Genomic DNA, 54,523 nt, shown 5'->3' on the forward strand with positions numbered 1-54,523 from the left:
TTGTCTTTTAAAAAAATGTGTAGAAAAAACATAAGTTTTATAAATAATATTTTAAAATACAACCAAAAATCAGTGATAATCTGCCTAATCTGCGTGCCATTTTAACATAAAAATATTTGTGTCCAGACGGTAGGATGGCAGTGGCATCCTTTGCCTTTTTTCTTTAAAAAGGCAAAGATATAACGGACAGCGGGACGATGCTGCCCAGAAAGCCTTTTGTTGCTGCTCCTAAAAATGAAATGGGAAAGTATAAAAAAAGGTGCGGTTGATGAGCCGCACCTTTGGGAAATTTGTATGTTGATTTTATACCAATTGTTTCAAAGCGATTTCGAAAGCCGTCGCGCTAATGTTGTTTTTTGCAGCGCTTAAAGCGTGTGCTTTTACGATAGCATTTTTGATGGTTTCGGACGTGTCTTGAAAGATGGCTTCGTCAGTCATTTGTACTTTTTTCTCCATAAAATAGGCGAAAACTCTTGCCATTCCACAGTTGGAAATAAAGTCTGGAATCAAGCTTACTTTGTGGTCTACGTCTTCCATAATTGGGCCAAAGAAGATTTCTTTGTCGGCAAAAGGAACGTTCGCGCCACAAGAAATAACTTCCAATCCGTTGGCAATTAAACTGTCGATTTGGGATTGGGTTACCAAACGTGAGGCAGCACAAGGCGTGAATATTTCTGCGCCAATAGTCCATATTTTTTGGTTGATTTCTTCAAATGGAATCATATCTTCGGAAACCAATTTGTTACCGTCTTTGTTCAAAAATAAGGTTCTGATTTCTTCGAAAGAAAAACCATTTTCGTTGATTAATCCTCCGTCTCTATCAATGATTCCAACGATTTTAGCGCCCATTTCGGCTAGATAAAAAGCTGCGGCCGAACCTACGTTTCCAAAACCTTGAACAATCGCTTTTTTGCCTTTGATATCGCCACCGTAAATACTGTAATAGTGTCCAACAGCTTGAGCCACGCCATAACCGGTAATCATATCGGCAACGGTGTATTTCTTGGTTACATCGGGAGAGAATTTTGGGTTTTCTATTACTTTGATTACACCTTGGCGTAATTGCCCGATGCGATTGATTTTGTCTGCTTCGGTAGGTTTGAAGTGTCCGTTAAAAACTCCTTCTTGTGGATGCCAAACGCCACATTCTTCGGTCATTGGGATAACTTCGTGGATTTCGTCTACATTCAAATCGCCACCGGTTCCATAATAACTTTTTAATAAAGGAGAAACTGCTTTGTACCAACGTTGTAAAACGCCTTTTTTTCTTGGGTCGTTAGGGTCAAAGTTGATGCCTGATTTGGCACCACCAATCGCAGGTCCAGAAACAGAGAATTTTACTTCCATCGTTTTGGCTAGAGACAAAACTTCGTTCATATCCAATCCTTTTCTCATTCTTGTACCGCCACCAGCAGCACCTCCACGTAAGGAATTAATTACGGTCCATCCTTCGGCCTCGGTTTCAGAATCTTTCCAATTGAAGATGATTTCAGGCTGTTTATTTTCGAATTTCTTTAATAAATCTTTCATTAAAAATGGGTGTTATTTTGTTAAGCAAATTTACTTTTTTCAGTATATGAAAAAAAAAATTTCACATTTTTTGAAATATTTGATACCAATCGGTATCTTTGCGTATGAAGTCGTCAGAAATTACAAAAAGCAAGGTGCTGCAAGAAGCGATTACTCTTTTTAACACAAAAGGGTATCGGGCTACTTCATTGAGCGACATTACGAATGCGACTGGATTGACAAAAGGCGCCATTTATCGCCATTTTGAAAATAAAGAGCAGCTGGAAATCGAAGCATTTCAAAAGATGATGCATTCGATTTTTGAGACTTTGCAAAAAAGAATCAAAGCCGAAAGGAATACAAGAGATAAATTATTTTGTGTTTTAGAACTATTTCAAGACTACATCAATGAGCCTTTTTTTAGTGGAGGTTGTCCTCTGTTAAATGTTTCAACAGAAGTTGACGACACCACAATGATACTAAAAGACAAGGCTTTACAAGCCTTAACGGTCTTTAGAAATTCTATAGAAACGATTGTTATCAATGGTAAAACGCATAAAGAAGTGAATGCAATTGTCAACGAAAAATTGGTTGCCATTGTTATGATATCCTCGCTTGAAGGCGGTATTATGATGAGTAAATTACAGGATTCTAATAATGATATAGAAACGGTAGTAAAGCATCTAAAAAATTGGATTGTTGCTGATGTATTGTTATAAAAAAATTTACCCAAAACGATACCGATTGGTATCAAAAAATCAAAAACAAGATGAAATTAAAGAAAGTGATTCAAAAAAACATAGGATTTTACTTTAATATTTTGGCCTGTGTTCACCCAAAAATGCTACAGCGAAAAGGTTTTGCACTTTTTTGCAACCCATTTGCTCATAAAGTGAAACCACATCAAATGCAATTTTTGGAAAAAGGCATTGCTGAGGTATTGGAGTATGAAAACTATAAAATCCAAACTTATAAATGGGGCAACGGTTCCAAAAAAATACTATTAGTACACGGTTGGGCAAGTCATTCCTTTAGATGGAAAAAGTATGTAGAGCATTTGGTAAATAATGACTTCACCGTTTATGCGCTAGATGCTCCTGCCCACGGATTGTCTACTGGTAAAATGATTCATGTGGTTTTGTATGCGCAAGTAATTGCACTGTTTTTGCAAAGAAAACCAGAAGTTAACGCAATTATTAGTCATTCTATTGGTGGGTTTGCAACGACTTATTATTTAAATCAATACAAGACCAATAACATAGAAAAGGTTGTCATCATGGGAGCTCCAGGTGAAGCTACTGATTTTTTTGACTTCTATAAGAAAACCCTAGGTTTGAGTTCAAAAGCTTTAGAGATAATAATCAAAGAGTTTGAGTTACAATTGGGGCAATCGCCTACCTATTTCTCTACTGCAAAATTTGCTGAGCCTCTTACTATTCCAGCTTTAATCATTCACGATAAAGGAGATGAAGCAACGCATCATCATTATTCTATTCGATTAAACAAACATTGGAAAAACAGCCAATTGGTCTTGACCGAAGGATTAGGTCACGATTTAAAAAGTAAAGAAGTAATTCAAAGGGTTGTCAATTTTGTCCATTAACATGCATATAAAAAAAGCCGCTCCTGATTGATAATCAGTAACGGCAATTCTTTTTTTTGGCAAAAAGGGGGATTTTGTACGATACTTTTATTTTACTTTACCTAAAAGCGCGTTTTTAAGTTCAGTATCTACAGGATTGTTCGACAACCAAATTCCGAAAAAGGCTTTTTTGAAATCAAACCCTGGAATTCTTCCTTCCAATTTACTGTTTTTGTATACCAAGATTGCTTTTTCGGTAGAAGAATAAATCAAATTAAAAGCATCATTTTCTACTGTTGCTTCTCGGTTTAATAGTTCTTCTAACATATCCAATTGCATTTTGATTTGCGGTAGGTTTTCTTCGCCAATCGACTTTACTATCCCTTTGTGCAAAGATTTCGAAAGCTTCTCTGAACTCACCAAAGACGAAGTGATTTGCAAACGAATCCCCATATTAGTATCACTATCTAATATATCTTTAGCATCTTCTGATAGTTGTGTCAAATACAAAGCTTGTACATAAACATCTGTCCAAAATTTTGTTCGAGATCCGAACCCGTTCAATTGTAATTTTTGATTTTCAAAATCGATGGTTCTAGGAACTGTAACCCCATTGATCTTAAATTTTTCTTGGGCAATTCCTTTTGAAAATGAAAGTGTTAAAAAGAATACCACAAATAAAGTAATCGCTTTTCTCATAAAATGTACTGAATTAAAAATAGAGTGCAAATTTATAGTAAGCCAAAGGTTATTCAATATAGATTTTTGCCTAGCTGACAAGTATTAAATATTTTGTTTTAATTTAAATCAGTATCATTTGGCAAGTCAAAATATTAATTTAAAAAATAACATTTACATCATTATTGTGTTAAATTATTATGAGTCTAAAAAACGATAAAATGATACTTTTGATCAATAAGGTAATTTTCTCATAGTAATAAAAGATTAAAAGTTGTATTCCTTATTCCAAAAACGGATGATCTTTCTGTTTTAAGAAAATCTTATTTTGTGCAAAAACAGAAGATTCTAAGCCATATTTTTAGCGATGTACAAAAAAAAATGTCAATTATTTTAAACAAAAGCTAAATTGACGAAATCGTTTGAGTTTTTAATATATAAATTCTACTTTTGGATTCAAAATTTGAATACTTACTTAATATAAACTAAATACAACATGGATTTTAACCTTACTGAAGAGCATTTGATGATTCAGCAGGCAGCAAGAGATTTTGCTCAAACGGAATTGCAACCTGGAGTTATTGAAAGAGACGAACATTCTAAGTTTCCAACCGAGCAAGTGAAAATGATGGGTAACCTTGGTTTTCTAGGGATGATGGTAGATCCCAAATATGGTGGCGCTGGTTTGGATAGTGTTTCTTATGTTTTGGCCATGACCGAAATTGCCAAAGTAGATGCTTCTGCAGCAGTAATTATGTCTGTGAACAATTCATTGGTTTGTGCAGGATTAGAAAAATACTGTAACGAGGAGCAAAAAATGAAATACCTTGTACCCTTGGCTAAAGGCGAAGTGATTGGTGCGTTTTGCTTATCAGAGCCAGAAGCAGGTTCGGATGCTACTTCTCAAAAAACTACAGCGATAGACAAGGGAGATCATTACATTTTAAATGGAACCAAAAACTGGATTACAAATGGCGGTACGGCTTCTACCTATATCGTAATTGCGCAAACCGATATCGAAAAAGGACACAAAGGAATCAATGCTTTTATCGTAGAAAAAGGTTGGGCAGGTTTTGAAATTGGTCCAAAAGAAAAGAAAATGGGCATTCGCGGTAGTGATACCCACTCCTTATTATTTACTGATGTAAAAGTACCTAAAGAAAACAGAATCGGTGCCGATGGTTTTGGATTTGCTTTTGCCATGAATGTTTTGAACGGTGGAAGAATCGGGATTGCTTCTCAAGCCTTAGGAATTGCAACAGGCGCTTATGAACTAGCCTTGAAATATTCGCAAGAGCGCAAAGCCTTTGGAAAAGAAATTTTCAAACACCAAGCCATTGCTTTTAAATTAGCCGATATGTATGTTAAAATTACAGCGGCGAAATTGCTGGTAATGAAAGCAGCTTGCGAAAAAGATGCTGGACAAGATATTGCACATTCTGGTGCAATGGCCAAATTGTATGCTTCTGAAATTGCACTTGAAGTAGCCAACGAAGCGGTTCAAATTCACGGTGGAAACGGTTACGTAGCGGAATACCACGTAGAACGTATGATGCGTGATTCTAAAATTACTCAAATTTATGAGGGAACTTCAGAAATCCAACGTATCGTGATTTCTAGAGGTTTGGTTTCGTAATTAAGCTAAATATATTTTCAAACCATTAAAAAAGTAAGACGGTAAGTTCCTATTTGCCCCATCTTATTTTTTTGATGGTTTTTTTATTTATAAAAAATACATTTTTTTCATGTTTGAAGAATTAAAATGTTGGTATCTAAGTAATCACAAGTTGTTTCGAACCTTAAACGAAAACCAATTGAAACAATTATGCATAATTACAGGTTTTAAAAAAGCCAAAAAAGGTAAGATTATTTACTTTTCTTATTCTGAATTGCCAAGCGTTTTTTTGCTCAAAAAGGGAAATATCAAAATTGTTTCGGTAGACGAAATTGTTAATTTATAAAGCATTCTTATGGAAATTACAACATAAGTCCAATAGTATGTAATCCTAGTGAAAATTAAAAACAGCTAAACTAATTTATTAGGTTTACTCATTTCGTAAGCCAAAACATAATAGACATTGCTGTTATAATGGAATTCATCGATTACTTCCCAGCAAAGTTTCTCGGCATGCGCCTTATATGAAGGAATATTGATTTTGTTGATAAAAGTTAAAGACAAAGGATATTTCTCCATCATTTGAATTCTCATATAGTCAAAGAGCTCCGTGATGATGCCTTGCCCTCGGTAGTTTTTGTCGATGCAAATAGGTCCATATTGAAAGCTATTAGTAGTAGTTATTTCGAAATTTTTAAAAGAAAAACTCGGAAACAATTGTATCATGTATTCAAAAATAGGCCATTGTTTAAAAAATTCCCAGTCGGCTGCAATAATAAATCCAATGATGGAATTATCATCTTTTGCAATAAAGACGCCTTGTTGCTGGATTACAGTTTGAATTTGGGCAACGGTCAAAGCAGTGGTTACAAATCCTCCTTGTTTCTCTACTTCGGTTAAGTTGACTACCAAATTGGTTTGGTGCAAGGCTACGATTCCTGGAATATCTTTTTCAGTAGCTATTGTAATTTTGATGTTTGATGGCATGATTTCGGAAATTAGTTTTAAAAATACAAAATTGAAGCTAAAATTAGCCTTGCATGATAAGCATTTGCATTTTTCAAAGCCAAATTGTTTCGGTTTTGTTATTTTTGCTTTATGAAAAAAATTATCATTACTGGCACCAGTAGAGGCATCGGATTTGAACTGGCTTTGCAATTCGCCAATGCAGGTCATCAAGTGTTGGCCCTTTCAAGAAAAACACCTCAAGCGTTAATCGAAAATAAAAACATTACTTGCTTGTCTGTCGATTTGTCTTCAGAAGACGATTTGTATCAAGTAACTGATTTTCTCGATAACAGCTGGAAAAATGTAGATGCCATTATCCACAATGCAGGCGCTTTATTGAATAAACCTTTTGCTACCATTACGCAAGCGGATTTTGAAGCCATTTATAAAGTTAATGTTTTTGGAGTGGCCAATTTGACGCGAGTTGTATTACCTTATTTGCAAAAAGGAAGTCATGTGGTTACCATTAGTTCGATGGGTGGTGTACAAGGAAGTTTAAAATTTGCTGGTTTGGCCGCTTACAGTTCTAGTAAAGGAGCGGTAATTACCCTTTCAGAATTGCTAGCCGAAGAATACAAAGAACAAGGTATTGCGTTCAATGTATTAGCGTTGGGAGCCGTTCAAACCGAAATGCTTGAAGAAGCTTTTCCTGGGTACCAAGCTCCATTATCGGCTGCTGAAATGGCTCAATATATTTTCGACTTCACACTTACCGGAAACAAATACTATAACGGAAAAGTGTTGCAAGTCACTACCAGTAATCCTTAGCCCCCTAGCCCCCAAAAGGGGGAATTAATATGAGCGATACCCTTTTAAAATATTTGCCCGAACACGCCGTAAAGCCAGTTTTTGAACTGATTGTTTCGAATCAGGTGCATTTGAAAATTGTCAATGAACGGGTGACTCGTCATGGGGATTATCGAAGAGGAAGTACTGGAAAACACGAAATCACGGTAAATTCAAACTTAAACAAATACCGTTTTTTAATCACTTTAATTCACGAAATCGCCCATTTGGTGGCTTTTGAAAAGTTTGGCCGCAACATTAAACCACACGGCTCCGAATGGAAATATACTTTTCAACGTTTGATGGTTCCGTTTATAAGACCCGAAATTTTCCCGAACCAGTTACTGCCTTTATTAGCAAGGCATTTTAAAAATCCAGCAGCAAGTAGCGATACCGATGCTACTTTGGCTTTGGCCTTAAAACAGTTTGACCAACAAAGCGATAAAAACTATATCTTTGAACTTCCGTATGGGAGTGTTTTTAGAATCCATAACGGAAAAATTTTCAGGAAAGGAGCCTTAAGAACCAAAAGATACGAATGTGTAGAGTTGAGTTCCAATCGGATGTATTTGTTTAATCCTAATGCAGAAGTTGAACTCTTACCACATTAAATGCACTTCCATCTTATATGGCAAAAGTGCTAAATGATACTAAATACCATGAATAAAAATTATTATGCCATCTTGATGGCTGGAGGAGTAGGGTCACGATTTTGGCCAGTGAGCACAACAGATTTCCCAAAACAATTTCACGATATGTTAGGAACGGGAGAAACGCTGATACAAAAAACATTCAGTAGATTATCGCAGCTAATTCCTAAAGAAAACATACTAATCCTTACCAATGATGCTTATAATTCCATTGTCCTAGAGCAATTGCCTATGGTGAGTCAGGATCAAATCGTTTTGGAACCCGCCATGCGAAATACGGCTCCTTGTATTTTATTTGCTTCGCTAAAGATCAAAAAACTGAATCCAAACGCTGTAGTCGTGGTAGCTCCAAGTGATCACTGGATTGAAGATGAAGTGCAGTTTATTGCTAATTTGCAACTCTCTTTTGATTTGTGCGAAAGAGAAGACACCCTAATGACTTTGGGTATTTTACCTACTTTTCCGAATACAGGTTACGGCTACATCGAGTATGATAAATTAGATAGCAGACCTATAAAAAAAGTCGTTCAGTTTCGTGAAAAACCTGATTATCCTACCGCCAGAAAATTTATTCAGAGTCGGAATTTTTTATGGAATGCAGGGATTTTTATTTGGAGTATTCCTTCTATTCTAAAAGCTTTCGAAGCATTTCAATCAGCCATGTTGGCTCATTTTATGAAGGGATATAGTAGTTATAATACCGCCTCTGAGCATGATTTTATAAAAGAAAATTATCCATTAGCCGAAAATATTTCCATAGATTATGCCATCATGGAAAAAGCAAAAAACACTTTTGTTTTATCCGCTACTTTCGATTGGAATGATCTAGGCACTTGGGGGTCACTTTATGACAAATTGCCCAAAGACAACCAAGATAATGCCGTGGTCAATGCCACCGTAATTTTAGAAAATGCTTCTAACAATATCATCCGTACCGCTGCCAAAAAACTAGTGGTGATTGATGGATTACATGATTTTATTATTGTAGATAAAGAAGATGTTTTGTTGATTTACCCTAAAAGCAAAGAGCAAGACATCAAATTGATTGCCAATAAATTGAAAAAATAAAAAGACTTGACAAATTCAAAAAAGAAGCCACATAAGTGAATAAAACACTGTGGCTTACCTATCAAAAATTACTTTTTACTTTCTAATAGTACTTTTCATGTCACTAGTGTAGTTTGACACTAATAAATTCGTTATTCTCGAATTTTAAAGTTAGGAAAATACAAGAACTGTTGCAAATCTTCATTTGGAAGAACATAATCTTCATCTTTACACATTTATCTTCTCGAAGAACGAGGCATCATACACAACAAATTTATCTGCTATTTAGAACGCTTTGTGGAGCGGATTCTAAATTATAAGATTTAAGAGTTTATATGCTCCAATTCCTAATCCAGCTCCAATCAAGACCCAGCAAAGTCTTTGTCTTTTGTCTGCTTGAACAATTTGTCTTTCAATTGTCTTACCGTTTTTAACTAATTCCAGTTCGATTTCTCTTTTATCGAATTGTTTGTATTTTGATTTCAAAATAAAATTTTCAGAATGCAAGTTTAGATTGTGTTTAACTCCAGAGAATGAGAATTTTTTAGAAACCGTTTTTCCGTTTAATAAAACACTTTCAATTCCGAATACAGAATTCAGAAATTCTATTTTATTATTTTCAATATTAAATTCAGCGTATTTCATTTTTCGTTAGTTTTTTAGCATTGTTTACAACGTTCGGGTACTACAGCGGGGTTTTATATAATGATTTGACACATAAAACATTCTAAAGATATTTACGTAAAAAGTCAGGAGACTTTTAACACTTTATCGGTTTACAAAACGATTTAAAATGGCACGAAGTTAGAGACATTCACGCAGCCTTAACGATAAAATTCATCTATTTATAAGAACACTTTGCAGAGCGGGCTTATGTCTTTTTTGTCTATTCACATCTATTGTCATAATCGCATTTCAATTAAATTTAGAGTGTCTTGAATTAAATTGTCCAATTCACTAACAGTAATAGTATTTGGATTCATACCCAATGTTGTATAGTCAGGATTTGGGTCTCCGTGATGCGATTTCCAAGAGACACCATTAATTAAATTTAGCTTTGAAATTATGTCGTCTCTATTTGTATTGTCTCTAAACGTAGCTGGAAAAGCGTTCAAAAAAGAAATTAATCTGCCAAAGGTTTGTTGTCCAGTCATTGAACGAATTTCTTTGTAAAATTTGAACCTCAGATGTGCTTCTAATACATTTCTCAACCAACCTAAAACCGAATCTTTCAAATTAATGTCTGGACTAGTTCTAAAGGCTTCTAATCTTTCAATGTGTTTAAAGTAGTCTATTTTAACTAATTCGTCTAAATCGCAAACTTCAATTTTAGAGGCTTTTGCTACAAAGTTTTCCGTTATCCGAAGTGTGCATTTTTGATTTATACCAATGTCTTTTCCGACTTCGTGAAGAAAAAATTCATTATGGCTTAAGACAACTACTTGTTTTAATTGCGAAAACAATGATTTAATAATTCCAATTGTGTAAGTTCGTCTGTTTGTGTCTAAACTTGATAAAGGGTCGTCAAAAATTAATATTTTGTCTTGTTTATTTGGGTCTACATCAAGTTTTGATAAAAAGAAAGCTAAAGCAATTGTGCTCTTGTCGCCTTCACTTAAACATTCTTTAGCGTTGAACGGTTGGTTGGGTACAAACGAAATATCTTTTCCATCAATTGTCAGTTTATAGCCTATTTGACTTTGTGTTGCCCTTCCTCGCGGTGCAACGTGAACAACATTTTCTATTCTGAAATGCGTTTTGAAAACATTTCCTAAATAGTGATTTATTTGTGTTTGATAGGTGTTGAAAAATGCAGTAGCTGCCGCTTGTTGCTGTTGAGATAACTGTGTATATTTTGTTTCTAATCCCCTTAGTGTTTGCCTTTCAGTTGTGAGTTGATTACAAAGCGTGTCAATAGGTGTTTCAAATCTCTTTTTAATTCTTTTTAATCTATCTACCTGAAGCTGTGCAGTTGCAACAGTTTGAATACTAAAACGGAATACTGTTATTGCTGCATTATAGGTTAAAACATTTTGATTGTAACTATCAATATTGCAATTAATCGTTTGACCTGAATTTTGAAAAGTAGTTACTGTGGTGGTAGCCACAGCAGCTGTTGGGTTTTGTATTTTTTGTTGAACCGATGCAATTAAATTTTGAAACTCTGTTCTTAAATCTACTTCGTTGGCAATGATATTAAAAACTGGCGATTGAACAGTATTGGGTAAATGTGTTGCCCAAGAAGTAATTCTTTCTGTGTTTGTTTGATTGATGTTATTTAACGCTTGTATAGCTGCTTCTAAATTAAAGTTTTGAAGCGATAGTAAATGAGTTTGAAGTCTTTGAATTAAGGCATTGAAGTCAGCATTGAATTTACTTGCATATGCATTTAGTATATCAGAGTTCGAATCTATTGATTGTTTGCAAAACGGGCAGGAAATATTTGGTTCGTTAGCTGCTTGTTTACTTTCTACATATGCAAAACCTTTTTGCAACCAATTTTCAGGTTCAATTAGTGTATTATCCGACAAGTCTTGACAATGTTGTGAAAACAAAGATTCTAAAGCTGTATTTTGAATAGTTTGAGATGTAGCTTGTAAGTCTGCAATAAGAGAGGTAAAGTCTATACCTGTCGTAATCCTTACAAGATTAGAAAGGGGTTGCAAGGTTTGTATTATTGCATTTGCACTTGCATTGGCTAATGCTGCCTCAGCAGCAGTAACCAACTGGTCGATATTGGTTGCTTGTGTTGTAGGTATAGCAAGAAAAGATGTGATTAAATCAGAGGTTAGATTATTTCCCACCTGTTTAATTAATTGAGCTTCAATTGTTGCTTGTTTTTGTTTTGACGCTGTTTTAGCATTTTTGTTTTGCTCAATTTGATTTTGAATTGCAACTCCCTGAGCTCCGACAACAAACTGATGCAGCTGTTTTCTGTGGTCATCACTAAAATCAAAACCAGAATAAATATTGTCATTGACAAAATGAATGTCAAAAATTTCGATATCAGGTAATTGAGCTGACCAACCTCCAGAACCGAAAGTATAGAAGACATTCTGTGGCGTTGCTATTTGAGTAATTTGTGCAGCTTGTGCTGTCGTATGATTTGTAGAAATTCTACTTTTAATTATTTCAGGATTGTTCGTTGTCAATGAACGAAAAACAGAAGTCAAAGTAGTTTTCCCTCCTCCGTTGTCTCCATAAATTAGGGTGAGCTTTTTAAAGTTAACTTGTCCAACTGCATTGTAATTTCGGTATTTTCCAATGGAAACAAGTCTTTCTACTTTATTTATCATATTTCAATTTGTCTTTTTTTAGTTTCTGGTTGCAGTGTTGTTTTAGCCTTGCTGGTAACCAGTGCATAGTTGCTACAAATTAGCTACTATACTTCCATTATTGAGCAGATAGTCGAAGGTTGGTTTCGCAAAATCGTCTCCCAAATATATTTCTTTTTCTTCAAAAAAATATAAAAATTTTCTGTAAGAATGCAATCTGCAAAACCTCAAATTCAAAATTCAAAATTCAAAATTCAAATCTAAATTCCACAATCAAAAAATCGTTAATCAAGAATCAGCAATCATAGAGATTTTAGATTTTGGCACTAGTAAAATTACCAGCCTTGGGTGAGGCCGTTTTTTACGACTTCTTCGTAGCGTTCTTTGTCAAAACGGTACAAGTTGGGCGCCTTGTGTGCGACGTTGCTTTTCTTTTCGTCGAGTTTGATGAGGATGCCTATGGCCGTGATTTTTCGGAGGAAATTGCGGCGGTCGAGCTGGCGTCCTAATATGGTTTCGTATAGTTTTTGCAACTCGGGTATGGTGAATTTTTCGGGCAGCAGGTTGTAGCCTACGGGCATCAAATTGAGCTCGGTGCGGAGTGTGGCCAAGGCGGTGTCTAGGATTTCGCGGTGGTCCAAAATGAGTTCGGGTACGGCGCTGTGGTCAATCCATTCTACCACTTCTTTGTTGCCCTCGGATTGGGGCACGGTTTGCGAGAAATCGATCAAGGCGTAATAACCCACGGTGACAAATCGGTTCAAATACCATTGTGCGGCTTCGGGGGTAAGGCCATAAAATTGGACGACTTTTTGACTAAAATCGGACTGGTTGCGTTTCACTTTTCCGAAGGTGGCAAACTGGCGCAGGAAGATGCCTTTGACTCCCGTTCGTCCGTACAAAATAGAGACTGCAGCTTGGTCCAAATCTTCGTCAACGGGAACAAAACCGCCAGGCAACGCCCATTGGTCGCTGTATTTGGTCTTGTTCAAGAGCACTTTGAGTTGGTTGTTATGAAAACCAAAAATGACACAATCTATGGATAATCCAGGTTGGAATTGGTCTTTATTCTCGAGTATTTTCATTAACATCTGCATCTTCTTTAAATTAATACGCCGCTATTGTGAGCGCAATTTAGTTTTTTTTGAGAAACAAAACCGTAAATTTTTATTCAAGCCAAGTATTCGCTTTTAAAATTTCCGCCACAAATTACACGAATGAACGCTAATTCATAACTGTTGGGTGAAAGTGAAACAAAATAAAAAAATAACCACACTTCGATACCTCAGCGCAAGCTAGAATCATAGATAAAATTTTGTAGAAGAAAATGATAGAAATAGTACTATTTTTCACATAGCTGAGTTATGTGAATAGTAAAACGTCTTTTATTTCTATTAAAAAGCTATAAATTCTATGCTTCTATGAGGTAAAAAGCATTTTACACAATGAATAATTGGTTATTTAAAAGTAGCTTAAAATTAAAAAGTTAGAAACCCATAAAACCATCAAAGGGAAAATTGCGTATATCAGAAGATACATTCCTAAAAAACAAAAGGAACACCCCAACGGCATATCGACCATTGGCTAACAAGAGAATCAAATAAACGCTACAAATTTCAACCTCTTTCAATTGAAAATCTAACTGATTTTTTTCTTTGCTAAAGTCAATTGAACCCAGTAAAAAAAACGATACTTTCTAACCGAAAGTACCGCTTTTGAATTGTAACAAACATATTTCAGTTTAGTTTTGGAACAACCATATTAGTAGTTTTTTGGTTTTTGGTGGTTCAAAAACAACATGGCTTTGGCAAATTCTTTTCCCAAATCTATATATCCCTCGCTTTTATAATGGTATTTATCCGAATAAAGATACTTGGAGGTGCTTCGCACAATACTTACGTTGGGTTCCGTAAGGGCAAATTTTTCTTGTCCGTATTGGACTAATTCTCCAAAACGCCAAATTTTCCCCAACTCATTATCACCTGAATCGGATATTTTTCCAATGACAATTGGCAAATCATTGTTTCTAAAAGCGGCACGTATGAGTTGCATCAATCGTTTCAAATTGTCATAATAGTCGTTCGCAATTTGTTCTGTTTTGTCGGCATCGCTTTCGCCTTGCATCCAAAGAATTCCGCTAGGCACCAACACGTCTTCAACACCATCGCCATTGATATCCTTTACAGCCATCGCAGCTTGTACTGTTTTTAAAAAATAATCGTATTGATTTTTTACTCTTCTAAAATCAGGTTCCCAAGAACCATATAATTTAGTGCCACTGCTATCAATAGCTGAACCGTTTCGGGCATATTTTATAATGGCAATCTTTTGATTGGGATATGCCTCTTGCAATTTTTGAACAAACGAAAGCTCAACCCCAAATCGGTCAGAAAGCGTGTTGTTTTTGCCATCCGAAACAAAACCTGTTCCGTGACCAGGCTGCAAAACGCCCCACTTTCCTAAACCGCCATTGGCATCATTATCCCCAACTGGGTTGCCTTGATAAATAAATGCTTTGTTGTTTTTTTTGTGTAAGGCATCAGGCAATTCTTTCACATAGCCAAAGCCTTCCATATTAGATTGCCCTCCCAAATAATATACTCTGATAGTATCTTTTTTTGTTTGAGCGAAAAGCATAAAAGGCATTAAAAGGAAAAAGGTCAAATTTTTCAATTTCATTTTTTCAAAGATTAAAATACTAATTCAAAACTGTCTTTCAAGCGAATATCTGCGGATGAAGCTCCTAACTGCACTTCGAATGCACCCGGTTCAGCCGCCCATTCCAATTTGGCATTATAAAAAGCTAGTTTTTCTTTATCTACAGTAAACGTAATCTTTTGCGAAGCTCCTGCTTTTAAAAACACTTTTTGAAAATCACGCAACTCTTTTACCGGACGCACTACACTACCCACTTGATCTTTTAGATACAATTGCACCACTTCTTCTCCATCGAATTTTCCAGTGTTGGTAAGGGTAAAAGAAACTGTAATGGTTTCATTTTTTTTCATTACTTTTTTAGACAATTGTAAATCGGAGTAGTTGAAAGTAGTATAACTCAATCCGTAACCAAAAGGAAACTTAGGGCTGTTCTTTAAGTCGATATAAGCCGAAACATAATTCGTAGCCGTTTCGTTCGACGCTGGTCTTCCGGTATTGAAGTGATTGTAATAAATTGGTATTTGTCCTTCTTCTCTTGGAAAAGACATTGGCAATTTTCCTGAAGGATTGTAATCCCGAAACAACACATCGGCAATGGCATTCCCCGCTTCAGAACCCAACCACCAAGTATATAAAATGGCAGGCACTTGATCTGCTGTCCAATTAAAAATAAGTGGTCTACCCGCATTGATCAACACGACTACTGGTTTGCCCGTAGCTTGAATGGCTTTTACTAATTCTTCTTGTACTCCTGGCAAACGCAAATTGCTACGGCTTTTGGCCTCGCCACTTTGATCTCTTCGTTCGCCAATGCTCAAAATCACTACATCTGCTTGATTGGCAACGGCAACAGCTTCTGCAAAACCTTCTGTATTGTCACCTTCGATGTCGCAACCTTTGGCATACAAAAGTTGTGTATTCTTCCCTACTTTATTTTGCAATCCGTCCCACTGCGAAACAATCTCTTTGGTATAATCCAATTCTGGTAATTCTACCGACCAGAAGCCCATATTTTGTTTGTATTCTTTTACCAAAGGACCAATGAATGCAATGGTTTTGGTCGATTTTGAAAGTGGTAAAATTCCTTTTTCGTTTTTCAACAAAACAATACTTTTGGCCGCCATTGCTCTAGCCACTTTTCGATGTTCTGGATTGTTTAAAGCTTTTTGTTCGCGTTCTTCATTATTGAATTTGAACGGATCATCGAACAATCCCAACTCAAATTTCTTGCGCAGTATCCGTTTTACCGCATCATCAATCAAAGCCATTGGCACTTTTTTCTCTTTTACCAATTGTGCTAAATAATAACGATAGGCATTGCTTTCCATATCCATATCGCTACCCGCTGTAATCGCTGCCAATGCTGCTTCTTTGTTATCTTTTGCATAACCGTGATTGACCATTTCGCCAATAGAGCCCCAGTCTGAAACTACGAAACCTTTAAAATTCCACTTACCTTTAAGAATATCGCGTTGCAAATAGGCATTGCCAGTGGCTGGAATTCCGTTCAAGTCATTGAAAGCATTCATAAATGTTGCCGCACCCGCATCTAAAGCCGCTTTGAAAGGAGGTAAATAAGTCTCCCACAACATTCGATTACTCATATCTACCGAATTATAGTCGCGTCCGCCCACCGCAGCACCATAGGCCGCAAAGTGTTTGACACAAGCCATCACCGAAGTAACGTCTCCTAAATTTCCTTGAAAACCTTTGACTCTTGCATAAGCAATTTTAGAACCCAAGTAGGTATCTTCTCCAGCACCTTCCATCACACGACCCCATCTTGGATCTCTAGAAATATCGACCATAGGCGCAAACGTCCAGTGAATTCCGGCAGCCGCAGCCTCTGTAGCTGCAATTCTTGCCGTAAGTTCCATCGCCTCCAAATCCCAGGAAGCGGCTTCCGCCAAAGGAATTGGAAAAGTGGTTTTGTATCCGTGAATGACGTCTTGACCAAATAACAACGGAATTTTCAAACGCGATTGCATGGCCAATTCTTGGTATTGACGCGTATATTTGGTACCCAAAATATTCAACATAGAACCAATTAGTCCTTGTTTGATTTCGGTTTGTTTGTTGGGATTAATGGTGATAGGACCAGTAGCAGCATTATCACCAGTATATTGATTGAGTTGCCCTATTTTTTCTTCCAAAGTCATTTGTCGCAATAACGCCTCGACTTTTTGATCAATATTCTTGGATTGTGCAAAAGCAAAACCCGTGAACATCAAAAAAGCTAGTATAATCTTATTTTTCATATCAGTTTTTTCTATCAAATGCAACAACGAACTTCCTATACACTGTCTTTCAACACTATAAGCTTCCGTCATTCATTGATGATAATTTCATTATTTTTTTGGTACCAATTCTACATAAACTGGAAAATGATCTGAAGGATAGCGCAAGTCTTTAGCATCAGTCAAAACCGCATATTTTTGAACGGTCAACCCGCTATTTTTTGACAAAAAGATATAATCAATTCGGTCTTTCACCGCCACATCATAACGAAATCCATTAAAAGTTCCCTCGGGTCCAAAAGGTTTTTCTTGGGATAGATCTCTGGCATCTTCCATCACTTTTTTCAATTCCAAAATTCTACTCTCGTTGGGAGTCGTATTGAAATCGCCCATAAAAATAACGGGGTAATTTTTAGTATTTAGTTCGGCTATGGTTTTTGAAATAAGCTGAATTCCTTTGGTACGGGCTTCCTGACCCATATGATCCAAATGCGTGTTGAATACCCAAAGGAATTGCTTACTTTTTTTGTCTTTCAATAAAACATAAGTACATACTCGGTTGCACGCAGCATCCCATCCCATAGAAACCTGATTAGGCGTTTCGGACAACCAGAAGGTATTGGATTGTAGGAGATCAAATCGGTCTTTTTTAAAAAACACACAAGAGGCTTCTCCTTTTCCTTCCAATTCTCTACCAATTCCTACCTTGACATAATTAGCAAAAGCTTGCGTCAAATCCGTTACCTGATTAGGTGTTGCTTCTTGTACCCCAAAAACATCTGGGGCATAAAACTGCATTTGCGCAATCCAAAAGTCCTTTCGATGCGACCAATCATTGAGCCCATCACTGGCTATATCCAAACGGATATTGTAAGTCATCACTTTTAAAGATTGTGCCGAAACTGTTGTTCCAATCAGCAGTACTAAAAGTCCTAGGATAATGTTTGCTTTGCTTTTCATCAGATAAAAGAATTTGTTTGTATTCATTATAATTCGTTGGATAAAACTTTTTTACCACATAGGAGACACATAGAATTTGTAGCTTTTTTTAAAAGAAATAAATAGACGTTTTACTATTCACATAGTTTATCTATGTCAGGAATAGTACTCTATTCCTTTTTTTTATATGTCGATTTATCTTACTCTATGATTCTAGCCTGCACTGAGGTATCGAAGTGTGGTTCATTTTATTTTAATCTCTCTATCAAATTAATTGTAAACTCTAATATAGTCAATTTCGAAAGTAGAGGAAGTAAAATTAGGATCTACATCTCCACCCCAAACACCTCCCATTGCCAGATTGACAATCAAGTAGAAATTTTTATTGAATGGAAATTTATCTGAATTTTGAAACGTATAAAACAACACATCATCTACATAAAATTTGATTTCGGAAGCAGACCAATTGGCTTTGTAAATATGAAACTCGGTACTGCTGTTTGGAACTTTTATGATTCCAGTATCAGGAGTCGCTCCAGAACGTCCAGGCGAATGCAGTGACGAATGATTTTGATCCAAATTCTTTCCAACCGATTCTAGAATGTCTATTTCGCCACAAGCTGGCCATCCTACTGTTCCAATATTGGCGCCAAGCATCCAAACTGCTGGCCAAGTTCCCACTCCAACTGGTACTTTTGCTCTAATGACAATCGTTCCATAGGTAAATTCAAACTTGCCATTGCTCTCGATTCTGCCTGAAGTAAACTTACCTTTACCATAATCTTCTCTATAAGCCGTAACTTTTAAAACGCCATTTTCAACGATTAGATTTTTAGAACGATTCGTATACGATTGCAACTCATTGTTTACGTGCCCTGGATCCCAAACTTGAGTGTTCCATTTTGAAGGATCAGGAGCTCCGTTTACGTTGAACTCATCAGACCAAACTAATTTTGATTCAACTTTTACCGTTACCGAAATAGTCGTATTGATGTACTGCGCACCATTATAAGCCGAAGCTAAAATGGTATAACTATTCGTGCCTACAGTTTTAAAAACATAAGCATAGTCGGTAGTGGTTACATCAATCACTTTGCCTTCTATCAATAGTTTGTATGAAGTAGCATTGGTGGCATTAATTTTAAAATTAACTTTTCCGCTTCCGTCACCAGCAGGGTTTTGCGCATCGGCACCCACAATAGTTGCGGTAACCGAAAGATTGAAAGGCGTAGGAATAACAGGTTCCTCAGAACCGCTACCCGAGCCACTACAAGAAAGAAAAACCAATAAAAACAAGCCTAAAACAAAGCCTATTTTGGTATTAAAAAGATGTGTTTTCATCGTTAGTTCATTTTTTTTTAATTTAAAAAAAGATTTGTAAAAGCGTTATCGCAGCATCTTGCAAATCAATGAATGTATAGCCTACCAAACAAATGTGGCTACTGCACCCGCATCAAGCGTGATGGTTACCCATTTTCCGTTGTTTTTAATATTAAATATTTCGTTGGAATTGCCATCGTTTTCTACAATCAGAACTTTTTTACCTGCTGGTGTTTTGAACGCCACATTGTTTAAGTTTCCTACTACGTTACTTCCAATTCGAACGGAACCCGCAGGAATAAATTTAGAAGCATGAGCAATGATATAATAGGCTACATTGCGATCGAAAGATTCACTAGAATTTATTGTCAAAGCACCTTTGCAAGTTGAACAACCACCATTTGTATGTGGTCCGAAAGCACCGTCATTGGCCAAATTCCATTCTAATGCATTTTTACTCCAATTGCGCATCGAGCCAATGATTACATTTTTTACATGCCATTTTAAATCCCCACCAAAATTACCCTCTGAAGAAGTGTATTGCTCTGTGAAATAAACATTCTTGGTAGGATAAGCATTGTAGATTGAAGAAAGTGCACTGATATCACCACCATACAAATGATACGCAGAACCGTCTACAAATGGCGATGCAGCAGCATCACTAAAAATGGTAGTGGCATATTGAATGTTGTCGCAATTGTGGTCGTAAGCAATAATCTTGGTGGTAATTCCAGCGGTTTTAAAAGCAGGGCCCAAATTGTTTTTGATAAAATTGGCTTGTTCTAAGGCTGTCATAACCATACTTGGATTATTCCCACCGTGCAAAGGTTCGTTTTGTGGCGTAATCGCATCGATGGTGATGCCCTCGGCTTTCATAAGTTGGATGTATTTTACAAAATAGTTTGCGTATACTCCATAGTATTTTGTTTGCAAACTTCCTCCAACGAAACTGGCTTTGTCTTTCATCCAAAGGGGCGCAGACCATGGTGTTGCAAGAACTTTAATGTTTGGATTGATGGCTAAAATTTCTTTTAAAATTGCAATCACGCCATTTTTATCTGGAGCCAAACTGAATTTTGACAAAGTCAAATCGGTATCGCCAGCAGGAAGGTCATTGTAAGTGAAAGGAGCCGCATTCAAATCTGAAGCGCCAATACTGATACGAATGTAGCTTACGCCGATACTAGTTGTTGAAGTACCAAAAAGTTCTTGTAACAATTCTTTTTTCTTGTTAGCAGTCAGCTGGTTAATGACATCGGCACTTCCGCCTGTTAGGGTATATCCAAATCCGTCGATGGTTTGAAAAGTTTGGGCATCGTTTACTTCGATAGAAGCATAAGCATTAGGCAAGGTTCCAAAAGCAAGGACGGTATTTTGTTTGGCCAATCGTACGGATTGATCGCCTTTGGTGAGCCAGAAATCGACTTCGTTTTTGGCAACGGGCGGATTGGGTGTAGGTGTGGGCGTTGGCGTGGGATCTCCTCCTTCGTTTGAGGATGAACAACTGATTTGCATGGCAATAGCCAAACTAAAAAGCAAGTGTCGTATAATTTTTTTTATATAAAATTTCATAGTTATGATTGTTTTTGGTTCTACCCTGATTTGTGTGGGTTTTACTATTTTAAGTAGTGTTTTGCTAACACAAGCAACTTCATTTTTTGAACCATTTAAGGCATTTAAGGTCATATAAGTTTGACAAACATACCGTTCTTATTTCTTACACAATTCTTACTATCTCTACTACAACGAATTAATATACCTACATTTATAAATAGCCAATGATTCTTATATGGCCTTACACACCTTATATGTTTTTTTTTGCTTGTGTTTTTGCCCACACAATTTAGGGTAGTACCTTGTTTTATACTATTAAGATGGTTCTTTTTATAGGTTGCTTGCTAGTGAATGCTTCCAAAAATTCACAATTGATGGCTGCCTAGCCCCGACAGGAGGGATAAGCAGCTGAGCCGGGGTTCGGCTCAGCTGCTTAGGAAGGATGGCGGGAACGTTGCCTACTGGTACTGCCTGATGTTTCGCTCCCAATGTCATTAAGTTAAGAGATTTTAGATTGAAGATTAACGAATTTAGATTTTGGAACAAGTGAATAAAAATTAAATGATTTTCAGTATCTTATACATCAGCAATCAAAAATCGTTAATCAAAAATCAGCAATCATTTTATCATTTAACCCTTAACTTAATGACATTGGTTTCGCTCCTTTTTTTCCTATTCCTGTTTTTGCTGATATTAATACAGCAAGGTCTGAATGCTATGTGGCGGTATTGTAGCTACGGTTTTCTCGGAAGCAATCATCAAATTGTAGGTGACTTCTTTGTCGCTTTGGTTCATGACGACGGTGACCATGGAGCCATCTGCATTTTGAAAAGAGGTGCTGAGTAGATTACTGCGACTAGAAGCGGTGGCCACTCTGCGCGCTTGAGGGCGAATGAATTTGGCAAAATGACCAATGTAATAATAAGACGGCGTGTAGATTAAGGCTCCCGATTGAGAGTCGGCATGGATGGGCGCGAAGCAAAAATTCCCCACGTGATTAGGCCCTCCTTTTTCGTCGAGGAGAATATTCCAATCGGTCCAAGCTACGGTTCCGTTGTTAAAATCATGTATCATTGAAGCTCCATATCGTTCGGCATTTGGCCAAAACTGGTATTTTTGGGCGTCGAATTTTTCGATACAACCCTCGGTAAAAATGAGGTTTTTGTCTGGAAAAGCTTCGTGCACTTTGGCTACATTGTCATACATTGGCGCGCCTCCTGCCCAAGTTTCGTACCAGTGAAATCCCATTCCCCAAGCGTACTTAGAGGCTTCGGGGTCGGTAAAAATCACATTGGCTCTTTGGTTCATCAAATCGCGGTTGTGGTCCCAAACAATGATTTTTTTGTTGCCTAGTCCTTCTTTTTTTAGAGAAGGTCCTAGGTAGTTTTTCAAGAAGTCTCTTTCGTCTTCGGCAGAGAAAACACAAGATTCCCAAGTTTGTACTGCCATAGGTTCGTTTTGAATGGTCAATCCCCAAATAGGCATTCCTTCTTTTTCGTAGGCTTTGATAAACTTGGCGTAATAATTCGCCCAAGCTTGGTAATAGTCTGGCAAGAGTGTTCCGCCTTTTAGCATTTGTTTGTTGCTTTTCATAAAGGCTGGTGGGCTCCAAGGAGAAACGTAGGTTACTATTTTTCCGCCTGCAGCTTGAGTGGCTTGCTTAATCATTGGGATTCGGAATTGTTTGTCGTGGTCAATAGAAAATGTTTTCAAATCCTTATCGCCTTCTTCGATATAAGTATAGCTTCCACTGCTAAAATCAGAGCTATGAATTGTTGTTCTTAGCAATGAATAGCCTATGCCTTTTTGTGTATCGTAGTAAGCAGTTAAAAATTCTTGTTGTTTTTCTTTTGACAACTTGGCAAACACTTCGGCACTAGCATCCGTTATGGCACCACCAATTCCAATCAAGGATTGGAATTTTCTTTGGGGCTCAACAAAAATAGATATTTCTGTTTCTAGCGGTTGCGCTGCTTTTGCAAAAACCAAATGAGCTGTCGGGCTTAATCGCAAGTCGGTATTGGCTACTGTGGTGTAAACGGTTACTTTTTTTCCAGCTGTTGTAAACGCTTGTTTTCCTTTGCTTTCCTTTTGTTGTGCAAAAAGGGTTCCCATAAGAAGCAAACAGAATAGAGATATAGCCGATTTTTTCATTTTATTCAATTTTATTTTAAATGACTGATAATTAATTATGTAAGTTACGTACTTTTTTAAAAAATAGCCCATAATCAAGATGAGAATGGGCTATTAACAACAAAACTCAAAACTTAACTCAACTAACTTAAACAATCTTATTTTCCTCTAAACTCCACTTTGGAAATGGTAATTCCACTTGGAGTAAATGTGTTTCCGCCGCAGCGAATCACTAGATATATTTTTCCGGTTTGACTAAATTTTACAGTGTTCGAAATAACTCCAGCGGCATTTTTTACACAGCCCACAACTGATAGTTTCCCAGAGAAAGCGGCTTTTGCACAACCGTCCCAAGTACTTAATCCCATCACTTTGTTGTCTTTGTATTCTACACCTGAAGCTGGTACTGTAGTTCCAGCATACACTTCGAACCAAGTTTCGTTCGAACCATTGTTTGAAGAAACTAGCATATCTATGGTGTATTCTTTATCTTTTACCACATCGATAGCTTGATAAATGGCTTCTTGAGCCCAACCACCATTAGAGTTGATGGTAGCGCTTCCGGGTTTGAAGTTCCATTTGGCAGCGCCAGAAGGACTCAAATTAGAACTGCTCCATTGTGCGTGATCGGCAGCAGTGGCGAAATTGCCCCCTTTTACCAAATTCCCTTTTAGTGGGTCTGAAGTGGTTACTACAATTTCTTTGGTCATGGCATTTTCGGCTCCACCTCTTCCTACAGCAATATGTGTGATCTTGTAGGTTCCTGCATCTGGAAGCGAAATTTTCTCAGTCATTTTTCCAGAATACACTCCATCGCCAATATTCCATTTTGAGGCGATAACATTTTGGGTTTGTGCTTCTAGCTTATAAGTATTGACTGCACCCTCTACTGGTGTAATGGTAAATGAAGCGTCTACATTAGCATCGGTCAATCCGTTTCCATCAATTGCGTCATCAGGTTGACAGCTTAGCAAAGTACTTACTGATGCAAAAGCAAAGAATAAGTAAATGGCTCTTTTTGAAATTATATTTACAAACATATTTTTTGATTTACGATTAATAATTTGGATTTTGAACCAGTTTGGTGTTCTCTAATTCCTTCAACGGAATAGGCCAGATTTCGTTTTTACCAGCAACAAAACCTCTACTTGCTAAAACAGCTGCTGCTCTTCCTGTACGAACTAAGTCGAACCAACGGTGCCCTTCGCAAGCCAATTCTAATCTTCTTTCAGCCATAATTGCATTTATTGAAACTGGGACAGATTGTAAACCAACTCTAGCACGAACGGCATCAAGAAGCGCTTGAGCTCTAGTTCCTGTTCCGCCCAAAGCTTCAGCTTCCATCAAGTAAGTGTCAGCCAAACGCATTACATAAACGTTTTGTTTGTAGTTCAAAACTGCATCCCCACCACCAGTAGTTACATCGGCAGTAGTAGGCATGAACTTTTTGATAAAGTACCCTGTGTCTTTATATCCTGGAGAATAGTCGGCAAGACCTTGAGCTTTCAAATCTTTCATATCAACAATGGTTGCACTAAAACGAGGGTCGTTTTTTAAGGCATTATACAAATCAACAGTGATTGGATTGAAACTCCAACCCGCAGCATAATCGGGTGCTGTAGAGTTAGCTGGTCTAGAATATCCTCTAGGTCCAACCATTACGTTAATAGAATTTCCTTCATCAGAACCTGAGCCCCAGTTACCCCAACCAGAATTACTTTTGTTGGTATGAGACACTTCGATAATTGCCTCTGAATTGAATTTGTTACTAATTACCCATAAATCAGAATATTTAGTCAATAATTTATACCCAAAAGGACTTGTTCCTCCAGGTGTTCCATTTACTTCAGCCAATTCAGCAGCCGCCAAAGCATTTTTGCCTTGGTACAAATACACTTTTCCAAGTAATGCTTTAATAGCACCTTTAGTAAAACGTCCAGATTCTGTAGTAGGGTTAATAATGGTATTAGGCAAATTAGGAATGGCTTCTTTCAAATCTTTTTCGATTTGTGCGTACACATCTTCAGGTTTTGCTTGTACTACGTTATAAACTTCACTGGTAGGGATTGGGGCCGTAATCAATGGAATGTTTTTGAATAAACGCACTAACTCAAAATAGTAGTAGGCACGCAAGGCTTTCGTTTCAGCAGTAAATCTTGCTTTTTGAGCATCGGGCATAGGAACATTTGGCAATTTTATTAATAACGTATTGGCTCTAAATATTCCTTGATAAAAATTATTCCAAAAACTTCCTGGAATGGTTACTTGACTAATAGAATAATCTGAAAAAGATTGCATACCGTTTCCGTCCGTAGCTCCACCTCCACCAGCATAATGATCATCAGAACCTGCATTCATCATACATACCATATTTTCAAAACCTCCAGATTGTTTGCCTAGTACATCATAAACAGCTACAAGTCCAGAATAGGCTTCGGCTTCGTTTACATAATAGTTTTCTTCTAAAGCAGTTCCTTTTGGTTCTACTTCTAAAAACTCATCACTACATGACGCGGCCACAAATAGTAGGGCAAACGCATGGATAGTATATTTTAAATTTCTTAGTTTCATGATTTTACGTTTTATTAAAATTGTAAATTAACTCCCAACATAAATGTTTTGGCCTGAGGATAAAAACCTCTGTCAATTCCCATTACACCACCACCAATCTCAGGATCGTATCCAGAATATTTAGTAAAAGTGAATAAGTTTTCACCTGTCAAATACACTCTAGCTTTAGCAATGCTAACTTTTTCGAGTATGTTGCTTGGTAAAGAATACCCAAATTGTATGGTTTTGAATCGAAAATAATCACCATCTTCTAAATAAAAATCAGAAGGATTATTGAAGTTTTTATTCGTATCGTTTGTTGTTAATCTTGGGAAAGTATTTGATGAACCTTCTCCTGTCCAACGCCCCAAAGCTTCGGTTTGATAATTGGCATTAGCAATATCTAATCTGCGCAATCCTTGGAAAATTTGATTTCCAGCTACACCTTGTCCAAAAACTAATAAGTCGAAGTTTTTGTATTCTAAATTAAGGGTAAAACCAAAAGTAAAATCTGGTAATGGATTTCCAATGAAAGTTCGGTCATCAGCAGTGATTGTTCCATCACCGTTAACATCTTTCCAACGAAAATCTCCTGGAACTGCTCCTGGTTGAATTAATTGTCCTGAACTGTTGGTATAGGCATTAACTTCGGCTTGATTTTGAAAAATACCATCCGTTTGGAATCCAAAGAATGAATTTACAGCTTGGCCTACTTGTGTTCTTGTGATAGGATAAGTGCTAGATTGGAACCCTACTCCACCTGATAAGAAATTAATTCCGTTTCCTAAATAAGTCACTTCATTTTTCACATATGATACATTGGCGTTTGCAGAAATAGATAACTCACCTATTTGTTTTTTGTAACCTAACTCTACATCAAAACCTTTGTTGGTCATATCAGCCACGTTACCTACTGGACTTCCAGTTGATCCTACATAACCTGGAAGGGTCACGTCTTGAAGAATTCCTGTTGTCTTTTTAGTATACAAATCAAATCCTAAATTGAAATCATTAAACAAACGCGTTTCAAAACCAACGTTCAACTGACTTGTTTCTTCCCATTTCAAATCTGGATTAGAAGGTGCGTTTGGACTATTACCTACAGTTACTGAACCAGCATTTCCGAAGGTGTAATTTCTTCCTCCGCCAATAGTGGCTAAATATCTAAAATCGCCAATTGCATCATTACCTGTAACACCATAACCCCCTCTAAACTTAAGTAAGTTCACGATGTCATTTTCTTTCCAGAACTCTTCTTTAGAGACTACCCATCCTAATGAAAATGAAGGGAAAGTTCCATATTTGTTATTAGATCCAAAACGTGATGATCCGTCTCTTCTAATAATACCCGTTACCAAGTATTTTTCGTTGTAATCATAATTCAATCTAGAAAAAATAGATGTCACCACATGATTATTGCCAGTGTAAGCATAAGCATCAATCTGATCTTGTGGTATACTAAAATTGAAAGAAGCATCTTTGTAACTAGTTACCGGAATGTTGAAATATGTTACACCATGTCCGCTGGTAATGTTATCCACATACGCACCTTGTCCCAACAAAACGCTAAAACTGTGTTTGTTAATTTTAGTACTGTAAGAAGCGGTGTTTTCGATATTCCATCCAAAACCCTTATTGGTACTTCTGAAAATATTGTTTTTCAAATTGATAGTTGATGAATTCAAATAAGAAACCGGTGTAAAACTCTCATCACCCCAATAAGCCAATTTACCTCCAAGTGTACTTCTTACTTTTAAACCTTTGATAGGCTCAATTTCAAGATAAGCGTTCCCAACAAAATTATCTGACCAACTATAATTGCCTAATCTAGTTTGAATATAAGCCAATGGATTGGTCATTTCTTGTCCAACATAATTTGAAATGCCATAAGGATTTCCATTTTTGTCTCTAAAGATTCCATTATTAGTATAAGGTGCAGCACCTGCAACAAGAGGATCTGTAACCACTAAGGGAGTAATTGGATCTAAATTGATAGCTGAACTTAAAGGCCCTCCAAATTCGCTATTGGTGTTTCCAATCCCAACATTTTTCTCTCTTGAATAGCCTAAAGTTTGTCCAAAAGTGATGCCTTTTGCAATTTTGTGGGTAGAGTTCAAACGAATGTTTTTACGGATATAATTTGAGATATCTGTGGCTACAATTCCTTCTTGATCTAATAGACCGAACGAAACAAAATAAGTCGACACATCATTACCTCCTGTTAAGCTAATTTCATGACCCACTCTTTGAGCATTATCATTAAAGATTGCATCTTGCCAATCGGTTCCTTTTCCTAGTGCATTAGGATTAGGGAACAAAATAGACTGATTCGCTGCTGCATGTGCTTCGTTATTCAATGTAGCATATTGTGTAGCATTTAATAAGCCTAATTTTCTAGCTGGTGACGAAACTCCCGTATAACCTGTGTAGCTCACACTCATTTTGCCTGATTTTCCTTTTTTGGTAGTCACCAAAATTACCCCAGTTGCAGCTCTAGCTCCATAAATTGCCTGAGAAGCAGCATCTTTTAGCACCTCTATAGATGCGATATCAGATTGATTCAAATAACCAATTCCTCCTGCATCGACCACTACTCCATCAACAACCCAAAGCGGTTCGTTGTTTCCAAAAGTGGTAATACCCCTAACTCGAATAGTAGCTGATGAACCGGGTTGTCCAGAATTGGCCGCAATAGTCAAACCTGAACTTCTTCCTTGCAAAGCTTGCTCCACACGAGTTAATGGCAAACTCTCCAAATCTTTAGCTTTGATACTTGAGATAGCTCCAGTAACAACACTTTTCTTTTGTGTTCCATACCCCACAACAACTACTTCATGTAGATCCTGTGATTGTGTTTTTAATTTAAAATCAATTTCGGTTCTACCGTTAATCAATTCTTGAATTGTGTTGTAACCAATAAAACTAACAACTAGCGTACCGTTCGATGGAGCTTTAACTGTAAAGCTACCATCATAATCTGTAGTAGTTGCCACTTTTGATCCCTTTACAGCAACAGTTGCTCCAGGAACCAAAAGCCCATTTTCGTCTACTACTTTTCCTTTTACTATGGCATCTTGAGCAAAGCCGAATAAGGAAAACAAGAGTGACGAAAAACAAAAAATAAGTGTTTTTGTAAATTTCATTTTTCTAAAAATTTTGGTTAATTAATTTGTATTTTCTCGCAATACTACAGGTTATTTCTTTAAATTCATATTTAAAAATCCATACAAAAACACATCAATGAGTAAAAATAAACTTTACAAAAACTTATCAAAAAAAATACAAAATATTCATTTTCAGTATTTTAAATTGCAATTAGTATTGTTTTAAAAAATTACAAAAACTAAAAGAAACACTACATTTGTGTAAACAAGAATGTTTTTGAGGCTTTAACAAAATTTAAACAATAAAAGCCTTTATTTTAAGACATTTTTCAAACAAAAAGAAAACGTTTTCGTTTAATTATCAAATTTTCAGTCCCTTTGTTTTATGATGAACAACTTCCAAAAAAAAACCTATTCATTTGTTCTTCTCTTCTTCATTTCAATGCTTTTTGCTCAAGTAAAAAATATAGGGCTTCCTGATATTAAAAATTACACCCGAGCCGACTACAAAGGGGGCACTCAAAATTGGAACATCGATCAAGATAAAAATGGAAATCTTTATTTTGCCAACAACAATGGCTTATTTCAATTTGATGGAACGACTTGGCGCAACTATAAAATGAGCAATGCAGATGCCATTCGCTGTTTAAAAATAGATCCCAGTGGAAAAATTTATGTTGGAGGATATAACGAATTTGGTTATTTTGAACCCAATGAAAAAGGAAAATTAGTCTATCGTTCCCTAACCTATTTAGTGCCCAAAACAAAAATCAAAACCATTGATTTTGTTTGGAAAATACATTTGTTTAACAAAGGTGTCGTTTTTCAAGGCTTTTCTAAAGCTTTTTATTTAAAAAATAATACCGTTCAAACAATAAATGCCCCCAAACGTTTCCAATTCTCATTTTTAGTCAACGGAAGATTGTACCTACAAGATATCGCCAATGGCTTATTGGAATACAAAAACAATACGCTCTATACTTTACCTGGAACCAAACAACTTAATACAACCGAAGTTTGGAGCATTATTCCTTTGCCAAATCAAAAACTTCTAATTTGCACCTTGAATAAAGGTTTGTTTACCTATTCCAATGGCTTATTACAACCTTGGAATACCGAAACCAATGCTTTTGTCAAAAAAAATAGCTCTTTAGGGGGAATTGCGATTAAAAACAAATTCATAGTAATTAACACGGTTTTAAATGGAATAATCGTTTGCGACACCAATGGAAAAATCATTCAACATATCAACCATAAGAAAGGATTACAAAACAACACCGTTTTAACCTCCTTTATAGACAACAAAAACAATATTTGGCTAGGACTAGACAACGGAATTGCTTTTGTTAACGAGAACTCACCATTTACTTATTTTGGATTTAGTTATGACATCAGTACGGTGTATGCTTCTATCGTTTATAATCAAAATCTCTATGTTGCTACGAATAGAGGTGTCTTTTATCACAGTTGGAATCAAAACTTCAAAGAAGATGTCTTCAAATTAGTAGAAGGAACAACGGGACAGTCTTGGAACATTCAAGTCATAGATAATCAATTATTATGCGGAAACAATAATGGTGCTATGGTAATTCAAGGAGATCGCGTGCACCAAATTTTGGATACTAAAGGATATTTTGGTTTCAAAAAAATCCCAGGAAAAGGCAATTTTATGATTGGATCTAATTATAATGGCTTTGCTTTGTTTGAAAAAAAAGGAAGTAATTGGATGTATCGCCATCAAATATCGGGCTTTGATCATTCATCGATCTTTTTTGAAATAGACCCAGAAACAATATGGCTAAAAAAGGATGGCCTTTTGTATCAAATGACTTTATCACAAGACTTAAAAAGCTATGCGAAAATTAAAATTCATAAGGTAATTATGCAACGATATTCAGGAATTGGAAGTATTCAGCGAATAAACAACAAAGTTTATTTTCAAACCAAAAATCATTTCTTTAAATATTCAAACGAGCAGGAACAGTTTTATGAAGACAAAACCTTAAGCAAGCTTTTTCAAAAAATCCCCTTGGTGAATTTAGTTTATGAAGATCAATTAGGTAACATTTGGTACACTTACGGACAAGGTTTGGGCATGTTACAAAAACAGAACAATCGCTATCACAATTGTGTAGCACCATTCTCTAATCTTACTGGCGAGCTCGTGAGCGACTATCTTTCTATCAATGCAATTGATAAAAAAAATGTTTTCATCGGATTAACCGATGGATTAGCACATTACAACCCCGAACAGGCGAATAGTTTTGTAACAATCCCAAAAGCTTTTATTAGAAATTTTTCCTTCCAAAAAGACACATTGCTTTTAGGAAACGGACAAGAAACTACCACAAAATACACACTCCCCTATTCCTCAAATCATGTGCAATTCTCCTTTTCGTCACCTACGTATGAAAACTTAGACAATGTAGAATTCTCCTATCAACTTGATGGTTTTGACGAAAAATGGAGTCCTTGGTCTAGAATGTTTACCAAAGAATACACCAATTTAAGTGAAGGAAGTTATGTGATGAAAGTAAAAGTCAGAAACAGTTATGGCGTGCAATCAAAAGAAGCCACGATAAGGTTTATCGTGATGCCGCCTTGGTACCGTCACTTTTTTGCTTACCTGCTATATTTAATTGCAGCAATTGCAGCGATACTTTACGTTCAAAAAACCGTAAAAGCAAAAATCAGAAAAAATAAATATTACGAGACCATTGAACAGAGACGATTGTATTTAGAAAAAGAATCAAAAATTCGACAAGAACAATATTTATTAGAGAAAGAAATAGAAAAATTAAAAAATGACCAACTAAAAATAAAAATCTTAGCCAAAGACAAAGAGCTGGTTAACAACTCGCTCCAAGTAGTAAAAAAGAACAAAACACTCAATGGTATAATCCATAAACTAAAAGAAATCAATCATGATAACTTGGATGACACCTTGAAAACACAATTTACCAAACTCCAAAAGAGTATCGTAAAAGAGGTACATTCGGATAAAAGCTGGAAGGATTTAGAAAAACATATCAAAAATGTACATTTTGATTTCTTAAAGAGATTAAAAGATCAATATCCAACAATCACTCCAAGAGAATTAGATTTAGCCACTTATCTCTTAATGAATATGTCTACCAAAGAAATAGCAGAAATCATGAACATATCTAACGGTGGCGTAGAATTAGCGAGATACCGACTACGCAAAAAACTAGAATTGAACAAAAAAGAAAATCTAATTGGCTTTCTAATGAAAATTTAACCCCACAAAAAACGCAACTTTTTACAGTTGCGTTTTTGTTATAAAAAATGTAAAGTTCGTTCTAAAGCCATGCCTCTAGAGCCTTTTATCAATAAGGTAGCATCGAAAAAAGGATGATGAATCAAATAATCCGAAAATGCATCAAATGTTGCATAAAAATGAAAATTATCCTGGACAACCGCACAATCAAAAAAAGCATTTCCAATAAAAAAACAACGTACGTCAGGAACTCCAGATAGACGTTGAACCAACTGTTGGTGTTCGAACAAACTTTCTTCTCCTAGTTCAAACATATCCCCTAAAACCATTATTTTGTTAGGTTTTTCCAATTGAATAAAGTTATCAATAGCAACAGCCATACTACTCGGATTCGCGTTATAAGCATCTAATACTATAGAATTAGAACCTTTGACAACCATTTGCGAGCGATTGTTCTCAGGAATATATTGTTCTAAAGCCTCTTTAATCAATGCAAAAGGTACTTTAAAAAAAGTTCCAATAGCGAGTGCCGCGTTGATGTTATTGGCATTATACAAACCTATCAAATGAGTAACAATTGAAAGACCTTGATAAGTAATAGCTACAAAAGGATTTGCTTCAACAGAAGTAATATTACTATCAGCTTCTGACTTGTTCACTCCAAAAGTATAAGAAGAAAGCTCTTTTGATTTTTCTACTTGGATGGGATCCTCAAGATTTATAAAAGTGGTTTTATTTCCAAGAGACAAATAAGTATACATCTCACTCTTTCCTTTTATTACTCCTTCAACGCCGCCAAAACCTTCTAAATGAGCCTTCCCAAAATTAGTAATGTAACCATAATCAGGAGTGGCTAGTTGACAAAGAAATTCGATTTCTTTTTGGTGATTTGCTCCCATTTCAACTACTCCTATTTCTGTTTCTTTAGTAAACGAAAGTAAAGTCAAAGGCACGCCAATATGATTGTTTAAATTACCAACTGTTGCCTTTGTATTGAATTTTTTGGAAAGAACGGCGTGAATTAGTTCTTTGGTAGTTGTTTTGCCATTGCTCCCTGTCAAAGCAATAATAGGAATTTTGAGATAATTTCTATGATATTGCGCCAATTGTTGTAGTGCCGACAAACTATCTTTTACCAAAATCGTTCTCTCATCAATGTAATAATCAGAATTGTCAATTATAACGTATTTAGCTCCTTTAGAGAGAGCCTCCTCTGCAAATGTATTGGCATCAAAATTTTCGCCTTTAATAGCTACAAATAATGAGTTAGGTAAAATTTTACGTGTGTCAATAGAAACAGAATCACATTGTAAAAATAGGTTATGAATGCTAGCTATATCCATAATAAATAGAATTAAAACAATAAAAGCCCTAATCAAAGGGCTTTTATTATAAGTATACTAAAGTAAATTAATTTCTTGGTGATTTTCTTTTTTGTGCTTTTGGTCCAACACTAGACATTGCACATCTAAAACCAATATAATCTGTTGCCATATCTTGTGGCAAATATCTTCTTTGAGCTGGATCTAACCAATACGCTCTATCTCTCCAAGATCCTCCTTTGAAAACACGAACTTCATCATTAATCAAAGTTGTTCTTTTACTTGAAGAATCATATTTTCTAGACATTTTCCCTAAACTATCTACAGCTACATTGTGCTTAGGTGAGTTGTACATTTTGTGCGCATCTTTATCTTTCTTAGTTTCGTCACCTGAGTTACCAAAATCATAAAAACGAGTAGATTGTTTGTCACCGTCTCTGTAGTTGATGTTATTACTCTTATCAAAGTTTTGTCTTAAATAAGTTTCATTTTCATCAACAGGTACCTGTGCAATTTGGCCTGGATAAGCTCTTGCAACAATTTTACCATTACTTAACGTATCGTATTCAATAGTTTTAGTGGTAACAATCTCAATTTTACCATCTTTACCAATTTTGTTTTTGGTATACAAATTTCCTCTAAAATAGTTGAAGTCATTCCATTCGTTATCAATAATAGGGCGATACACATCAGCAACCCATTCAGCAACGTTTCCTGCCATATCATATAAACCAAAATCATTGGCTGGATATTTTTTTACTTGATTAGTAATGTCAGCTCCGTCATCAGACCAACCTGCTATTCCACCATAATCACCATTTCCTTGTTTGAAATTGGCTAATTGATCACCTCTACCAACACGTTTACCAGAACGAGTATAACTACCAGACCAAGGGTATTTCTTTTGACCTTTATAAATATTGTATTCTCTTTGTCCTACATCGGCAGCAGCAGCATACTCCCATTCCGCTTCGGTAGGCAAACGGTACTCAGGCAATAAAATACCCGAAGAACGTTGTGCATAAACATTTTTTTGCTCTGCCACTTTACCGTCTTTTCCAGCTTTGGCTGGTTTTCTTTTGGATCTTTCTTTAAGAACAATTTCTTCATTTCCTCCATAAACTGAAGTTGGTGAAGCTAAATACGTCTCAGAACTGAATGTATTTTCAGCAGAAACATCATTTGTTTTAGCATTTTTCTTTAAAAATCCAGCTTTTTCAAGCATACTTTCGTTAACACGTTCTGTTCTCCATTTTGCGAACTCATTGGCTTGAATCCAATTTACGCCTACAACAGGATATTCAGCATAAGAAGGATGTCTCAAATAATTATTAGTCATCGTTTCATTATATCCTAATCGATTTCTCCAAACTAAAGTATCAGGAGAAGCTCCTTCGTAAATGTTTTTGTAATTTTCTTCTGTTGGTGGAAAAACTTTTTTCAACCATTCTAGATACTCTAAGTACATAGAATTAGTCACCTCGGTTTCATCCATATAAAAGGATTGAACGTGTTGTTGCGTTGGAGAGTTGTTCCAATCATGCATTACATCATCTTGGACTCTACCCATAGTAAAAGTTCCTCCTTCTACGAAAACCAAACCAGGGCCAGCTTGATTTTTATTTTTTGCAGCAACATTTTTCTGACGATCTAAGTTCCATCCAGTTGCTCTTGAAGCATTACTAGAGCTAGACTTCTTACTACAACTAGCTAATCCTGCAATCAATAAAATTGAAACAATCAATTTTAAGTTCAAAATTTTCTTTACTTTCATACTATTAATAGGTCATAATTTGGTGGCGCAATATAACAATTAACCTTTTACCTACAACACCAAAATTTAATAATTTTAAAGGGGCTAAATTAATTTTATCCGACCCCTGTATACCAACGCAAAAATATATTTTTTATTGTTAAAACCTAAAGTAATTAAATTATTTTTACCCATTAAAATATGTACTAAATTAAGTTCGATACAAACCCAATGAAAAAAAAAATAGTTACTTGGCTGTTACTACTATCGCCTTTTTTGGTCTTAGCGCAGCATAATGGCACCATTGTAATTAATTGGAATCCAACAAAACCAATGAATATGGGAGAGTATAGCGTTCGTATACCTTCATTCAATAGCACAAATTTTCAGTATGACCCTATAAATAAAGTCGTTCTTTTTAGTACATTAATCAATGGTTATTTAGCCAATGACAAGATTAGCTTAACGAATATTACTTATGAAAATATAAACAATAAAGAGCTTGGTGATTTATCTGCATCAAACATTCCGACAACTCCAAATGAAACTATCCATTTAAGCACATCAAGAGACTTAACCGTTACATTTTTAACCCTTTCTCCAATTATAAAAGATGGCTTTGGCTTTAAAAAAATAACTTCATTTTCATATTCAATCCCATCAAACTCGAATCGAACAACCAATCAAAACAAGACTACGATAGTCAAATCCTTAAGCAATTCAGTCTTAGCTTCTGGCAATTGGTATCAATTTCAAATACAAAAATCGGGAGTTTACAAAATATCTAGAAGTTTTTTACAACAATTAGGACTACCCGCAAATTCATTAAACCCAAGAAACATTAAAATATTTGGCAATGGCGGAAAAATGATACCGCTAACCAACACTAATTCATATCCACTAGACCTTGAAGAAACACCTATCCAAATAATTGGTGAAAACGATGGAACCTTTAACAATGAGGATTACATCCTTTTTTATGGAGAAGGCACTGACACTTGGAATACCGAAAGTAAAACTTTTAACAACCTATACGAAGATCAATCCTATTATTACATCACCACTGATGGAGGCGCAGGAAAAAGAATTCAAACTGCTAACCAACCTTCAGGCAGTCCAACCCTAAACTTATCAACTTTTGACGATACTCAATTTCATGAATTGGACCAAATCAATATCGGGCAATTAGGACGCCAATGGTTTGGAGAAAAATTTGACATCAACAACGAACAAGAATTTGATTTTGAATTTCCTAATATTGATGCAACAATACCTGTAAAAATCAGTACCGAAACCGCTTCTGCTGCCTTTACCGCAAGTTCATTCATTGTTTCGGCAAACAATTCACCTATCGGAACCATAAACTTTCCTCCGCTTAGCAATAATTCTGGAATCTCTTTTTACACGGGCAATCTTTCCAACACCGCTTCATTCATTGGCTTAGAAAAAAATAAAATAAAATACACTTACAACAACGGAGGCGTTCCAAATGCCATTGGCTATTTAGATTATATAAAAGTGATTGCCAAAAGAAAACTAGTTGGTTATGGCAAACAATTTCATTTTCAATATGACGCTGCTTTTTCAACGAATGGCATTGTAGAATACTCAATAGCTAATGCGACAACAATAACTCAAGTATGGGATGTCACGCAACTCAATGCTATTCAGAAAATTGAAAATAGCAACCAACCAAAATTTAGTTTTAAAGCCAATTTGGGTGAAATCAAAAAATATATCGCTCTAGATGCTAATGATTTTCTGACTCCAACAGTTTCTAAAAAAGCAAAAGTCGCTAACCAAAATATAAAAGGAACCATTTTCAAAAACAATCAAGGACAATTTGAAGACATTGACTATGTAATTATTGCTCCTAGTTTTTTGAGTAATCAAGCCGAAAAACTGGCTACTTTCCACAGAAATTATTCCAATTTGAATGTAAAAGTGATTCCTATCGAATTAATTTATCACGAATTTGCCTCCGGAAAACAAGATATTGGAGCCATCCGAAATTGCATCAAGTACATTTACGACAATGCTTCTGCTCCAGAAAAAAGAGTAAAATATGTCAACCTTTTTGGAGATGCTTCCTACGATTACAAAAACAGAATCAACAATAATAGCAATATCGTTCCTATTTATCACTCCTTAAGAAGTAATACTACCGGAGAATCTTCTTTTGCCTCAGATGATTTTTTTGGATTAATGGATCCTAATGAAGGTAATATCGCCAATACCTTTGGGGGCGTTGATATCGCTGTAGGCCGAATGATTGTGAACGATACCAAACAAGCGGAGGAAATGGTTCAAAAAGTAATTGACTACCACGATTCAAAATCTTTCGGCAACTGGAGAAACAACTTTGTGCTTGTTGCAGATGACTCAGATGTTACCTCAGACGCGTCATTACAGGAAAAACAAAACAATTTAGGGGATTTAATCTCAAACGAAAAACCATTCCTTAATGTGTCCAAAATTTTACTTGACTCCTATATACAAGAAGCATCGGCTGGAGGATTTCGTTATCCAAAAGCTAGAACTGATTTATTTAATGCTTTCGAAAAAGGCGCTTTGGTTTTCAATTACTTAGGGCATGGTGGCGAAGACGGACTAGCTGTTGAACGTATTTGGGAAAAATCAGATAGCCAAAACTTAAACAATCCATTCAAATATCCACTTTTTGTAACCATTACTTGTGAGTTTTCCAGATTCGACAACCCATTGCGTCCTACAGCAGGCGAATACACGTATTGGAATCCAAAAGGAGGCGCTATAGCCATGATAACTACAATTCGTTCTATAGGACAATTTAGTGCCGAGAATTTCAATCCATTATTAACCAAAAATTTATTATCATTTGGCACTAACACCTACGTTTCGATGGCAGAAGCATTACGAATTTCAAAAAACACAAATCCCAATTCCTCTACAAACGTTGTAATTTTTATTGGTGACCCTGCATTACAACTCGCCATTGCCAAACCCAAAATCAACCTAACCAAAGTGAATGATGTTTCGATTTCACAACCAATTGATGATTTTAAGTCACTAGCAAAAATCAAGCTCTCTGGTGAAGTAACAGATGAAAACAACAATTTATTACCTAACTACAATGGAACAATAGCAACTCTAATTACTGACAAATCAGTTACCAGAAATACGATTAACAATGACGGAAACAGTCCCAGCATTTCGTTTAAAGTTTTAGGAGAAACCATCTTTAGAGGAAACGCTACCGTAAAAAATGGTCAGTTTGAATTTAGTTTTGTGGTACCAAGAGACATTCGTATTCCTATTGGAAATGGAAGAATTAGTTTTTATGCAAAAAAAGACAATGCTCTTGAAAATCAAACCGGACAAAACACATCTATTAAAATAGGAGGAATTAATGAAAATGCAATTGCAGACAATATTAGTCCGAAAGTGAAGTTATATATGAACGATGAAAATTTTGTCTCAGGCGGAACAACCAATCAGTCTCCTATATTAATAGCAAAATTAGAAGACGAAAACGGAATTAATACCGCCAGCGGAATTGGACATGATATTGTTGCTATTTTAGACGGAGACGAAAGCAATCCATTTATCTTAAATGATTATTATGAAACCCAACTAGATGATTTCACCTCCGGAACTATTAAATTCCCTTTTAGAAATCTCTCAATAGGCCTTCATACGATAACCATTAAAGCTTGGGATGTTTATAATAACCCCGTAATTAGTGAAATACAGTTTTTGGTAGTAGGAAATGAATCCATAACGCTAACAAACGTTTTGAATTATCCTAACCCATTTGTAAACTATACCGAATTTTGGTTCACTCACAACAGACCGTTTGAACCCTTAGAAGTACAAGTGCAAGTCATGACAATTACAGGAAAATTGGTTTGGACTAAAAACCAAATCATAACTACAGAAGGTTTTTTGTCGAGAGAAATTAAATGGGATGGAAGAGATGATTTTGGTGACCGACTAGGAAAAGGGGTGTACGTCTACCGATTAACTGTCAAATCATCTTTAAATAATAAAAAAGCTGAAAAAATAGAAAAATTGGTTATCCTTTAATTTAATACTATATTTGTTTAATGATTTTAATAAAATAATGAAGAAATTTATTCTACTTTTTATCGGCTTTGTGACCTCCAATACATTTGCTCAAGAAAGAACGATTACAACAGGAGTTCCTTTTTTACAAATTGCTGCCGATGCAAGAGCAGCTGGCATGGGAGACATTGGAGTGGCGACTTCTCCAGACACCTACTCACAACAATGGAATCCAGCAAAATACGCATTTGCTACAGACAAACAAGGATTTTCTGTAAGTTACACACCCTACCTTACTGATATCGTAAATGATATTTCACTAGGACAGGTAACTTATTACAACCGCTTCAATGAAAGAAGTGCATTTGCAGGGAGTATCAGGTACTTTGGTCTTGGAGAAATCGAACTACGAGAAAATGCCAATGATGTCCCAAGATTAGTTTCCCCTAACGAATTTGCTTTAGATGGATCTTACGCCCTACAATTGAGCGATCATTTCTCAATGGCCGTAGGAGGTAGATATATCCGTTCCAATTTAAAAGTTGCCTCAGACAATGTTGACGCTTCAGCCGCAAGTACATTTAGTGTAGATATTGCTGGATATTATCAATCCGAAGAAATTGCTTATTCCGACTTCAATGGAAGATGGAGAGGTGGATTTAATATTCAAAATTTGGGGCCAAAAATCAGCTATGACAACGATGAGTTCAATAACAATTTCCTACCAGCTAACTTAAAAATTGGAGGTGGTTTCGATTTCATTCTAGATGAATACAACAAAATAGGTGTCAATGTTGAATTTAATAAGTTATTGGTACCTACCCCTCAATATGAAAGTACTGACACTGCAGCTGAGACAGCAAAAAAAACAGACGATTACAGTAAAATAGGATGGGTTTCTGGCTTATTCAAGTCCTTTGGTGATGCGCCTGGAGGCTTTAGCGAAGAACTGCAAGAAGTTACTTACGCATTAGGAGCAGAATACGAATACCAAGATTCTTTCTCTTTACGTACAGGATATTTCCATGAAAGCGACCAAAAAGGAGCAAGAAAGTTCTTCTCTCTAGGAGCAGGCTTCAAATACAACGTGGTTAAAGTAGATGTATCCTATTTGTTTTCAGCTTCAAAAGTTAAAAACCCTTTAGAAAATACGTTACGTTTTTCTTTAACCTTTAATTTTGGTGACAAATACGAAAATTACTAGAACACGCATTGATCCGATAAAAAATCCAAATTTCAAAAGCAGCAGCCTTGAAATTTGGATTTTTTTTCCTTAATAATAAAACAAGATACAGCTAAAACTTCTTGAAGAAGAAAAAATAGCTACTCAATAAAATTCATTATAATGAAAGAAATCTCTATCACTACTTCCTTCAAGCAATTTGACTCTATAACTGAATTACCTATAGAAATTCAAGACTTAATGCAAGAAGCCATCACTATTCGCAAGAATGCCTATGCACCATACTCTAATTTTAGGGTTGGAGCCGCTTTACTATTGGAAAACAACAAAATAGTTTGTGGATCCAATCAAGAAAACGCCGCCTATCCATCTGGTCTTTGTGCAGAACGGGTAGCTATTTTTTATGCGGGAGCGAATTATCCTGGAGTGAGAATAAATAAAATGGCCATTACAGCAGCTTCGGACACCAACCCTACTACTGAACCTATTCCTCCATGCGGCGCTTGCAGACAATCCATAGCCGAATATGAAATCAAACAAGAACAACCTATTGAAATTTATTTCATGGGAGAAACAGGTGTAATCTACCAGTCAGATTCACTTAAAAACCTACTCCCTTTTATGTTTAATAAAAAATTCCTCTAATCAGAATAAAAACTGGTTGTTAAATTTTATTGCTTACTCGGAATGTGTTATTTTTGCATTTCGCAAATTTGTGTTGGATTAGAAGTTTGGTTTTCAAAAACCTCACTTCAATAAAATAAATTTTACACCATTTCGAATAGTATTAACACTTACAAAAGAATTATTTCAGATGAAAGAAGTTACGAAAGAAGTATATTTAAAGTGGTATGAAGACATGCTTCTTTGGAGAAAGTTTGAAGACAAACTAGCTGCTCTATACATACAACAAAAAATAAGAGGTTTTCTTCATTTGTACAATGGTCAAGAAGCCGTTTTAGCTGGAGCTCTCCATGCTATGGATTTGACAAAAGACAAAATGATTACCGCCTATAGAAACCACGTACAACCAATCGGAATGGGTGTAGACCCAAGAAGAGTAATGGCTGAACTAATGGGTAAAGTTACAGGTACTTCAAAAGGTATGGGAGGATCCATGCACATTTTCTCAAAAGAACACCGTTTCTACGGAGGACATGGAATTGTAGGAGGACAAATCCCATTGGGAGCTGGTTTAGCTTTTGGAGACAAATACAACAATACAGGAGGCGTTACTCTTACTTACTTTGGAGACGGTGCTGCCCGCCAAGGTTCACTTCACGAGGCATTCAATATGGCTATGCTTTGGAAATTGCCAGTAGTTTTTATCGTAGAAAACAACGGTTATGCGATGGGAACATCTGTAGAAAGAACGGCCAATCACTCTGACATTTGGAAACTAGGTTTAGGTTACGAAATGCCTTGCGGACCTGTTGACGGAATGAACCCAGTGAAAGTAGCTGAAGCTATGACAGAAGCTATCGAAAGAGCAAGACGTGGTGACGGACCAACATTCTTAGAAATGAAAACATACCGTTACAGAGGACATTCTATGTCTGATGCTCAATTGTATCGTTCTAAAGAAGAAATTGAAGAATACAAAAAAATAGATCCAATTACTCAAGTTTTAGATGTAATTATGGATCAAAAATACGCAACAGAGGAAGAAATCGAAGTGATTGACCAACGTGTAAAAGATTTAGTAGAAGAGTGTGTAAAATTCTCAGAAGAATCTCCATACCCAGAACTACAACAGTTATACGATATGGTATACGAAGAAGAAAACTATCCATTCATCCCTCACAAATTATAATCCATTATGGCAACAATTATTACAATGCCTCGTTTGAGCGACACCATGACGGAAGGAACGGTAGCAACTTGGCTTAAAAAAGTAGGTGACAAAATAAATGAAGGAGATATTCTAGCTGAAATCGAAACCGACAAAGCTACAATGGAATTCGAATCCTTTAATGAAGGAACACTTTTATATATTGGAATACCAGAAGGAGAAACTGCACCTGTAGACTCGTTACTTGCTATTATTGGAACAGAAGGCGAAGATGTAACTGCATTAATTGCTGGAGGAGCTACTCCTCCTGCACCAGCAACAACAGAAGCACCTAAAGAGGCAACTGTTACTCCAGCAACAACTACCACTACAGAACTTCCAAAAGGAGTAATCGTAGTAACTATGCCTCGATTAAGTGATACTATGACCGAAGGTACAGTAGCTACTTGGTTAAAAAAAGTCGGAGATACTATTGCCGAAGGTGATATCCTAGCTGAAATAGAAACAGACAAAGCTACAATGGAGTTTGAGTCTTTCAATGCTGGAACTTTACTTTACATAGGAATTCAAGAAGGAAATACAGCACCTGTTGACAGTCTTTTAGCTATTATTGGACCTGCAGGAACTGATATTACTGGAGTAGCAGCTGGCTTTACTGCTGGCGGAACTACTGCTGCACCTGTAGCAACAGAAACAGCAGCTGCACCAGCAACAACAGAAAAAAGTGTTGAAACCGTTCAAGAGCCAAGTGCAGACGGACAAAGGATATTGGCTTCCCCTTTAGCTAAAAAATTAGCTTCGGAAAAAGGAATACAATTATCACAAGTAAAAGGTAGTGGTGAAAATGGTCGTATCACAAAAAGCGATATCGAAAACTTTACACCACAAGCAAGTGCTACTACTCAAGCAGCTCCGCAACAAGCTCCTGCCGCTAAGACAGAAACTGTAGCAGCTCCAAAACCTTACGTTCCTGCTGGACAAGTAGCAACAGAAGAAATTAAGAATTCGCAAATGCGCAAGATTATTGCAAAACGTTTATCAGAATCTTTGTTCACAGCACCTCATTACAATTTGGTAATTGAAGTAAGTATGGACGAAGCTATGAAGTCAAGAGCCGTAATCAATACTGTGCCAGATACCAAAGTTTCTTTCAACGATATGGTGATTAAAGCAAGTGCTTTGGCATTAAAAAAACATCCAAAAATCAATTCACAGTGGAAAGAGGATGCTATCACTATCAACTATCACGTAAATATTGGTGTAGCAGTAGCTGTTGAAGATGGTTTAGTTGTTCCTGTATTACCATTTACTGACGGTATGAGTTTATCACAAATTGGTGCAAGTGTAAGAGATTTAGCAGGAAGAGCAAAAAATAAAAAATTATTACCTACTGAAATGGAAGGAAGTACTTTTACCATTTCTAACTTAGGTATGTTTGGAATTACTGAATTCAACTCTATCATCAATCAACCAAATTCAGCTATTCTTTCTGTAGGAGCAATCGTTGAAAAACCTGTAGTGAAAAATGGACAAATTGTAGTTGGTAACACTATGATGTTATCGTTAGCATGTGACCATAGAACTATTGATGGAGCGACAGGCGCTCAGTTTTTACAAACATTAAAACAATACATAGAAAACCCAGTAACTATGTTAGCATAACAAAAGTTTTCTTTATCATAAAATCCCGTTTTGAACTTTCAAAACGGGATTTTTTTTACTTATTCTTCGCTTCTATCCACTTGGACATATATTTTGTGCTGGCGAGCGTATGATGTTGCAAAAGAGCACCGTAAAAATTATTCAACCGATGCTCCTCAATGGTAGAAAACAAATACTGCAATCGCTCTACAAAAATACTTTCAAAAAGCCCTTTTTGATATCTTTGATTCAGGATAGCAAACCCATTTTGCTGTGATGTAAGCCAGCTGGATTTATCCTCATACAATTGAACTGATGCATCGACAAAATCCTCTACAGCATCATTAACAAAACCATTCCACGGCAAATCACCCTGCATAGATTCTGCACCAATAGTAGTGGTTACACTAGGCGTACCTGTTTGCATCGCTTCTAATAATTTCCCTTTTATACCCGCTCCAAAACGCAAAGGAGCCAAAACTACTTTTGATTGCTGAACTACTTCCTGAGCGTCTTCCGCACGTCCCAAAATAAAAAAATTCGTTTTAGGATGATGCAATTGTAGCACTTTTCGAGAAGGATATGCTCCGTAAATTTTTAAAGTTGCGTTTGGTAATTTTCGAAGAATTTTAGGCCAAATCGTCTCTTTCAAATATTGAACGCAATTCCAATTAGGCTCATGAAGAAAATTACCAATAAAAACGAAACCATCTCGTTCTTCAAACGGAGGCAATTCATTTACAAAAGAAGCGTCGAATGCATCCGAAAGAATGGGTAAATAAAACAATAAAGAAGCATCTATTTTAAAAACATTCTGCAGAACATCCATTTCAAATTCGGACACCATTAAAGTCAAATCACATCTTAAAATGCTTGCAATCTCTCGCTTTGCTACTTCTTCAACCAATAAATCTTCCAGAGAAAACGGTCTGTTTTGTTTAAAAGCTTTTTGTCTGGCCAATCGTAAACAATGCAAATCTTCAGTATCTAAAATTCTAACCGCATTAGGACAATTTTCAATAACTCGCCACCCAAACTGTTCTTCAATCATAAATCGATCAAACAAAACTACATTGGGCTGCATTGCTTTGACAAACTCATCAAAACTAGAATGATTTAACTCAATAGCAACTTTATGAATACCAAACTCTGATAAATCAACCATAAAATCGCTATCCTGTGCAGCACTGGCAAAAGTAACTTCATATCCTTGCTTTTGAAACAAAGCAACGAGTTCCATCATTCTACTTCCCGCAGCCGAAGAATTAGGCTCAGGCCAAACAAAACCAATTACCAATAGTTTTTTCATGTCAAATTAATTGTGGGTACAAAATAATACTATTTCATTCTGATTCTAGCTTTTTGAAAGAAAAATCAAAACTAAAAAGCTAAATTTGTAGTCAATAAATTGAATAATATCATGTTAGGATTAAAATTAGCTACTGACCCACGATGGGTTACTATCGTAGAATCAAATATTGAAGAGATTCTTACCGATCATGCTTGGTGCGAACAAAAAGCGGCTTCTAATGCCATATATATTATCATTAATAATTCAGAAAAAGAAGAATTAGTGACCGAAATGACCAGAATTGCTCTAGAAGAAATGGAACATTTCCAAATGGTTCATAACATCATTAAAGAAAAAGGATTAACCTTAGGCAGAGAAAGAAAAGACAATTATGTTAATGATTTAGTCAAATTTGCAAAAAAAGACGGTAGCCGTAACGATGCATTGGTAGAAAGATTACTTTTTGCTGCTATGATCGAAGCACGCAGCTGTGAACGCTTTAGAGTACTATCACAAAACATAAAAGACCCAGAACTAGCAAAATTCTATCACGATTTAATGGTAAGTGAAGCAGGGCATTATACAACTTTCTTAAAATTTGCCAGACAATATACAGAAAAAACAGATGTTGATAAACGTTGGCAAGAATGGATAGATTTTGAAAGCTCCATCATTGGAAATTATGGAAAATCAGAAACGGTACACGGATAAATAACACACACTTTACTTAAAATGGCGATAGATAAAAAAAACATCTTCTTAAAATCAGTAAAATATTTAGGAATAGCATTCGGTAGTATTTTGGTTGCACTATTTCTTACACCAATTATTTTTTCTGATACAATAAAAGAAGAAGTAAAAAAATATGCGAATACCAAACTAGAAGGTGAACTTAATTACGGAGACGCTAATCTATCGTTTTTTAAACATTTTCCATCATTGACGTTGACTTTAAACGATGTCAATTTAAATGGTTCCATTCCTTTTGAAAAGGAAAAATTTGTATCTGCCAAAGAAATCGCTTTTGGTATCGATGTAACAAGTTTACTTTTTGGGAAAGCAGTAGACATTGACCAAATTATTGTAACCGAAGGAAACATTAATGTGAAAGTTGACAAGAATGGTCAACCGAATTACAATGTGTACAAAGGAAAAGAACAAACCTCTAAGGAAAAGGACAAGCAAAGCAGTGCATCTTTACAGCTTGAAAAAATTGAAATCATTAATAGCAAAGTAGTCTTCGACGATCAATCTGCAGCAATTCATCTTGATTTTTTTAATTTTAATTATACGGGAAAAGGAGATTTAAGTTCCAACTTATTCGATTTGTATTCTAAAGTTGACATTTCTAAAATGAATTTCATCTACGAAAACGAACCGTATTTGATGAATAAAAAAATAGAAGGTGATTTAATCACGAAGGTCAACATTAACTCTTTGTCTTTTGTTTTTGAGGAAAACAATCTCAACATAAATAAATTGTTAGTGGATTTCAAAGGCAAATTTGATTTCCTAAAAGACGGATACAATATTGATTTTAACATTAAATCAAATGATAGCGAACTTTATGATTTGATTAATGCTTTTCCTCCTAAATTCATCATTTGGTTAGAAAAAACAGAAATTAAAGGAAAAACCGACCTGCTTTTAACCCTAAAAGGAAAATACATTGCTTCTCAAAAAATAGCACCAGACTTACATTTGGATTTAAAAATAAAAGATGGTTTTGTCAATTACAATAAAAGTAAATTTCCTGTCTCTAACCTAAATTTAGATTTTAACGCAAAATTACAATCTCTTGACCCAAAACAATTATTGTTAGATATAAATAGCATTTCTTTAAATATTAAAAAAGAATATGTAAAAGCAAAATGGCACTCGAAAGGGGTTGAAAATATAGACCTAAGTACCGAATTCTACAGCTTCATCGATTTAGAAAAACTAAATAATGCACTAGGGATTCCTAATCTAACCTTAAAAGGAATTTTAAGCGGAAAAGGTAAAATGAACGGAACATACAATGCAAAAAATAATAGTTTCCCAGTAGCAGATATTGCTTTAGACCTTAAAAATGGTTTTATTCAAACGGAATATTATCCCAATCCAATAACCAACATCAATTGTAATGCTACTATAAAAAATCAAAAAGGGTCTTTTGATGATTTAAAAGTACAACTTCAACCAGGAAGTTTTACTTTTGAACAAGAACCCTTTACAGTTGAGGCCAATTTAGAAAATTTTAAAGATTTGACTTACGATATAAAAGCAAAAGGCGTTTTAAATATTAGCAAAATATATAAAGTCTTTTCTCAAAAAGGATTGGATGTTGATGGCTACATTAAAACGGACTTGGCTCTTAAAGGAAAACAAAGTGATGCTGAAAAAGGCAACTATAACAAATTGAATAACCAAGGAACACTCGAAGTTAGAAATATTGCGATAGCATCATCATATCTTCCAAAAAAGCTTTTAATCAAAGAAGGTATTTTCAAATTCAATCAAGACAAAATGTCTTTCAACACTTTTTTGGCTAGTTACAGTCAATCTGATTTTAAATTGAATGGTTATTTAAAAAATGTATTTAACTTTCTAAGCCCAAGAAAAGGAACACTAAAAGGTGCTTTTACTTTGCAATCAAAGTACATTAATGCGGATGAATTTATGAGTTCTGGAGCAACTAACACAGCTACTGCAAACTCAACTAAAGAGAACCCTACTAAGTCAACAACTAGTACTGGAGTCATAATTATACCTAAAAATCTTGATTTGCAATTCAAAGCGATTGCTCAAAAAGTCGATTTTCAAGAATTACATCTTACTAAAGCCAATGGAAATTTGAAAATGAAAAATGGTAAATTATACCTTCAAAATACCAATTTCAACCTTATTGGATGCCAAGTAGGAATGAATGCTCTATACGAAAGCTTAACTGCTAAAAAAGCATTATTTGAGTATCAAATTAAAGCCACAGACTTTGATATTAAAAGAGCCTATAAAGAAGTTAAAATTTTCCGTGAGATGGCAAGTGCCGCAGAAAAAGCAGAAGGAATAGTTTCTTTAGATTACAAACTTAAAGGCCGTTTAAACGCAAAAATGGAGCCTGTATTCCCATCCTTAGTAGGGAACGGAGTTTTATCTGTAAAAGACATTAAACTCTATGGGATGAAGATGTTTAATGTAATTGGAAGCCAAACCAATCACGATAAAATGAAGAATCCTAAACTTTCTAAAGTTGATATTAAAAGTTCGATTAAAAATAACATAATGACCATCGAACGTTTCAAATTCAAATTCGCTGGCTTTAGACCAAGAATAGAAGGAACCACAAGTTTGGATGGTAGACTAAATCTAAAAATGAGATTAGGACTTCCTCCATTGGGAATATTTGGAATACCAATAACCGTTACTGGCAATAAAGATAATCCAAAAATTAAAGTCGGAAGAGAAACCCAAGATTTAGAAGAAACTGAAGATAAGGAAACTGAATAAACAATTAAAAATAAAAGCCAATAGTACTAATACTATTGGCTTTTGTATTTTATGGGATTCTCCAATAAGACATTTACACTTTCCCCTCATTTATAAAATAATCGCAAATTGTATTCATTTGACAAGACTTACAATTCGGAATGGGTCTACAAATTAATCTTCCATGAAAAGAAATAGCCATTCCTATTTCTAACCAAATTGATGAATCTAATTTTGAAAGTAACTGTTGTTCCATTTTATCCGCATCTCTAAAATCAGGAACAATACCCAATCTTGGCGCAACCCTCAAAACATGCAAATCAACCATAATACCATTAGGATTATAGCCTAATTCCTTTAGAATTACATGAGCTGATTTTCTTCCAATTCCTCTATATCTTGTAAAACCCGATAGTGTTGTTGGCAAATTTTTATTATGAAATTCTTTTGCTAAATCAATAATCCAATTTGCTTTATTCTTAAAGTTAGCAATGGAATCCAATAGAGGGAATAAATTAGCTGCAGTAATCGACATTAAAGAGAACCAATCAGGATACTTTTCGAAAAAAGGGATAGCCAATCGATTAACGTTTTCATCAGAATCTTGAGCCGCAAGAATAACCATAACAATAAGTTGATAGCTATTCTTATAATGCAAAGGATGTGGTTTCCCTTTACAACTAAAAACCAATGGTTCTAAAATAATAGACCAATTACGATCGTCAAATAAATCCATAAACACATTCTTTAAGTCAATGATAAAAAACATTAGTAAGATAAATTAAAATCCTTTACATCCTCTATTTATTAATCAATAGCTTACTACTATAAAAAAAGAGCATAAAAAAACCCCTTCATCATAAGATGAAGGGGTTTTTTAAAAGAAAGGCGGCGACATACTCTCCCACAAATTGCAGTACCATCTGCGCAGGCGGGCTTAACTTCTCTGTTCGGAATGGGAAGAGGTGAGCCCCGCCGCAATAACCACCTTAAGGTCGTTTTGCAATGGGTAACCAGTTTCAACTGATTAACATTACATAATATCTTAACATACTGAGATAAAGAATATAAAAAGCTTCGACTTGCCTTGAGCGAAGTCGAAAGGAGAAAGTTTCTTCCCCCCTTTTATCTCCCCCTCCTTAGGAGGGGGTTGGGGGGAGGATTGTACATAAGCTTACGGGTTATTAGTACTACTCGACTATGACATTACTGCCTTTACATCTATAGCCTATCAACGTGGTCATCTCCCACGACCCTTAAAAGAAATCTCATCTTGTGGTGGGTTTCGCGCTTATATGCTTTCAGCGCTTATCCCTTCCAAACGTAGCTACTCTGCGGTGCCCCTGGCGGGACAACAGATACACTAGAGGTTTGTCCAATTCGGTCCTCTCGTACTAGAATCAGATCCACTCAAATTTCTAACGCCCACAGTAGATAGAGACCGAACTGTCTCACGACGTTCTGAACCCAGCTCGCGTGCCACTTTAATGGGCGAACAGCCCAACCCTTGGGACCTTCTCCAGCCCCAGGATGTGACGAGCCGACATCGAGGTGCCAAACCCCCCCGTCGATATGAGCTCTTGGGGGAGATCAGCCTGTTATCCCCGGCGTACCTTTTATCCTTTGAGCGATGGCCCTTCCATGCGGAACCACCGGATCACTATGCTCTACTTTCGTACCTGATCGACCTGTATGTCTCTCAGTCAAGCTCCCTTATGCCATTGCACTCTTCGCACGGTTACCAAGCGTACTGAGGGAACCTTTAGAAGCCTCCGTTACTCTTTTGGAGGCGACCACCCCAGTCAAACTACCCACCAAGCAATGTCCCCCACAACGCGGGGTTAGGCCTCAGATAAACAAAGGGTTGTATTTCAACAATGACTCCACAACGCCTAGCGACGCCACTTCACAGTCTCCAACCTATCCTACACATCATTTATCCAAGGTCAATACTAAGCTATAGTAAAGGTGCACAGGGTCTTTTCGTCCCACTGCGGGTAAACGGCATCTTCACCGTTACTACAATTTCACCGAGCTCATGGCTGAGACAGTGTCCAGATCGTTACACCATTCGTGCAGGTCGGAACTTACCCGACAAGGAATTTCGCTACCTTAGGACCGTTATAGTTACGGCCGCCGTTTACTGGGGCTTCAATTCAATGCTTCTCCGAAGATAACATCTCCTCTTAACCTTCCAGCACCGGGCAGGTGTCAGGCCCTATACTTCATCTTACGATTTTGCAGAGCCCTGTGTTTTTGATAAACAGTCGCCTGGACCTCTTCACTGCGGCCCCGATTACTCGGGGCGACCCTTCTCCCGAAGTTACGGGTCTATTTTGCCTAATTCCTTAGCCATGAATCTCTCGAGCACCTTAGGATTCTCTCCTCGACTACCTGTGTCGGTTTACGGTACGGGTACTAATTACCTGAAGTTTAGAGGTTTTTCTTGGAAGCCCTTAGGCGCACTATCTCTTTGTCCGAAGACTCCGAGTACTATCGTATTTCCCCAAGCCGCGTGGATTTGCCTGCGCAGCTTATAGGTAGGTACTTCAACGAACTATTCCGTCAGTTCGCGGCGCTTTCATCACTCCGTCACCCCATCACAGTAATCAGTAGTACGGGAATATTAACCCGTTGGCCATCGACTGTCCCTTTCGGGTTCGCCTTAGGTCCCGACTAACCCACAGCTGATTAGCATAGCTGTGGAAACCTTAGTCTTTCGGTGTGCGGGTTTCTCGCCCGCATTATCGTTACTTATGCCTACATTTTCTTTTCTAACCAGTCCAGCATGCCTTACGACACACCTTCAACCCTGTTAGAATGCTCCCCTACCACTTGTAATAAATTACAAATCCATAGCTTCGGTAATATGTTTATGCCCGATTATTATCCATGCTCGTCCGCTCGACTAGTGAGCTGTTACGCACTCTTTAAATGAATGGCTGCTTCCAAGCCAACATCCTAGCTGTCTGGGCAGACAAACCTCGTTCTTTCAACTTAACATATATTTGGGGACCTTAGCTGATGGTCTGGGTTCTTTCCCTCTCGGACTTGGACCTTAGCACCCAAGCCCTCACTGCACGGAAACATTATATAGCATTCGGAGTTTGTCAGGAATTGGTAGGCGGTGAAGCCCCCGCATCCAATCAGTAGCTCTACCTCTATATAACTTTGAGCCGTGCGCTGCACCTAAATGCATTTCGGGGAGTACGAGCTATTTCCGAGTTTGATTGGCCTTTCACCCCTACCCACAGGTCATCCGAAGACTTTTCAACGTCAACCGGTTCGGACCTCCACACTGTGTTACCAGCGCTTCATCCTGCCCATGGGTAGATCACACGGTTTCGCGTCTAACACTACTGACTAAAGCGCCCTATTCAGACTCGCTTTCGCTACGGATCCATGCCTTAAGCACTTATCCTTGCCAGCAACGTTAACTCGTAGGCTCATTATGCAAAAGGCACGCCGTCACCCCACTAAAGGGCTCCGACCGCTTGTAAGCGTATGGTTTCAGGATCTATTTCACTCCGTTATTCACGGTTCTTTTCACCTTTCCCTCACGGTACTGGTTCACTATCGGTCTCTCAGGAGTATTTAGCCTTAGCGGATGGTCCCGCCAAATTCAGACAGGGTTTCACGTGCCCCGCCCTACTCAGGATACCACTATCCTTTACATTCATTACTTATACGAGGCTATCACTCTCTATGGCCCTACTTTCCAGTAGATTCTAATTCTTTATGCAAGAAATGTCGTGGTCCTACAACCCCAATCATGCCGTAACATGGTTGGTTTGGGCTAATCCGCGTTCGCTCGCCACTACTTACGGAATCACTTTTGTTTTCTTCTCCTCCGCCTACTTAGATGTTTCAGTTCAGCGGGTTTGCCCACCTATCGGTGTACTATGTCTTCAACATAGTGGGTTGCCCCATTCGGATATCTACGGATCAATTCGTGTGTGCCGATCCCCGTAGCTTTTCGCAGCTTATCACGTCCTTCTTCGCCTCTGAGAGCCTAGGCATCCCCCATACGCCCTTATTTTGCTTATTGTACTTACGCAGTATAAAGATTTAAGTATTAAGTATCAAGATCACTCTTAATACTCGATACTACCCTCTTGATACTATCATGTTCTTTCTACTTTTTATTATTTCTTATCTCAATATGTCAATGAACTTTAATCCCCCTCCAACTCCCCCGAAGGGGGAGAGCCGATTGCTCTGTATTCCTCCCTTTCAGGGAGGCTAGGAGGGGATTTTGTGGAGAATATCGGAGTCGAACCGATGACCTCCTGCGTGCAAGGCAGGCGCTCTAGCCAGCTGAGCTAATCCCCCTTTCTTTTAAAATTCCAAATTTTTAAATTCCAAATTCCAAAAAAATAAGGATTTCAACCTCTAGAATTTCCTAATCAAGTTAAAATAGTAGTCCCGGGCAGACTCGAACTGCCGACCCCTACATTATCAGTGTAGTACTCTAACCAGCTGAGCTACGAGACTCTGTTTTTTACTTAATTCTTTATTCAATTTCTTTAAATTAACAGCAAGAGTAATATAATCGGTGTCATAGCACCCATAAAATCTTCTTCTTTTTCCTTAGCGTGCATATAGCTAACACTAAGGCTCTAGAAAGGAGGTGTTCCAGCCGCACCTTCCGGTACGGCTACCTTGTTACGACTTAGCCCTAGTTACCAGTTTTACCCTAGGCAGCTCCTTGCGGTCACCGACTTCAGGCACCCCCAGCTTCCATGGCTTGACGGGCGGTGTGTACAAGGCCCGGGAACGTATTCACCGGATCATGGCTGATATCCGATTACTAGCGATTCCAGCTTCACGGAGTCGAGTTGCAGACTCCGATCCGAACTGTGACCGGCTTTATAGATTCGCTCCTGGTCACCCAGTGGCTGCTCTCTGTACCGGCCATTGTAGCACGTGTGTAGCCCAAGGCGTAAGGGCCGTGATGATTTGACGTCATCCCCACCTTCCTCACAGTTTGCACTGGCAGTCTCGTTAGAGTTCCCGACATGACTCGATGGCAACTAACAACAGGGGTTGCGCTCGTTATAGGACTTAACCTGACACCTCACGGCACGAGCTGACGACAACCATGCAGCACCTTGTAAATTGTCTTGCGAAAAGTCTGTTTCCAAACCGGTCAATCTACATTTAAGCCTTGGTAAGGTTCCTCGCGTATCATCGAATTAAACCACATGCTCCACCGCTTGTGCGGGCCCCCGTCAATTCCTTTGAGTTTCATTCTTGCGAACGTACTCCCCAGGTGGGATACTTATCACTTTCGCTTAGCCACTGAACTTGCGCCCAACAGCTAGTATCCATCGTTTACGGCGTGGACTACCAGGGTATCTAATCCTGTTCGCTACCCACGCTTTCGTCCATCAGCGTCAATCCATTAGTAGTAACCTGCCTTCGCAATTGGTATTCCATGTAATCTCTAAGCATTTCACCGCTACACTACATATTCTAGTTACTTCCTAATAATTCAAGTCTAGCAGTATCAATGGCCGTTCCACCGTTGAGCGATGGGCTTTCACCACTGACTTACTAAACCGCCTACGGACCCTTTAAACCCAATGATTCCGGATAACGCTTGGATCCTCCGTATTACCGCGGCTGCTGGCACGGAGTTAGCCGATCCTTATTCTTACAGTACCGTCAAGCTCCCTCACGAGGGAGTGTTTCTTCCTGTACAAAAGCAGTTTACAATCCATAGGACCGTCATCCTGCACGCGGCATGGCTGGATCAGGCTTGCGCCCATTGTCCAATATTCCTCACTGCTGCCTCCCGTAGGAGTCTGGTCCGTGTCTCAGTACCAGTGTGGGGGATCTCCCTCTCAGGACCCCTACCCATCGTAGCCTTGGTAAGCCGTTACCTTACCAACTAGCTAATGGGACGCATGCTCATCTTTTGCCGTTGTGACTTTAATAGTGGTCTCATGCGAAACTGCTATACTATGAGGTATTAATCCAAATTTCTCTGGGCTATCCCTCTGCAAAAGGTAGATTGCATACGCGTTACGCACCCGTGCGCCGGTCTCTAGGAAGCAAGCTTCCTATACCCCTCGACTTGCATGTGTTAAGCCTGCCGCTAGCGTTCATCCTGAGCCAGGATCAAACTCTTCATCGTATATTGT

At 36.9% G+C, this 54,523-nt stretch carries 33 protein-coding genes, 2 tRNA genes and 3 rRNA genes; 14 read left to right on the forward strand and 24 right to left on the reverse strand.

The genetic code is table 11. From position 1 onward, the window contains the following. Positions 1-303: 303 nt before the first annotated feature. On the reverse strand, positions 304-1,530 hold the full coding sequence (locus O9307_RS00005) for a Glu/Leu/Phe/Val dehydrogenase dimerization domain-containing protein (protein WP_024981448.1): 1,227 nt from the start codon (positions 1,528-1,530) through the stop codon (positions 304-306). 104 nt (positions 1,531-1,634) lie between these two features. Between O9307_RS00005 and O9307_RS00010 the strand changes: the two genes are divergently transcribed. Then, on the forward strand, positions 1,635-2,228 hold the full coding sequence (locus O9307_RS00010; protein ID WP_298293834.1) for a TetR/AcrR family transcriptional regulator: 594 nt from the start codon (positions 1,635-1,637) through the stop codon (positions 2,226-2,228). Positions 2,229-2,278: 50 nt separating this feature from the next. Continuing rightward, positions 2,279-3,112, forward strand: a complete 834-nt coding sequence (locus O9307_RS00015) for an alpha/beta hydrolase (RefSeq protein WP_298293836.1) — start codon at positions 2,279-2,281, stop codon at positions 3,110-3,112. 87 nt (positions 3,113-3,199) lie between these two features. Here O9307_RS00015 and O9307_RS00020 read toward each other — a convergent pair whose 3' ends face one another. Beyond that, a complete protein-coding gene (locus O9307_RS00020; RefSeq protein WP_298293839.1) occupies positions 3,200-3,790 on the reverse strand; it encodes a chalcone isomerase family protein in 591 nt (196 codons plus the stop codon). 475 nt (positions 3,791-4,265) lie between these two features. On the opposite strand from O9307_RS00020, the gene O9307_RS00025 reads away from it, so the two are divergent. Then, positions 4,266-5,405, forward strand: a complete 1,140-nt coding sequence (locus tag O9307_RS00025) for an acyl-CoA dehydrogenase family protein (protein WP_298293842.1) — start codon at positions 4,266-4,268, stop codon at positions 5,403-5,405. Positions 5,406-5,795: 390 nt separating this feature from the next. Here O9307_RS00025 and O9307_RS00030 read toward each other — a convergent pair whose 3' ends face one another. Next, the gene (locus O9307_RS00030) at positions 5,796-6,371 is read right to left on the reverse strand and encodes a GNAT family N-acetyltransferase (RefSeq protein WP_298293845.1); all 576 of its coding nucleotides are present in this window, start codon (positions 6,369-6,371) and stop codon (positions 5,796-5,798) included. A 111-nt stretch (positions 6,372-6,482) separates the two neighbouring features. On the opposite strand from O9307_RS00030, the gene O9307_RS00035 reads away from it, so the two are divergent. Genes O9307_RS00035 through O9307_RS00045 form a run of 3 tightly spaced genes read left to right on the forward strand, consistent with a single transcriptional unit; the run spans position 6,483 to position 8,896 of the window. Further along, positions 6,483-7,160: an SDR family oxidoreductase gene (locus O9307_RS00035; protein WP_298293848.1), complete on the forward strand. Its 678-nt coding sequence runs from the start codon at positions 6,483-6,485 to the stop codon at positions 7,158-7,160. A gap of 29 nt (positions 7,161-7,189) precedes the next feature. Next, positions 7,190-7,789: a SprT-like domain-containing protein gene (locus tag O9307_RS00040; protein ID WP_298293851.1), complete on the forward strand. Its 600-nt coding sequence runs from the start codon at positions 7,190-7,192 to the stop codon at positions 7,787-7,789. Between the two features lie 48 nt (positions 7,790-7,837). Beyond that, positions 7,838-8,896 carry a mannose-1-phosphate guanylyltransferase gene (locus tag O9307_RS00045; protein ID WP_298293924.1) on the forward strand — a complete coding sequence of 353 codons (1,059 nt, stop codon included), beginning with the start codon at positions 7,838-7,840 and terminating at the stop codon, positions 8,894-8,896. A 288-nt stretch (positions 8,897-9,184) separates the two neighbouring features. On the opposite strand, the gene O9307_RS00050 is transcribed toward O9307_RS00045, so the two are convergent. The 12 genes from O9307_RS00050 to O9307_RS00105 all read right to left on the reverse strand — a co-directional run bounded on the left by O9307_RS00050 (position 9,185) and on the right by O9307_RS00105 (position 28,684). Further along, positions 9,185-9,520 (reverse strand): hypothetical protein, encoded by a 336-nt coding sequence (locus O9307_RS00050; RefSeq protein WP_298293854.1) that lies wholly within the window; start codon positions 9,518-9,520, stop codon positions 9,185-9,187. 257 nt (positions 9,521-9,777) lie between these two features. After that, positions 9,778-12,171 carry an AAA family ATPase gene (locus tag O9307_RS00055; RefSeq protein WP_298293857.1) on the reverse strand — a complete coding sequence of 798 codons (2,394 nt, stop codon included), beginning with the start codon at positions 12,169-12,171 and terminating at the stop codon, positions 9,778-9,780. Positions 12,172-12,485: 314 nt separating this feature from the next. Continuing rightward, complete coding sequence (locus O9307_RS00060; protein WP_298293860.1) at positions 12,486-13,241, reverse strand: NUDIX hydrolase; 756 nt, start codon at positions 13,239-13,241, stop codon at positions 12,486-12,488. A 670-nt stretch (positions 13,242-13,911) separates the two neighbouring features. Beyond that, on the reverse strand, positions 13,912-14,829 hold the full coding sequence (locus O9307_RS00065; RefSeq protein ID WP_298293862.1) for a sialate O-acetylesterase: 918 nt from the start codon (positions 14,827-14,829) through the stop codon (positions 13,912-13,914). Positions 14,830-14,840: 11 nt separating this feature from the next. Continuing rightward, positions 14,841-17,066, reverse strand: a complete 2,226-nt coding sequence (gene bglX, locus O9307_RS00070; RefSeq protein WP_298293866.1) for a beta-glucosidase BglX — start codon at positions 17,064-17,066, stop codon at positions 14,841-14,843. Between the two features lie 90 nt (positions 17,067-17,156). After that, a complete protein-coding gene (locus tag O9307_RS00075; RefSeq protein ID WP_298293869.1) occupies positions 17,157-18,005 on the reverse strand; it encodes an endonuclease/exonuclease/phosphatase family protein in 849 nt (282 codons plus the stop codon). Between the two features lie 249 nt (positions 18,006-18,254). Beyond that, positions 18,255-19,325 carry a glycoside hydrolase family 16 protein gene (locus O9307_RS00080; protein WP_298293872.1) on the reverse strand — a complete coding sequence of 357 codons (1,071 nt, stop codon included), beginning with the start codon at positions 19,323-19,325 and terminating at the stop codon, positions 18,255-18,257. Between the two features lie 81 nt (positions 19,326-19,406). Continuing rightward, positions 19,407-20,876 carry a glycoside hydrolase family 30 beta sandwich domain-containing protein gene (locus O9307_RS00085; RefSeq protein ID WP_298293875.1) on the reverse strand — a complete coding sequence of 490 codons (1,470 nt, stop codon included), beginning with the start codon at positions 20,874-20,876 and terminating at the stop codon, positions 19,407-19,409. A 675-nt stretch (positions 20,877-21,551) separates the two neighbouring features. Further along, complete coding sequence (locus O9307_RS00090; protein WP_298293878.1) at positions 21,552-23,012, reverse strand: glycoside hydrolase family 30 beta sandwich domain-containing protein; 1,461 nt, start codon at positions 23,010-23,012, stop codon at positions 21,552-21,554. A 137-nt stretch (positions 23,013-23,149) separates the two neighbouring features. Then, positions 23,150-24,031 carry a hypothetical protein gene (locus O9307_RS00095; protein WP_298293881.1) on the reverse strand — a complete coding sequence of 294 codons (882 nt, stop codon included), beginning with the start codon at positions 24,029-24,031 and terminating at the stop codon, positions 23,150-23,152. A 16-nt stretch (positions 24,032-24,047) separates the two neighbouring features. After that, positions 24,048-25,562: a RagB/SusD family nutrient uptake outer membrane protein gene (locus tag O9307_RS00100; RefSeq protein ID WP_298293884.1), complete on the reverse strand. Its 1,515-nt coding sequence runs from the start codon at positions 25,560-25,562 to the stop codon at positions 24,048-24,050. Positions 25,563-25,576: 14 nt separating this feature from the next. Beyond that, entirely contained in the window at positions 25,577-28,684 is a 3,108-nt protein-coding gene (locus tag O9307_RS00105; protein WP_298293886.1) for a TonB-dependent receptor, read from the reverse strand. A 346-nt stretch (positions 28,685-29,030) separates the two neighbouring features. Here O9307_RS00105 and O9307_RS00110 point away from each other — a divergent pair, with 346 nt between their 5' ends. After that, positions 29,031-31,904: a triple tyrosine motif-containing protein gene (locus O9307_RS00110; protein WP_298293888.1), complete on the forward strand. Its 2,874-nt coding sequence runs from the start codon at positions 29,031-29,033 to the stop codon at positions 31,902-31,904. A gap of 38 nt (positions 31,905-31,942) precedes the next feature. On the opposite strand, the gene murF is transcribed toward O9307_RS00110, so the two are convergent. Then, positions 31,943-33,226, reverse strand: a complete 1,284-nt coding sequence (gene murF / locus O9307_RS00115) for a UDP-N-acetylmuramoyl-tripeptide--D-alanyl-D-alanine ligase (RefSeq protein ID WP_298293891.1) — start codon at positions 33,224-33,226, stop codon at positions 31,943-31,945. Positions 33,227-33,293: 67 nt separating this feature from the next. Then, positions 33,294-34,979: a gliding motility lipoprotein GldJ gene (gene gldJ, locus O9307_RS00120; protein WP_298293894.1), complete on the reverse strand. Its 1,686-nt coding sequence runs from the start codon at positions 34,977-34,979 to the stop codon at positions 33,294-33,296. A gap of 210 nt (positions 34,980-35,189) precedes the next feature. On the opposite strand from gldJ, the gene porU reads away from it, so the two are divergent. The 5 genes from porU (at position 35,190) to O9307_RS00145 (ending at position 43,639) form a co-directional block, all read left to right on the forward strand. Then, entirely contained in the window at positions 35,190-39,023 is a 3,834-nt protein-coding gene (gene porU, locus O9307_RS00125) for a type IX secretion system sortase PorU (RefSeq protein WP_298293898.1), read from the forward strand. Positions 39,024-39,060: 37 nt separating this feature from the next. Beyond that, positions 39,061-40,206, forward strand: a complete 1,146-nt coding sequence (gene porV / locus O9307_RS00130) for a type IX secretion system outer membrane channel protein PorV (RefSeq protein ID WP_298293900.1) — start codon at positions 39,061-39,063, stop codon at positions 40,204-40,206. A 141-nt stretch (positions 40,207-40,347) separates the two neighbouring features. After that, the gene (gene cdd / locus O9307_RS00135; protein ID WP_298293903.1) at positions 40,348-40,830 is read left to right on the forward strand and encodes a cytidine deaminase; all 483 of its coding nucleotides are present in this window, start codon (positions 40,348-40,350) and stop codon (positions 40,828-40,830) included. A 169-nt stretch (positions 40,831-40,999) separates the two neighbouring features. Further along, on the forward strand, positions 41,000-41,998 hold the full coding sequence (gene pdhA / locus O9307_RS00140) for a pyruvate dehydrogenase (acetyl-transferring) E1 component subunit alpha (RefSeq protein WP_298293906.1): 999 nt from the start codon (positions 41,000-41,002) through the stop codon (positions 41,996-41,998). A 6-nt stretch (positions 41,999-42,004) separates the two neighbouring features. Next, the gene (locus O9307_RS00145) at positions 42,005-43,639 is read left to right on the forward strand and encodes a pyruvate dehydrogenase complex dihydrolipoamide acetyltransferase (protein ID WP_298293909.1); all 1,635 of its coding nucleotides are present in this window, start codon (positions 42,005-42,007) and stop codon (positions 43,637-43,639) included. Positions 43,640-43,694: 55 nt separating this feature from the next. On the opposite strand, the gene O9307_RS00150 is transcribed toward O9307_RS00145, so the two are convergent. Beyond that, positions 43,695-44,927, reverse strand: coding sequence for a glycosyltransferase family 4 protein (locus O9307_RS00150; RefSeq protein WP_298293912.1), 1,233 nt, complete (start codon positions 44,925-44,927; stop codon positions 43,695-43,697). A gap of 111 nt (positions 44,928-45,038) precedes the next feature. Between O9307_RS00150 and O9307_RS00155 the strand changes: the two genes are divergently transcribed. Continuing rightward, positions 45,039-45,620 (forward strand): tRNA-(ms[2]io[6]A)-hydroxylase, encoded by a 582-nt coding sequence (locus O9307_RS00155; RefSeq protein ID WP_064716285.1) that lies wholly within the window; start codon positions 45,039-45,041, stop codon positions 45,618-45,620. Positions 45,621-45,641: 21 nt separating this feature from the next. Then, on the forward strand, positions 45,642-48,398 hold the full coding sequence (locus O9307_RS00160) for an AsmA-like C-terminal region-containing protein (protein ID WP_298293919.1): 2,757 nt from the start codon (positions 45,642-45,644) through the stop codon (positions 48,396-48,398). Positions 48,399-48,471: 73 nt separating this feature from the next. Here O9307_RS00160 and O9307_RS00165 read toward each other — a convergent pair whose 3' ends face one another. From O9307_RS00165 to O9307_RS00190, 6 genes are all read right to left on the reverse strand, one after another. Then, positions 48,472-49,113 (reverse strand): endonuclease III, encoded by a 642-nt coding sequence (locus O9307_RS00165; RefSeq protein WP_298293921.1) that lies wholly within the window; start codon positions 49,111-49,113, stop codon positions 48,472-48,474. A gap of 147 nt (positions 49,114-49,260) precedes the next feature. Continuing rightward, positions 49,261-49,369: ribosomal RNA gene (gene rrf, locus O9307_RS00170) — 5S ribosomal RNA — on the reverse strand. 172 nt (positions 49,370-49,541) lie between these two features. Then, positions 49,542-52,425: ribosomal RNA gene (locus tag O9307_RS00175) — 23S ribosomal RNA — on the reverse strand. Positions 52,426-52,635: 210 nt separating this feature from the next. Beyond that, positions 52,636-52,709, reverse strand: a tRNA-Ala gene (locus O9307_RS00180). An 88-nt stretch (positions 52,710-52,797) separates the two neighbouring features. Beyond that, positions 52,798-52,871: transfer RNA gene (locus O9307_RS00185), tRNA-Ile, on the reverse strand. A gap of 129 nt (positions 52,872-53,000) precedes the next feature. Continuing rightward, positions 53,001-54,516 (reverse strand): 16S ribosomal RNA (locus O9307_RS00190). Together the 16S, 23S and 5S rRNA genes with 2 tRNA genes alongside form the textbook arrangement of a ribosomal RNA operon. Positions 54,517-54,523 lie beyond the last annotated feature (7 nt).

Source organism: Flavobacterium sp. (assembly GCF_027531905.1).
Lineage (GTDB): Bacteria > Bacteroidota > Bacteroidia > Flavobacteriales > Flavobacteriaceae > Flavobacterium.

What these genes read in the sequence shown, in the direction of transcription:
- O9307_RS00005 (WP_024981448.1), bottom strand. Translation starts at nt 1,530, where the DNA reads ATGAAAGATTTATTAAAGAAATTCGAAAATAAACAGCCTGAAATCATC.
- O9307_RS00010 (WP_298293834.1), top strand. Translation starts at nt 1,635, where the DNA reads ATGAAGTCGTCAGAAATTACAAAAAGCAAGGTGCTGCAAGAAGCGATT.
- O9307_RS00015 (WP_298293836.1), top strand. Translation starts at nt 2,279, where the DNA reads ATGAAATTAAAGAAAGTGATTCAAAAAAACATAGGATTTTACTTTAAT.
- O9307_RS00020 (WP_298293839.1), bottom strand. Translation starts at nt 3,790, where the DNA reads ATGAGAAAAGCGATTACTTTATTTGTGGTATTCTTTTTAACACTTTCA.
- O9307_RS00025 (WP_298293842.1), top strand. Translation starts at nt 4,266, where the DNA reads ATGGATTTTAACCTTACTGAAGAGCATTTGATGATTCAGCAGGCAGCA.
- O9307_RS00030 (WP_298293845.1), bottom strand. Translation starts at nt 6,371, where the DNA reads ATGCCATCAAACATCAAAATTACAATAGCTACTGAAAAAGATATTCCA.
- O9307_RS00035 (WP_298293848.1), top strand. Translation starts at nt 6,483, where the DNA reads ATGAAAAAAATTATCATTACTGGCACCAGTAGAGGCATCGGATTTGAA.
- O9307_RS00040 (WP_298293851.1), top strand. Translation starts at nt 7,190, where the DNA reads ATGAGCGATACCCTTTTAAAATATTTGCCCGAACACGCCGTAAAGCCA.
- O9307_RS00045 (WP_298293924.1), top strand. Translation starts at nt 7,838, where the DNA reads ATGAATAAAAATTATTATGCCATCTTGATGGCTGGAGGAGTAGGGTCA.
- O9307_RS00050 (WP_298293854.1), bottom strand. Translation starts at nt 9,520, where the DNA reads ATGAAATACGCTGAATTTAATATTGAAAATAATAAAATAGAATTTCTG.
- O9307_RS00055 (WP_298293857.1), bottom strand. Translation starts at nt 12,171, where the DNA reads ATGATAAATAAAGTAGAAAGACTTGTTTCCATTGGAAAATACCGAAAT.
- O9307_RS00060 (WP_298293860.1), bottom strand. Translation starts at nt 13,241, where the DNA reads ATGTTAATGAAAATACTCGAGAATAAAGACCAATTCCAACCTGGATTA.
- O9307_RS00065 (WP_298293862.1), bottom strand. Translation starts at nt 14,829, where the DNA reads ATGAAATTGAAAAATTTGACCTTTTTCCTTTTAATGCCTTTTATGCTT.
- bglX (WP_298293866.1), bottom strand. Translation starts at nt 17,066, where the DNA reads ATGAAAAATAAGATTATACTAGCTTTTTTGATGTTCACGGGTTTTGCT.
- O9307_RS00075 (WP_298293869.1), bottom strand. Translation starts at nt 18,005, where the DNA reads ATGAAAAGCAAAGCAAACATTATCCTAGGACTTTTAGTACTGCTGATT.
- O9307_RS00080 (WP_298293872.1), bottom strand. Translation starts at nt 19,325, where the DNA reads ATGAAAACACATCTTTTTAATACCAAAATAGGCTTTGTTTTAGGCTTG.
- O9307_RS00085 (WP_298293875.1), bottom strand. Translation starts at nt 20,876, where the DNA reads ATGAAATTTTATATAAAAAAAATTATACGACACTTGCTTTTTAGTTTG.
- O9307_RS00090 (WP_298293878.1), bottom strand. Translation starts at nt 23,012, where the DNA reads ATGAAAAAATCGGCTATATCTCTATTCTGTTTGCTTCTTATGGGAACC.
- O9307_RS00095 (WP_298293881.1), bottom strand. Translation starts at nt 24,031, where the DNA reads ATGTTTGTAAATATAATTTCAAAAAGAGCCATTTACTTATTCTTTGCT.
- O9307_RS00100 (WP_298293884.1), bottom strand. Translation starts at nt 25,562, where the DNA reads ATGAAACTAAGAAATTTAAAATATACTATCCATGCGTTTGCCCTACTA.
- O9307_RS00105 (WP_298293886.1), bottom strand. Translation starts at nt 28,684, where the DNA reads ATGAAATTTACAAAAACACTTATTTTTTGTTTTTCGTCACTCTTGTTT.
- O9307_RS00110 (WP_298293888.1), top strand. Translation starts at nt 29,031, where the DNA reads ATGATGAACAACTTCCAAAAAAAAACCTATTCATTTGTTCTTCTCTTC.
- murF (WP_298293891.1), bottom strand. Translation starts at nt 33,226, where the DNA reads ATGGATATAGCTAGCATTCATAACCTATTTTTACAATGTGATTCTGTT.
- gldJ (WP_298293894.1), bottom strand. Translation starts at nt 34,979, where the DNA reads ATGAAAGTAAAGAAAATTTTGAACTTAAAATTGATTGTTTCAATTTTA.
- porU (WP_298293898.1), top strand. Translation starts at nt 35,190, where the DNA reads ATGAAAAAAAAAATAGTTACTTGGCTGTTACTACTATCGCCTTTTTTG.
- porV (WP_298293900.1), top strand. Translation starts at nt 39,061, where the DNA reads ATGAAGAAATTTATTCTACTTTTTATCGGCTTTGTGACCTCCAATACA.
- cdd (WP_298293903.1), top strand. Translation starts at nt 40,348, where the DNA reads ATGAAAGAAATCTCTATCACTACTTCCTTCAAGCAATTTGACTCTATA.
- pdhA (WP_298293906.1), top strand. Translation starts at nt 41,000, where the DNA reads ATGAAAGAAGTTACGAAAGAAGTATATTTAAAGTGGTATGAAGACATG.
- O9307_RS00145 (WP_298293909.1), top strand. Translation starts at nt 42,005, where the DNA reads ATGGCAACAATTATTACAATGCCTCGTTTGAGCGACACCATGACGGAA.
- O9307_RS00150 (WP_298293912.1), bottom strand. Translation starts at nt 44,927, where the DNA reads ATGAAAAAACTATTGGTAATTGGTTTTGTTTGGCCTGAGCCTAATTCT.
- O9307_RS00155 (WP_064716285.1), top strand. Translation starts at nt 45,039, where the DNA reads ATGTTAGGATTAAAATTAGCTACTGACCCACGATGGGTTACTATCGTA.
- O9307_RS00160 (WP_298293919.1), top strand. Translation starts at nt 45,642, where the DNA reads ATGGCGATAGATAAAAAAAACATCTTCTTAAAATCAGTAAAATATTTA.
- O9307_RS00165 (WP_298293921.1), bottom strand. Translation starts at nt 49,113, where the DNA reads ATGGATTTATTTGACGATCGTAATTGGTCTATTATTTTAGAACCATTG.